Source organism: Leptospira mtsangambouensis (genome assembly GCF_004770475.1).
In the GTDB taxonomy this organism is placed as follows: Bacteria; Spirochaetota; Leptospiria; order Leptospirales; family Leptospiraceae; genus Leptospira_A; species Leptospira_A mtsangambouensis.
In genome coordinates this window covers 523015-580685 of record NZ_RQHK01000002.1, presented here as the reverse complement: position 1 = coordinate 580685, position 57671 = coordinate 523015, and the positions used below count along the sequence as shown (strand labels likewise).

The following is a 57671-nucleotide window of genomic DNA, read 5'->3' as shown; positions in this document are numbered from 1 at the left end:
AAAAACCCATTTGACTGAATCGACGATATTTGATTTCCCCGAACCATTCGGCCCGACGACAGCAGTAAAGCCGGGATCAAAAGTAATCTCCGTCTCATCTGCAAATGTTTTAAATCCAACAATACTTAGGCTCTTTAAGTGCATATATGTTTCGCCGTTCGATTCCTTAAGTTTCCCAGTTGACACCGCTTGGGAGACATAAGAAAAAACCTTAGATAGTATTATGTCCCAAATTATCGATCCGATTTCCAGTGAAATTTTTGAAAGAAAGCCGTACTTGCAAAATTATTTCAGAAACTTCTCATCCGAGAACCTATGGGAATTAGGATCGGCGAAGAAACCAGGGGAATATTATGTCTCATTAAATGGGGAACCACTCTCTTCTTCCTTCTCCCCCCTAACACAAGCCATTCGACTTTTGGATTCATATTCCTTACGGCCAACCGATATTGTGATTTTGTTTGGACTCGGAAACCCTCACCTCATCCAAAAGATCAGTGAAACATTGACCCCAGGCCAAATCCTCATTCTCATCGGAGATGATGAAACACTAATCCCTGTTATTTGGGAAAAAATTTTAATCCCTGTTTTACAAGTCCCAGGTAGGCATCTGTTTTCAGGAGAAGCTTTTTTTCCCTTGTTTTTTAACTATTTGGAGTCCCTTCCCATTGAACGAGTGAGTGGATTAAAAGTCATTCGTAACCCAACAGACACCAATAGAAACCCAGTCTTTCGTGAATTAGAAGAAAAAACCCAAACAGTGTTTTCTGCAAAGATGAGTGACCTACTCACCAAGTTCGAATTTGAAAGGTTATGGATTAAAAACTCTATTTGGAATTTGGTTCATGTAGGAAAAGAATCACCTCTTCGTCATCCTATCTCATCATTAAAGGAAAAATTCAAAGGACTTACCGCCGTACTCGTGTCAGCTGGTCCTAGTCTACGAAAAAACCTCCCTTGGTTACAATCGGTAAGAGACAAAGTTTTTGTTTTATCCTGCGATACTTCCCTAAAAGTTCTCATCAAAGCGGGGATCGAAGCAGATGGGGTTGTCACACTGGATGCACAAACCAATTCATTTTTTCATTTTATGGGAGAGTCGCTGACAAGAATCCCTCTTTTTGCGGATCTTGTCAGTTCTCCTACACTTCTCAGGGAACCTATGTTTCATTCTGTTGTACATTCTGTGACTGCCAAATACCAAGTGGATGCAGAAGGGTCACTGGTTCGGGAAGTCACTGCGGGAGGAGAGCTCGCCGAACAGGTATTCCGTGAAGTGGGTGATATCCAATCCGGGGGATCTGTGGCAACCACCGCTTTTGATATGTTGCGCTTTATGGGATTTACCTCTGTGTATTTTCTTGGCCAAGACTTGGCATACTCTGGAAGAGAAATCCATTCCACGGGAACCCATCATAATGAAAAATGGCTCACCCTACTTGGTCGAAAGAATAGTTTAGAACGAATCAATGAAGTCATCATTCGGAAAAGGGAAACTCGTTTTGTACCAAGAGCTGGGGGAAAAGGATCTGTTCTTACCGATTATGTTTTGGATTTGTACAGACACTGGTTTGTAGAGTCAGCAAGTTCAGTAAGTGAAATGCAACTTTTCAACGTAAATGAAGATGGGGCAGAAATATCCGGAATCCAGACCCTTACTCCGGAAAAAGCCAAGGAGAAATTAACTGGGACTCCAAACCATAACTACCCTTGGAGAGAACTTTCCATTTGGAAATTAGATTCTATGGAGGAAAGTGGAATCGAAAAAACATTCGCAAACCAATTCCCGTCCCCCAAGGCAAAAAAGGAAAATACAAAAAGACAAATAGAAGCTCCGTCCGTCTTACACCCCCAAGGTTCAGAAAACCTATACCGAAGGATCCAAAAAGATTTAGAATTTATGGAAGATGGTTTGAAAAAGTTTGAAGAAACAACGCCAGACCAAGCTTTCCAAGAATCAGATCTTTGGATTTGGATGCGGGAAGAGTCGTATTTGCGAAGGATGGTGCGTAAAACAGAAATCTATATTTTACGTCATAAGGATTTGGAACTCGGGCGCAAAAACCAACTCATGATCCAATCCATCAAAAAAGAAATCAGATATTTAAAACGAAGTCTTTATCCAATGATGGATTCATTTCCTGAAAAAGGATGAAAAACAGAATTGTCTTCAAACTCAGGAAAATAATCAAAAAATAATTTTTGTGAGACTACACGGTAGGCAAATGGATTTTTTTCCGCATAACCTTCTGTATACGGAAGTGCTGGCAATTGGTGGAAATTGATTCTTTCTTCAAAGTTGATAAAATCACGACGGCTCAGTTCTGGTCGTAATTCTAAAACGGTTTCTTTAAGTAAGTTCCAGTCCAATTTAAAACTCATCCTTGCCCCCCGAAATGCAGGGGACCTTTCGAGTAAATTCACCAAACGTTTCACTGGACAATCCATATGATAGTATTTGGTTACATAAACTTTGACAAACCTTGCCGCAAGGCCCATCGGTTCCCAAATGAGTTCCGATTCCCTAGTTTCCGTTTCTTCTTTTTTAATTTCACTGAGAACGATGTGTAACTCAGGAATGGATTGTCTACCTGTCATAATCAAGGAAGACTCTTCCATTCCAAACTCTCCATAATACAACCATTTGTAGAAGTCCTGGATATCTGCTTCCGGATGGTCTTCTACAAATTTAGTCAGAAGAAAAAGTTTTTCTTTATTTGTGAGGATCGATTCGCGTTCAGTTTGCATTTTGTGTTGCTCGAAGTTCTTTGCCTAACACCAAACGTTTGATGTTTTCTCTATGTGAATAGGAAATGAGGAAAAAAGTAGCAACTAACACAAAAAAGATGACTGGTTGGTATTCGGAATCCGGAATGAGTTTTGTTGTTCCAAAATACCAAATGGGCATGGATAAAGTTGCCAAGATGGACCCTAGAGAAACAAATCCAGAAATTTTATAGACAATAAAAAAGATCACAACTGCACAAACAGTGACAATCGGAACAAGGGTCATATACACCCCAAGAGCTGTGGCGACCCCTTTTCCTCCTTTGAAATGGAGAAAAGGTGTGAATGTATGACCAAGGATGGCAACGGATCCGAGAAGGATTTCAGTGGTAGTGAGTGAATAAGGAGATTCAATGTAGGATGCGGCAACGACAGGAATGGCACCTTTCAGGGCATCCAAAAAGAGGGCGATGATTCCATACTTCCAGCCAATGACTCGACCAACATTGGTCGCACCGATATTACGGCTGCCGTGTTCGCGGATGTCAATCCTCCGCACTTGTTTGGCCAGAAGAAACCCGACCGGAATGCCACCCAAAAGGTAGCTCAATAGGACTGCGGCAAGTATCATTCCTTGCTCTCCTTACCCTCGTTTCGATTCCGAAGTTCGATCTCAACAGCTAGGCCATCCAGTCCGAACTCCGCTACTATACTCTTTCGGTAAAAGCTTAGAATATTTGACGGAAAGAGTTTCGTATCGTTAACAAAGAAAAGTATTTTAAAAGGAATCTGGGAGACCTGGGTGGCGTAATACACCTTCGGAGGACGATTGGATGCCTTCTGCACCTTATTCTTGCCCCCCCACTTGCTTAACCAGTCATTTAGGGCACGGGTGGTCAGCTTTTTCTGGGACTTTTCGTAGAGAGCAATGACCGATTCCAGGAGTTTATGGGTGCGGAGTTTTTCCTTGGCGGAGAGGGAAATGAGCGGACGTTCCTTCAAAATAGAAAGTTTAGCCTCCATCCGGTCTTTGTAGTGTTTCCAAGAATTGGATTCTTTTTCTGGAACAAGATCCCATTTGTTCACAGCCACAATCATCGGTTTTCCGAGTTCTTGGATTTCACCAAAGATCTTTTTATCAAATTCACCAAGCCCCTTCATGGCATCCACAAGAAGGACCACCACATCGGCTTCTCCCAAACTATGAAGGGTGCGTTTATAAGAATAAAATTCTAAACTTTCCCCTGTTTTGGATTTTCTGCGAATCCCGGCAGTGTCGATGATTTCCAGTTTATGGTTTTGAAAATAAAACTGATCGGAAACAGAATCTCTAGTGGTTCCTGGCACATCACTTACCACTGCCCGTTTGTAACCAAGAAAGGTATTAAGGAGTGACGACTTACCCGAGTTAGGTTTTCCAATGATGGCAATTTTACAATACGGGTCTTCCGGCATTTTGATTTTGTCTGGAAGAAAAAAATTAATCTTTTGATACAGGAGATCAAAATTCCTTCTGCCCAATGCCGAAATGGGGAGAAGTTCGTTTAACCCTAGTTTGTAAAATGGTTCCAGATCATATTCGTCTTGTTCTGTATCCACTTTATTGATAAGAGTTAAAACCATCTTATCTTTTAGAATTTCGTCTTTTTTAAATAATTCGATGAGTCTGTGATCATATTTACGTAGGTCTTTATGATCGATCACATGGAGGATAAGATCCGAATTTCGCAAATGTTCAAAAGCAATCTCAATGATTTCCTTAGAGATTTCATCGATATTTTCAATGTCAAGACCGGGTGTATCGGACAATGTGAACGGAATTTTAAACTCTGATCTTTCGACAGTCTTTTGTAATACGTCCCGAGTGACACCGGCAGTATTTTCTGTAATGGCACTTTGTGCGCGGAGGATGGCGTTGAATAGTGTGGACTTACCCACATTTTGTCTACCAACAATGGTGACCACTGGAAGTCCTTTCATTTGCGTAGGTGTTCCTTCATGGCTCTTTCCATATCGATTTTGGCTTCCTTCTTTTGAATGTCGTCTCGTTTGTCGTAAAGTTTTTTTGGTTTGGCAAGAGCAATATCGATCTTCACCAAACGGTTGTTCTTAAAGAAACAACGAGTGGCTACAAGAACAAGTCCCTTCTCTTTGATGGACCTATCAATTTTTTCAATTTCTTTTGCTTTTAAGAGGAGTTTGCGAGGCCTAATTTCAGGATGGTTCGCATAACCCCCGTTTTTATAAGGTGGGATTTGAAAGTTTTCTAAAAACACTTCCCCGTTTCTCACTTTGGCAAAACAATCGGTAAGGTTTCCCTTTTTTTCTCGAAGGGATTTTACCTCAGACCCAGTGAGTACAACACCAGCCTCGAACGAATCTAATAGTTCGAAATTGAACTTTGCCTTTTTATTAATTAAAGGATCAGTTCCGCGAGGTTTGTCGTCTTTTTTGGTTTTGCCCATAGTAATTATTGCCTAAGCGAATGGTGAATTTGCACGAGTCGTGCAATTTCTGCCCCAATCAAATTCGGCATCGAATAAAAGTTGTCTGCCGTAATCTGCAGGGAGTCGTGGAACACATGTTCCGCAATGTAGCGAGACCCAAGTCCCACCCCTAAAAATACATAATTTTTCTCCTGGTTTTTCAGTACAGCTTCTTTCAACTTTCTCGTATCAAAAGACGCCAGTTCGTCTTCGATATAAGTTTTGGCCCTTTGGCCTCGGAAGTCAGAAAGGATCACAATGATCTTGGTTTGGGCATCAGGCGAAAAAAACCGCTCTGAATTGGAGAGAACTTGGTATTCAGGAATGCTGTCCCCGTGCCAATTTTTACAAAGAGCTGTGAAAACCTCTTCTTCTTTGTCCGCAGTGTAGTCTTCTTCTGCCGACTTTAAGTTAAAAATATCCACAGTGTCTTTGGAGTTTTTGATATCACAAAAAGTATGAACACTCGTTTTGATATCATGTTCGTTTAGGATATGTAAACTCACAAGAAGAGCCGAAAGCATCGCAATCGAATATTCAAAGTTAAAGATCCTGCGGCATTTGGAAACAAGGAAGGTAACTTCTACACCTTTGAGTTTTTCATCATTCTTTTCAATTGTGGTTTTATCGAAGATTTTTGTATCTCCCCTTCCACTTTTGTACGAAATGTATTTCCTTGCATCCACCCTTGAACCTTCGTTTTTGTACATCCGGTGGATGTCAATTTCTGGATCAAAGAGTTGTTCTAAATTGAGTTCGACCTCTTCGAGTTCTTTCCCAAAGACGGATTTAAATTCTTCAAGACCTACCATAATGGAATAATCCCAAAGGAGACGGCGTTTCTTTAAAAATTGTTTATAGAGTTCGTCGGTTCGGTATCCCCAAGCACCACCGCCGCCTTGAGGTTCTCCTTGGCCTTGGTTTCCTTGGGTATCTTGTCCATACCAAGCATCCGGACCTTCTTTGGTGCCGCCACCGGTTTCTGGAGTATTGATCTCAATTCCCCTTTTGGTTTCCGCTCCAGAGTTGAGTTTTTTAGCAACACCTGTTAGGGGATCTCGCTTGTGAAGTTCCGGATCCCACCAATTTTTACGATTTAGGCCTGACTCAACGGTAAACGTTTTTTTTTTCTCTTCGATTTCCTCGAAGAGTGTTGAGACAACTTCTACTCCTGAAAGAAAACCTTCGAGGAGGCGTTCGAGTTCCTTTCTTTCTTTTGGGTCAGCAATTTGGTTCGTATAATAAATTTTTCCACCACGAATGGCAATGTCTTTTACATCTGTTTGGTTGTGGCGATAGATATGGTTTTTCCATTTTAAAAGATTTGCGATCCCAAATCGGTAAGGCATTAAATTTGCCGAACCAATAGTGCGTTTTTCTGCCAATTCCTTGGCTTTGAGATGAAAACGTGCCAAGGAACGAGGAAGAACCCCTTCTGGTAGATAGAATTCTAAAATCTCTTCGAGAACCTTTACATCTTCTAGTTCAGGGAAAAGAATGGGAGTGAAGCGGTTACGAAAGGCACGAGAAATTGTTGTTACTGATTTAGAAGCACGAAATGACTTCATACCAAACACGATGGATTTTTCTGTGAGTTGGATGGGAAGGTATTCCCCGGACTCTGGTGGCAAAGTTAGGGAACGCGCATCGTCAGTTAACATATTCATCTTTTCAACGAGCTCCGCACCAGCAGATTCGAGTCCAGAGATCAGAATGATATGACCTTTTCGAATCGAGCGTGTTAGGGGACCATCCACCCAAGTGACACTTTCAATATTTCCTTCTTCGGTTGGTTTTAAGGCACCCACAACATCAGAGGTATGCATTCCCTTAGATAACATGACAGACTCAAGTTCAATTCCTGTGAGTTCTGTAAAGAGTGGTAAAAATTCTTGAGGGTCTTGGTCTTCTCTATATTCAATTAAGATGTTTTCTTTGGCTTGGATGGCAGTGAATACTTGGTCGAGAAATTGTAAGATGGGTTCCGGTGTTGGGTAAGTCGATAGAAGAGAGATGGTCTTTTTTTCGTCCCAGGTTTTGATTTCTTTGTCATTCCAAAAGATGGTAGAACTTTGTACATAACCTTTGGTGGGAACAAGTTTCACTGATCCACCAAACTCCGATTCAATGAGTTCTCTTTGTTTGGCTTTGTCTTCTTTTTTGCGGAACGGTTCTTCGAATAAATAAAGAGCTTCTCTTGCCGCTACCGTTTTGTCTTTGGCACCGAATAAAACCAAACGGTTACAATACTTTTGTAAAGTTCGTAAGTTGAAATGGTATTTTTCTAAATCACCTTTTCCAATTTCCCCTGCTTTGATCCGAGCTTCTGATTCCAAACTAATCCGAATGATTTGTTTTAAAACATCTTCCCCGAACATAGGATAGAGTTTTTTTAAGATAAAAAACATTTCATCTGGAGAATAAGGATCTACATACACCACTGCAAAGTGTTTGGTGATATCAAATGGAAGGGGTTTTCTGCCTTCAAATCCTTCACTGGGGTTTTGGGTTCCGATAAACCAGAATCCTGTTTTTCCATTCACCCTCTCCCCACTTCCTTCTAAAAGATCCAAGTAGTTGGATTCATAAACAGAAGAGAATCGTTTGATGATGTTTGGTGCACAAAGGTTCATCTCATCAGCAACAAAACTAAGTCCTTCCGACAAAGCATTGGTAAGAGGGCCGTTCGACCAAGTGAATCCTTTTCCATCCAGAAGGATACGGTAAGAACCAATTAAGTCTTCGGGAAGTGTGTCTTCATTGAAACTAAATCGAAGGGTGGGTTGTTTGCGTAGTGAGTTAATATAATAAATAAGTGCGTTTTTTCCAACACCCGCATCACCTACAAGAAGGACGGGTATCCCTTCGAGCATCGGGTATAGAATTTTTTGTAAGGTTTGTTTGACCGAGTCAGTTTCGACAAGGCTAGAAGGGAAAACGGGAAACTTCTCTGAGTGCGGGAGGACCGGCACTTTCACATCAGCGATGGTAACAAATTCCATATCCTTCAGATTTCTATCCATTTCCTAGGTGTAAACCAAATTCTATTGACCCGTACCTCCCCAAAAAACCATGATGATTTCATGGATTTCGCAAATAGAATGTATGGGATTGATTCCTCCCCCATCCGCAAGGCATTTGAGCTCGCACGGACTATCCAAAACCCGATTAATTTGAGTATCGGCCAACCACATTTCCCTTGCCCACCTAACATCATAGAGGTTTTGACAAAAGCGGCACGTGATGGAAAAACCTCTTATACCCTAACCGGTGGGATTCCCGAATTAAAATCCGCAATGGCTGAGAAATACAGAACCCAAAACAAAATTTCTTATGCCCATGAAGACAGAATCCTTGTTACCTCCGGAATCTCTTCTGCCTTATTTTTGTTATTCAATGCACTTGTGAACGAAGGTGACGAATGTTTGGTCATCTCCCCTTACTTTTTAATGTATCCGGCGATGTTAAAATTTTATGGTGGGAAAGTGGTTCCGCTAGAGGAAAGTTTTAAACCTGCGGACTTAGAATCTTTAAAATCCAGAAAATTTAAACTGATCATTTTTTCAAACCCATCGAACCCAACAGGAAAGGTTCTATCGAAAGAACAACTAAGAGCTCTTGCCAATTTAGCGGAAAGCACTGGTGCTTATCTCATTAGTGATGAAATTTATGAACTTTTTGATTATGATAAAGAGTTTCATTCGATTGGTTCTGAGTATGAAAAAACAATCACCCTCACTGGTTTCTCCAAAACATACAATATGACAGGCCTTAGGCTTGCCACCATCCTTGCAGAAGATAAAGTCATCAAAGCTCTCACCACCTTACAGCAGTATACTGTTGTTTGTGCTCCTTCCATCACCCAATGGGCTGGAATCGAAGCATTAAAAACAGATATGAGTGCTTATATCCAAGACTATCGTGAAAAACGAGATTTTGTTTATGATTCCTTAAAAGACTACTACCCAATCCAAAAATCAGGTGGGGCATTTTATTCCTTTTTCCAAGTTCCAGTCACTGATGAAGAATTCATCCAAAGGGCGGTCAAAAAAGATCTGATCCTTGTTCCTGGATTTATCTTTTGTGACCAAAAGAATTTTGTAAGGCTTTCCTTTGCAACAGAATGGGATACTTTGAAACGAGGAATGAAGGCTTTACAAGAACTTTCTAAGGAAAGTTAAAACCGTCATTCAGATTAAGGGATAAGAAATAAATTGGATTTTATGGACGAATCGATTTGGTTATCACTCTGGACCTTATCGACCTATGGAATCCTATTTTTTTTTGGCGGGGCCTTAGCTAGTTTTTATACAACCCTTGCTGAACGCATTTTACTCTATTGTTACGGCAAAAAAAGAAAGGAAGCCATTGGTTTCAACCGGTGGAAAATTATTTTCGCAAAACCAAGTCACTGTCCATATTGCGGACATTTGGTGACAAAAACAAACCTTACCCCTATTTTGGGATGGTTTTTCACAAAAGGAAAATGTAAGTCTTGCCAAATAAGTCTTCCGAAACTCTACCCACTGTCTGAATTTCTTTTTGGTCTCATTGCCCTCTTTGTCTATTTTATTTCGGAAGATATCGTTGGAACCATCCTCCTTCTATTTTTGTTTGGGCACTTACTCATCTCTATGATGACAGATGTTGCCAAATTTTCTCTGGATTACGAAAACCTTCCCTTCATCATAGGATTTGGTTTTCTTTCCAACTATTTCTTGTTTGGTGAATCCTTTCAATTAGAAACCTTATGGGTGTTTTTGGGATTTTTAGTATTTTATCTTTTGATTTATCTTCTCTTTCGTGGGGGTACTGGCCTTGGTGATGTGCTTTTTTCCCCCATTTTTGCTGCCATTGCCGGAAATCCCTTTTGGATTTTATACTTTAATTCTGCTTATTTACTGGCCGTAGGATTTAGTTTTCTTTTACGAAAAAAAGGAGATTCTTTAAAGGGAAAAAAGATTCCTATGGGTCTTTATTTTTCCCTCGGATTATTTTTAACTTATTTTGCAAAGCTACTAGTCCACTACTACAACTGGGAGGGATTTCCAATCTATGGAACCATTGAATGAATTACCACATATGAGAAAACTCTACACTCGCTCTGTTCTTTCGGAAGAAACTGCGGGTTCTGATCCCCTAAAATTATTTAGTCTTTGGTTTTCGGAAGCAAAAGAAGAAGGAGAAGCCGAACCCAATGCCATGAGTCTTGCCACGGTAGACAAAACAGGCCAACCATCGGTGCGTATTGTTTTACTCAAAGGCCTGATTCGTGACGAGTTCCAGTTTTTTACCAACTATGATTCCGATAAAGGAAGAGACATTGCAGAGAATCACCTCGTGGCTCTCAATTTCTTTTGGCCCAAACTCGAAAGACAAATCCGCATCGAAGGAAAAGCAAACCGTATTTCAAAAGAAGAATCAGAAACTTATTTTGCAGTCAGGCCCAGAGAATCGCAAATCGGAGCACACACATCAAATCAAAGTTCGGTGGTTCCATCCCGTGAATTTTTAGAAGAAAAATTTGCTAAACTTATCAAAGAATGGGATGGAAAAGAAATTCCAAAACCAGAAAACTGGGGTGGGTATTCCGTGTCCCCTAGCAAAATCGAATTTTGGCAAGGAAGGGTCGGAAGGTTACATGACAGGATTTCTTTTGAAAGATTAGAAACGGGTTGGAAACGGTCGAGACTATCTCCTTAACGTTGGTTTCAGGAATTAGGTAGATTCATTTGGTAATAAGGGAAAAGAAACTTTCCCCCAACCTAAAGCCACTAGAGAACAAACTATTTTTTTAAACCATCACCATTTACTAATTTTATAGTGATGGTCGATTCAAAGCCCTTGGATCTAATTCTTACATTAACCGTGAAGATTGAGTAAATGACCTAACTTTGTTTTTTTGGTCTGCAGGTAACGGGTGTTTTCTTCCACAGGATCAATCTCAATGGGAACTCTTTCAGTTACGTGCAAATTGTAACCTTCAAGGCCGACAATCTTACGAGGGTTATTGGTAATGAGTTTCATTTGTTTCACCCCAATGTCTCGTAAAATCTGCGCCCCAATTCCGTATTCACGTAAGTCAGGAGCAAATCCCAATTTTTCATTGGCTTCTACTGTATCAAGCCCACCTTCTTGTAAGGAATAGGCTTTGAGTTTATTGATGATTCCAATCCCACGCCCTTCTTGGCGCATATAAAGTAGAACTCCCGTTCCTTCTTTTTCAATCATTCGTAGAGCATTATGGAGTTGAGGCCCACAATCACAACGTTGTGAAGAAAAAATATCTCCCGTCAAACATTCACTATGAACACGCACGAGGACTGGTTTTTTAGGATCGATTTCCCCTTTCACCAGTGCCATATGAATTTTATCATCAATTTGGGTGGAATAAGCTTTGATTTTAAAATCACCAAACTCAGTTGGTAAACTTGCTTCCACTTCCAAATGGATTAATTTTTCTTTATGCCTTCTGTAACGAATTAAATCTTCAATTGTATAAATATTAAGGCCATGGGTTTTTGCAAATTTTTCCAAATCTGGAATTCTTGCCATCGATCCATCATCGTTCATAATCTCACAAATGACACCACTTGGGTAAAGACCAGCTAACTTTGCTAAGTCGACTGCTGCTTCCGTATGGCCTGCCCTTCGTAAAACTCCACCCGTCACCGCTTGTAAAGGAAACATATGACCAGGGCGCATCAAATCTTCCGATTTTGTTTTGGGATCCAGGAGTGCTTCCACCGTTTTGGCTCTGTCAGGTGCTGAGATACCAGTTGTCGTCCCATGTTTGGCGTCTACAGAAACAGTAAAGGCTGTTCCGTGTTTATCTCCCAAGGAAAGATCATCCACCATCTTTCCGAGACCAAGTGTTTGTAATCTTTCTCTTTCCATCGGGACACAAATGAGTCCACGACCGTGAGTTGCCATAAAGTTGATTTTGTCTTTGTCTGCAAATTGGGAAGCACAGACCAAATCTCCTTCGTTTTCTCTGTCTTCAGAGTCGACGAGAATGATCATTTTGCCTTGGCGGATTTCTTCGATTGCTTCTTCGATCGGACGTATCATGGGGAAAGGCCTCTATATACTAAAACTCTGAAAGCCGTTCCGAATTAAAGAAGATTCCCAAAGAAAGTCATTGATTTTTCCCCTTTCTTTTGTCTAAATAATCCGGATCGGAGGCCAAGTGGAACTGAAACTAAACGCAACAGGAAAGATCAAAACCATTGAAATTGCTGGAAAATTCGATATAGAATCAACAGAAGAATTTGAGTCGATCTTTGCAAAACTCATTGAACCAAACCCAAGTATTGTTTCCATCGATATGAGCCGCCTCGACTATATCGATTCCTCAGGAATTGGATCCCTGATCAAAAGTCTCAATTCACTCAAAAACAAAAAAGGTAAACTCATCCTTGTTGGAATGAAACCTATGATTATGAACGTATTTAAATTAGCAAAATTAGATATGTTTTTTGAAATTATGAACGAAATGGATTTTCGAGCCAAATACATATCCGATGACGATACCGATTCCGAAATCGACGATCTATTGAAGAGGAACTAAGCTCAGGATCTTTGTTCCAAATAGTTCTCAATGTACTTTGCCAGTACATCCACTTCGACATTCAACTTTTGGTCTTTTTTCCAAGTGTTTGCATTGGTTTTTTCCATTGTCTCGGGAATCAGAATGAGTTGGATATTTCCATCTTTTACATCAACCACAGTTAAGCTGATTCCATCCAAGGTCACAGATCCTTTTTTGACAAAATAACGTTGTAGATCTTTGGGAATCTCTACCCAAAACTCTTCCACTTCAGCTTCAATTTGTTTACGGGTGATTACCTTTGCCATTCCATCCACATGGCCTTGGACCATATGACCGCCAAACCTTTGTCCCAGAGCCATTGCTCTTTCCAAATTGACAGGCGAACCTTCCCCTAACCTAGACAAGTTGGTAAGTTCCAAGGATTTAAAAGATGCATAAAATTTGAATAAATTGCCCAAGTCGCTAAACTCAATGACCGTCATACAAGCACCATTGATGGCGATGGAATCTCCAATTTTTAAATCAGGATTTTCCCATTCGGTTTCAATTGTGAATTGAATTCCCGAATCAACTGGTTCGATTTTGATTACTTTTCCGAGGGTTTCAACAAGACCAGTAAACATAGACTAGATGCTCCTTTGTGGTTTTCTGATAAATATACGGTTTGTTCCGACTTTGTATTCAGAAATCAGCGGTTCATTGTGATAAACAAAAGGAATTCCATCAGGAATGGATTTTTTTTCGTTTCGAATCTCCAAAATCCGATCTTCCTCTGAAAGTTCATTTTGAAGGAAGTTTGGGAAAAAACTTCCGGCTTCACATAACAAAGTATTGATACCGAGTTCTCCTAGAATTTCTAAAAACTTATCACCTTCATCGTGATAAATCAAAATTCCTTCATAAGGAGAAAGGATTTTGATTTGTTCCTCCAATTCATTTGAAATAGGTTTTGAATCGTCCTCTGTAAGAATAAAAAAAATACATTTTTTGACTCCAAACTTTTCTGTCAGTTCCCTTTGTTTTGCAAAAAAAGTCTCAGAAGGCAACCTATTCTCATCCAAACAAAAGATACGAAATGGTTGGTAAACTTCTTCCTCTAGGCGATGTAACTTTTCAGAATCTTTTGTGTATGATAACAATGAAGAGACGAGCCCAGCACCTGCTTCAAAAAAAGGTTCTAATTCTGTAACCCGGATTCCTGGTTTTTGCGTAAGAACCATTTCTTCTGTAATTCGAAAATGAAGTGATGGAGAATCAACATAAACGGTTCCTGGACCCACTGCAATTGCATCCATTTTGGCACGGAAAACTTGCAAATAAAGATCCATCTCTTCCGAGCTCACACGTTCCTTTCTCTTTTCTTTCGAAGCATAATTTCCTTCGATCGAAGTGGCCGCTTTGATCCAAACCCAAGGGCGCCCTGTTTTGATTCTGTGTAAAAAACCCTGTAAAAAAGGTAGGGATACTTTTGCAAGCATGGGATCTAAAGTTACAGAAATGCCTGACTCTGCATATTTTTCCCAATCTCCAGAAGACACTAAAGGATTGGGATCCTTCCATCCGAGTTTGATTTCTTTCGGTTTTCTTTCGATCACCAAATCACGGCAAGGTGGTGTTTTTCCAAAATGGGTACAAGGTTCTAAACTAACGGAAAGGACTTGGTTTTCACTTATATTCGGATAACGAGAATATAGTTCCCGCTCCGCATGGTTACCACCAAATTTTTGAGTATGAGCACTGGCAAGAATAGCTTCTGTTTCATCCGTTAGGACGGCAGAAACTGGGGGATTGGCTCCGGTTTTTCCCATTGCCAAAAACCCAAGTAAAGAATGCAGAGAATAAGTTTCCTTTCGTTTCTCTGCATTCATAATACTATTGTTATACGAATCGTTTTTTCCTGAGTTGGTCGTAGATCTCAGAAATAGGCGCTGCAATGTAGATGGAAGAATAAGTTCCAACAATCACACCAAAAAGAAGAACAAAAGCAAAATCATACAATTCCACTGCTCCACCAACAATGATCGCCACAACAGAAATCATAGTTGTAAAGGAAGTATTGATGGTTCTACCCAAAGTTTGTGTGATCGAAACATTGATGATATTGGAAAGTGCTAAATTGTCTTTACCATGGGCATTCTCTCTAATTCGGTCAAACACCACAATTTTATCGTTAATGGAATAACCAAGGAGAGTGAGAAGTGCCGCAATGATAGGAACACTTGGTTTGATTTGTAAAAATCCAATGAGTGCCAAAGTCATGAGAATATCGTGAACAAGCGCAATGGAAGAAGCCAATGCAAACTTAAACTGAGAACGAATACTCAAATACAAAAGGATGATGGCAAGTGTTGTGAGAAGGAGTGTGATTCCCACTTCTGTCAACTCACCACCAACAACCGCACCTACTTGGTCAGCCGAAAGAACTTTTTCTTTAGGAAGTTTGTATTCGTATCTTAGAAGTTGCACAAATCGATCAATTGCAGAAGTCGAAGACTCTCGATTTGCTTCTGGAATTTCTTTGTACAAAGCTTCAATGGTAGCAAGAGATCCAAGCCCGATGTCCAATTGGTAAATATTCTTTTCTTTTTCCAAAAGAATCACAACGGCTTCAATGTTTTTGGATTGGAAATATCCATCCAGATCACTTCGAGATTTGTCAGCCGGAAGTTCCACGACAGTACGAAGTCCACCGTTAAAATCAAGTGAGTGAGCAAACCCACCATACTTACCAAAGGTGACCACAAACCCAAAAACAATCGCTAAAAACGAAAAACTAAGAGTGAAGTATTTATACTTTGTGAAATTGATATTACGCATTTGTAGTCTCCTTTTTTCCAAAGAAGAAAGGTCTTAAATTTAAATGATGAACGCCCATTCGGTTCACTGCTAACTCCATAAATAATCTGGAGAGGAAAAGAGAGGTAAATAGAGTTGTGACAATCCCCCAACAAAGAGTGATCGCAAAACCTTTGATTGGTCCGTTACCAAGTCGAATCATTAAAATCCCCGCAATCAGAGTGGTTACGTTCGCATCCATAATGGTCCAAAATGCGTTTTCAAAACCACGGGTCACAGCAATCGAAAGTGCCCTACCTTCTTCTATCTCTTCTCTGATCCTTTCATAAATGATTACGTTTGCATCCACGGCCATACCTGCCGTCAAAATGATCCCGGCAATACCAGGAAGAGTCAAAGTAAAGTCCATCAATGTAAGAAGAGCAGCTAAAATGATCAAGTTTACAAGAAGCGATAAGTCAGCGATAAAACCACCTAACCTGTAATAGAAGATCATATAAATCATTACTAGGAAAAATCCAATGGCAACAGCTTTTACACCCACTTCGATGGATTCAATTCCAAGAGTTGGTCCAATGAATCGCATCTCCAAAACGGAAAGTGGAATGGGAAGTGCTCCTTCAGAAATTACGTTCGCCAATCGAATGGCTTCTTGTTCCGAAAAACTTCCAGAAATTTCTGCCCGACCACCAGCGATTGGGTCATTGATAACTGGATTGGAGATAACTTTATCTCCCCAAACAATCGCTAGGTTACGACCACGATTTTGTGAAGTAAGATCAAAAAACTTTTCGGCTCCGTTCGGAGTGAGAGTAAAACTAACCATCCATCCATAAGAGTTTGAGTTATAAGATGGTTGGGCATTGGTCATATCATTGCCAGACAAAGCAATTTTACGTTCCAAAACCACAAAACTACGAGGTAAAAGTGCAGACTTTGCTGCATTTCCACGCGCCCACATTGCATAAACTTTAAAGTCTTTAGGGATATTGTATTTTTTTTCTAGACCTTCTAAAAACTCATCTTGGGCTTTTTTGCCCGCTTTGTTTTTTACAAGTTCTTGGAATAAGAAAATATCGGTGTTTTCTCTTTTTCCTAAATCCATCATACGACGTTCGTTGTCAGCAATTTGGCTTTTATATAGGAAAGGAGTTGGTTCTTCCAAACGATATTCTACCGTTTCGGTGTTTTGTAGAATTTCTAAAATGGCTGCTGAATTGGATACACCTGGAAGAGAAACTTCAATCGCATCTTGTTCTTTTTGGATACGAACCTGTGGCTCTGTTAGGTTTTGAGTCGTCAGACGATTGTCAATGATCATCTTCGCTTTTTCTAATTCTACAATTTTGCGCATGGGAGAAAGATCAAAACTAGATTCAATTTCGGCGAGTCTTGATTTTGCTTTTTCTTTTTCTTCTGGTTTTGTTGCTGGGTTACTGAGTGTTAGGTTCAGTTCAGTTATTTCTTTTGCGTAAAGGTCTTTGAGTTTAGAAGTATAATCATCAAAGTCACCTTTGAGGACCACTCGCATTCCACCCTGTAAATCTAGACCCAACTTAATGGATAAAGATTTACCACCACGAATTGTTTCCTCAATCCATGTAGGTTCTAGTTTGTTTTTGGATTCACTGACCAAAGACTGATTTTCTTGGGAGATTTGGTTGATCTTTGCAGAAGTAATGAATCGCCCTTTTACTATATAAAAAGGATTCTCTTTAGGAGGAAGGGTGCCTTGTGGTTCAATGGTCCAACCAGAAGTTTTGCCATAATCTTTCGCCCAACGATCAAAAAGGGCATTTACCAATTCTTTTTGATTTGCTCCAGGAAGAGAGTAAACATCTTCTCTCACAACAATCTTTAACGTACGATCGGCGAAGTTCGGATACAAAATGGTAAAGGAAACCGCCAGAATCAAAAAAGGAAGAATCAATAGTCGATACGATTGCAAGTTAGTTTGCTCCTAAAATTATTATCTTCTATAAGAACGACTGCTAGATCCCGGGCGTGCGGATCTAAGTCTATAAAACGCAAAGAGAATGATAATCCCAAGGATCATCATCGCTTTTTTATATTTAGCAAAAAAATCAGAGAAATTAAAAAGAGATTTTCCAGTTTCTTTGTTGGAAGAGAGGTTTGTTTCAACACTTCCACTTTCTGTTTTTCCCATTTTTAAATCGGAAGCAAAACCAGGAAGTCCAGTTGGTTCCACGGAAACATTTGAATCCATCCACATACCGTTACTCACCACTTCCTCTTCTTCTACCACAGCGAGTGGTTTGTCTAAGCCAGGAAGGGATTTGTCTGTTACAGGAACAGTTGTATTCGAATTAGGATTGGAAACTAAGTTTGTGTTTTGAGGAAGAGTCTCGCTGGTGAGTTGGTTTTGTTTGGATTTCTTTTTAGATTTCTTCTTTTTACCCGTAGTGGTTCCGGTTGTAGTCACAACATTTGTTTGTTTTTTGGTTGTGGTTACATTGGTTTCTTCTTTGGGTTTGGTAGTTGTCGATTTAGGTTTATCATTTACCTTATCTAAAAAATCCAAACCCTCCTGTGCGAGGAGGGAAGCCGAAAAACAAATTGATACGGTAATTAAGAAGAGTTTCTTCATCTTAGGCTTTCTTCTTCAGAATAGCGCTAGTTTCAAAAGTTACGTTTGTGTTCGCAGCAACACTGAGAACGACTGTTTCGTTATTGTCTTTGAACTCTACGATCTTTCCATGAAGGCCACTATTTGTGACTACGTTGTCCCCTTTTTGGAGGTTCGTGATCATCTCCTTTCTTTTTTTCTCTTCCTTTTTGTTTGGAAGAATCACAAGAAAGTACATAGCAACTAACATGATCGGAATGATGATGAGTGACTGGAGAGACGACTTTGCACCTTCTTCTTGGGCAAGGATGAGGATTTCTGGTGTTAAAAAGTTAAAATTGAGCATAGCTATTTATCCAATGTTTACAGGCCTTATCTTAAATTCAATGTTTCACGAACGAATCGGAGAACTTTTTTCTCTAAGATGGCCGCTTTGGCAGTTTCGTATCCTGTTCGTATATCCTTTGTGGCCCCTAGCAAAAACATAGCAACACCCGCATTGAGTGCCACCATAGAAGTGCCCCCGGTGGATTCGCTAGGATCCAGAACCGCTCGGAATAAGGACTCTGCCCCCTCTTTTGAAGAAGAGAACACTGTATTTCTGTCCAATTCCTTGGCATTTAGGCCAAGTTCTTTCGGGTCAAAGGTGAGTTCCTTGGTATCCTTTCCATCAAAATAGGCAAAATCCGTTTCTTCAAAGATGGAAAATTCATCCAGTCCATCTCGCGAATGGCAGACAATGGCCCGTTTCGAGCCAAGCCTTCCTAAAATTTCCGCCATCGGCAAACAGAGAGATTTATCGTAAACCCCGACCATTTGGTGAGACGGTGCGAAAGGATTGGAAAGAGGTCCAATCAAATTGAAAAAAGTGCGAAAGCCCAAGGCTGTACGAACAGGTCCTGCGTATTTCATGGCTGGGTGCCAAGCGGGAGCAAACAAAAATACAAATCCTGTGCGTAAGAATTCCGATTCAGAATCTGCTGTGGACTGGTCTAGTTTGTATCCGAGTCCCGATAAAATATCGGAACTTCCGGAAAGAGAAGAAACCGAACGATTCCCATGTTTGGCCACTTTGAATCCAAGGCTTGCTAGAGTGAGAGCCGAAAGAGTCGAAACATTCAAAGTTCCCTTTCCATCTCCCCCTGTCCCACAAGTATCCAAAAAATCAAAATCAAACTTCTTAGAAGGTTTGATGGCATGGTTACGCATCGCCCGAACAAATCCGTACAATTCGTCCGTTGTTTCTCCCTTCATTTTCATGGCGGTGAGAAAAGAAGCAAGAACAGGTTCTGGAACTTTTCCGTCCATGACCTCACTTAAAAAAAGTTCGGCATGGTCATCCACAAGGTGGTGTCCAGAAACAACTTGTCCGAGTATTTCTTTAACTGTTGGCGCGGTCATAAAAAATCCTTTTAAGGTTTGCGAAAGTTAACAACTGATAATTGGTCACAATATAACGAAGCCCGGAAATGACAGTGATGAATGTTGTGAATAACATTCCAAAATAAGGAACAAAAGAAGCAATGGAATCAAAGAAGTCTGTAAAACTCAAAGACTCTGTGGTTTTGGCCAAGGTATAAAACTCATTAGCATGTTGTGAGGCAACTTCAAAGGTCGAATACCCAGAAAGTTTTCCCATGGCATAAGTTTCGTTGATCATAGCCCTTCTTTTACCTGAGATGAGCATAAACACAACCAGGATCATTAAGATGGCTCCCATCTGGAAGGCAGTTTTTACTTTTCCCATCATCGTTGTGCGTAGGCTATTTCCCGAACGAACCGCAATGTAACGTAGGAAGGTGATGAGCATATCGCGCCCAATGATCAGCACCACCATCCATACCTCGATGGGTTCGTGGATGAATAAAAAAGTAACAAAACATCCAATGACTAAAAACTTATCAGCAAGTGGATCGAGAAATTTTCCAAACTCGGTTTGTTGGTTCCACTTACGTGCTAAGTATCCATCCACAAGATCAGTGAGAGAAGCAAGAGCAAAGAGGACAAAGGCAAAAATTTGGTATTCCCATTCCTTTTGGAAAAGGGAAAAGATAAAAAAAGGAAGTGCTAGAACCCGAAGTACAGTAAGCAAATTCGGAATATTGGCAATGGTTTTCCAATCTTCCACTAAACCACCCAAGTCCCCGACATATCGAGTTCATAAAAAGAGTCCACTCTTACCTGACCAAACTGACCAACCTTTAGACCTTCTTCTTCAACATAAACCACTTCATCAATTTCTGGAGCATCTTGGAAACGGCGAACAATAGCACCTTTCTCCAAAACCTCATCCACAACGGCAGGATATAATTTTCCAATTCGATTTTGGTGGATGGATTTTAAAGTCCCAAGATACGCATCCCGGACAAGATTCACACGACGAGCAATCTCTTTGTCTTTGAGTTGCCCATCCATCGTAGCACCCTTGGTTCCGTCTTGCGGGGAATAAGGAAATAAATTTACCTTTTCTGGTTTTACGTCTTCCACAAACCGAATGATTTCTTCCACATCTTCCATCGTTTCCCCAGGGAAACCCAAAATAAAGGAAGTTCGAATTTCCAAATCGGGCCTTAGGTCCCTTGCCTTTTGGAAGAGAGATTTGAAATAAGAATATTCACCAGTGCGGTTCATGGATTTTAAAACGGATTTGGAAACATGTTGCAAAGGGCTTTCCAAATACGGGGCAATTTTAGGAATTTCACCGTAAAGATCGAGTAACTTTTCTGTTTTTTTATCCGGATACAAATAGAGGAGACGAAGGAGTTCCACACCATCCACATCCGCAACAGAACGAACCAAATCCAAAAGTTTATCCGTATCCTTTCCATAAAACACAGTATCTTGGGAAACAAGACAGATCTCTTTCGATCCCGCTTTCACTGCTAATTTCGTTTGCGATAATACATCGGTAATATCTGTATCGCGATACTTTCCGCGTAAGTTAGGAATGATACAGAAGTGACAACCACGGTTGCAACCATCAGAAATTTTTACGTAGGAATACGGTTTGGAATAATTTTCGATTCCCTTGCTGGTAACTAGTCTTTCCAGGAGGTCTTCATTGAATTCAGAAAGATCTTTAAAATCTAGAGGGAAACTTTTCCTAAGGATCTCCCCTGCTTTGTCATATTTCCCAGTTCCAAAATGAAGGTCCACTTCAGGAAGGTCATCGGAAATTTCTTTTCCTGCCCGTTCTGCAAAACAACCAACAACAACTAACTTTTGTTTGTTTTTCTTTTTGATATCAATGGAATCTAAAATGGTTTGAATGGTTTCTTTGGTGGCATCTTGGATAAAAGTACAAGTATTCACCAAGTGGAAGTCACTTGCTTCGGGGCCAGCCGCAGGAAGAAGACCTTCTTTCAAAAGTGACTGGTGCATGGCCATCGAATCGACGGTATTTTTGGGACAACCGAGAGTCGTGATAAAAAACGACTTCGGTGTCTCTTCCGTTTTTTCTTTTAGCTTTGGCATTACTCGCCTAACTCTCCAATAATGGACTGAGTTGAATCATAAGGATTTGGTTTGCGAATGAAGATTTTTTTGACGAGTTTTCCAGGTTTTCCAAGGACCGAACGTTCCTTTCCGTTTTGGACCATTTCCACAGCCCCACCATCACCTACTTTGATTTCAAGGCGATCACGAGCTTCTAAGTGTTTGACTTCCCCGGCAGAAACAAGGCCTCTTTCCCCCATTTGACCATCTAACACAAATTCTACGTAACTTGGTTTAGAGAAAAATAAAGTGACTTGGATGGGAACATCTCCCACGGGAGATTTTACAGCAGCCCCTTCTCTTTCTTCTTTCAGTGTCACAAGAACTTTGGCCGATTTTTCAGTCACAGCTTGGGTCACTACACGGATATCACGACGTAGAGAAGACAATTCCTCGATGCGATAGGAAAGGATGGTTTCCTCTCCCTCTGCTGTTTGGAAAAAATATACATTTTTTTCAGGGAAAATATTAAATCCAAGGTTTGCTTTCCCATTGGAAACACCTTTGATAAACATCTTACATTGTTGGTTGTTGACGCTAAAACTTACACCACGGTCTTCTGTTAAAATAAAAGGTACACTGGCGTTCTCTGGAACACTTTGAGAAACAAAATTAATTCCAGATGGAATGTCTGAACTTGCTACAGTCTCTACTGTCGAACCAACTTCTGCTGTTTCTTCATCCATTGATCCTGAGTTGGAATCTTCAAAACTAATATAGATGATATAAGCCGAGATCACAAAAAGAAAAATGGAAACAAGGCTAATGATTTTATTTCGATCTAAGTTTAAAGGTGTAGTCGTCGGTCTTGTGAGTTCTTCCAAAGGAGCTTGTGATTCCTCAATTTGTTCCCCACGATAAAGGTTGAGTAACATCGCAGCATCTAACTTTAGATAACTTGCATAGTTTTTTAAAAAACCGAGAGCAAAGGTCTCTGCTGGAAATTGAGAATAATCTTCTGTTTCCAAAGCAATGATGTATTTGGCTGCGATATTTGTTTCTTTCGCAACATCTTTGACAGATAGTTTTTTATCTTCTCTTGCTTCTCGAATGATTTGACCGACTCGTTTAGTATTCAAAATGATATCCTCTTTAGCTTAGTTCTCGGAGACAAGTGGGTTGTTGACAATCTTCGCGTTTCCGCTCATATGAAAATTGAAAACCCCGTCTTGGATTTCTTCAGAAAAATTAATATTGGAAAATGAAATGGTGGTAACTTTCCCACGACCATCAGTGGCCACTGCTTTTTTGATTAAGTAAGATTCAGAATCTACAAAGAGTTTCATCTTTTCGAACCCACCAATCTTTTCTCTTTGGTCAAGGTCCAACACAAAGTATTTGGTAACATCACCCATCGAACGAGGTTGTTCAATGGTATCAAATTTATAATGATATTTACGAAAGAGGCGGTTGAGTCCATCAGGGCTATTGGTTGTAAAGATAGGTCCAGAGGTATTTTTACGATCGAGGGTTAAATCTTGTTTTCCAACAGCACCTAACCGCTTGATAAAGATATGAAGCGTTTTTCCATCGGACACAATTTCGTCACCTTCCGGTTCAGCGAAGTTGTATCTGATTTTTCCGGGACGTTTGTAAAAACATTTCCCACGCATCTGTTTTTCCTTTTTGTTGTCTTCTGTTTTGATGAGAAAATCAGCCGAATAGGAATTGATATCACTAAAGTTTTTCTTTATCTTTTTCACCACTTCGGAGGGTGAATGCCAATTGTGAGCCGGACTTGTTTGGGCACCAAGAGAAACACCCAAGACAAGTAACAAAGATCCGATCCATACTTTCATAGATTCCCAGTTTTTCAGACAAACTTCTCTTGTCGATGATTTACGCTGAACGCAGGATTTCCCGGGGTTTGGCCCCGACTTGAGGTGAAACATACCCCCTCATTTCCATAAGTTCCATTAGCCTGGCGGCTTTGTTGTAACCGATTCTCATCCTTCTTTGTAAGTAACTGGCGCTGGCTTTTTTTTCGGTAACCACGATATTCCAAGCCTCATCAAAAAGTTCTTCATCTTCGTCAGAGGCCATTTCGATATTCGTTTCATCGTCCCAGTTCATTTCCACATACGCTGGAGCACCCTGTTTTTTGGCCTCTTCCACGATGGACTCAATTTCTTTCTCTTCAATAAAAGGAGCTTGGATCCGAAGAAGGTCGCTGGAAGTCGGAGACCGGTATAAAAAGTCCCCTTTTCCAAGGAGAGTCTCAGCCCCACTCGTATCCAGAATGGTTCTAGAGTCCGTTTTTTGAGCTACTTGGAAGGCCACCCTTGCCGGGCAGTTTGCTTTGATGACACCGGTGATCACATCCACAGAAGGCCTTTGGGTTGCCATCACCAAATGGATTCCCACCGCTCTTGCTTTTTGAGAAATACGTTGGATCTGTTCCTCCAGATCTTTTCCGGAAACCATCATGAGGTCAGCAAGCTCATCAATAAAGATCACAATGTACGGTAGTTTTTGAAAGCCCTTGGCATGGGCATATTCATCCACCTTTTCATTGAAACTTTTGAAATCCCTACTTTTCAATTGAGAGATCATTTGGTATCGACTCTCCATTTCTTGGATGGCCCAGGATAATGCCTTCGTTGCTTTTTTAGGATCGGTGATGACTGGCATGAGTAAATGTGGAATTCCTTCATAAAGGGTCATCTCCACCATCTTTGGATCGATCATAATAAAACGAACTTCTTCTGGGGAACGAGTGCAGATCAGGCTTGTGATCATCGCATTGATACTCACCGACTTACCAGAACCAGTGGTTCCTGCCACAAGTAAGTGAGGGAGTTTGGCGATATCAATCATCACAAGTTTTCCCGAGATATCTTTTCCAATACAAATCGAAAGATCTTTGGCTTTGTGTTGGAGGATGGTATCTTTTAAAATCTCTGATAAAAATACATCTTCCCGAATTCGGTTCGGAACCTCAATTCCAATCGACGCCTTACCAGGGATAGGTGCCACAATCCGAATGTTTTTGACTTCCAAATAGGCCCTGATTTCATCCGAAAGGGAAACAATACGGTTCAGTTTGATTCCGTTCGGAATGGTGATCTCATAACGAGTGATGATCGGTCCTCTTTCTTTTGTGACAACCTTGGACTCAATCCCAAAGTGCCCCGTGGACTCTTCAATTTTACGAGAGATCAGATCAAGCTCCGAATCATTTTTCATGATATTGGCAACGGGAACTTGGTGAGATGAAAGAAGCCTTGGAGAAATATAATACTTTCCTTTTTTTAGTTTTGGTTTGGGAACCATAGAACCAAACATCAGTTCTTGTTGTTCTTCTTTCGGAGCCAGTTTTTTCTTTCCAAAATTTCCAGAACTTAGGTTAGAACGAACCAATGGAGAATTCTCTTCCACCGCCAAGGTTTCGAGAGTTTCCTCTTCATATACTTCAGTATTTTCCCCACCTTCTTCTTCAGAAGATTCATCCTCTTCCTCATCGTTTGTTTCCCAACCTGTTTCTTCCACAAGAGACAAACGAAGAGATTCCGGAATATGAATGGCCTCGGAAGCCATGTTTCCTTCTTCTTTTGGATGAACAAAAGAACTTGTTTCGGACAAATTCTCTTCCGCATCCGATTCCTCAGATGTTTCTTCTTCAAAATCATCATCTTCTTCCTCATAGGCAAAGGAAGAAAGACCAGAGGAGGCAAGAATTTGGGTATCTCTAGCAAATGAAGGTTTTATTGGGTCTAGTTTCGGAAGTTCTAAACTATCGAGTCCCAGAGCCTCATCCAGTTTTGGTTTCCACTTAGTTTCAGGAAATTGGAAAAGGATTTTAGATTCTCTATTACTTTCGATTTCTTCCAATTCTGCAATTGTTCGCCTATTATCCGTTAGCTTTAATTTAGAAATCAAAATTTCATTTTTTTCAAATTCAGCAAGTGAATCTAATTTGGATTCTTGTTTTTGGAATCGAAATACTTTTCCTGATTCATCAAAAAATCCTTCAAAATGAGAAGCGTTGCGATACCGAACGGATGGAGTTTTTTTCGAGGCAGGATTTTTATGAAGACGATCCTTTGAACCAACATTTCCGATGGGCTTTTTTTCCTCTGCCACCACATTCCAAAAATGGTGGGCCAAATCCTCTTTGGATTCTTCTTCTGTTTGGACTGCAAACCATTGTTTGTTTCGAATTTCCTCAAGGGGTGCTCTTCTTGTGGAAACCACAGATTCTAAAAACTGAGGAAGTCTTAAATGAGGAAGCTCATTTCTTCCACCTAACAATCTATAGATTCCATTGGAGTATTTGTTTAAGGCAGCAAAGGTAAAAGACCAAGCCCCATCTTCGAGCCAAATCACGGCAAAATATAAGTATAAAAAGAAAACAACAAGGATACGTCCTGTCTCCCCAAAGAGATAAGAAAAAACCCAAGAGAAAAATTGGCCCAGAATCCCACCACTATCACCCACATGTCCCAGTGGAGTTTCCAGTAAGTTCAAACTGACAGTGGTTGCCACAAGAAATAATGGGAAAAATAGTGCTTTGCCGAGTCTGTCAAAGTCAGGGTTTCGGAGAGAAAGAACACCTAACATCAAAACAAAACCTGCGAGTAAAAAAGAGGACTTTCCTAAAATGTATAATAATGTGAAGGCAATGTAATGCCCAAGCCTTCCAAACCAATTGAAAAGTGATCCGTCCTCTCCTTCCTGAAAGGAAAAGAGAGAAAGAAGTAAAAACACACCGGAAAATACTAATAGATACGGAAGGAAGTCTTTGCGTGGCAAAGTCCATCCCCATACGGATTTTTTAGGGTCCATACCGGAAATATCGGCCGGTTTTGAGACATAGGCAGAAAAAAAATGGAAGCCGGAAGGCTTTCCTTAAACCAAAATTCTAGCCCTTAAAATTGGTAAAATTGGCATCAAAGTTGAAATTGGCGTTGCGAATCGCTGCCATTACCTCTTGCAAATCGTCCTTTTTTTTGCCCACAACCCGAACCGAATCCCCTTGGATGGAAGCCTGAACTTTTAGTTTTTGGTCTTTGATGAGAGTGGTGATTTGTTTGGTCTGTTCTTTGTCCAAACCATTCTGAATCTTTACCTTTTGGCGGACCGTTTGGCCAGTGGCTGGTTCAATTTTGGAGTCAAAATCAAAGGCCTTCAAACTAATGCCCCTTTTGGCCATTTTTGTGGTCAGGACATCAATCACTTGTTTCAGTTTGATATCATTTTCAGAAGTTAAAACCAAAGTGTCTTCTGTTAATTTGATTTCGGAGTTGGACCCTTTAAAATCAAACCTGGTTTGGATTTCTGTCATGGCCTGGGCCACTGCGTTTTGTATTTCCGGTCTTTCGATTTTGGATACAATGTCAAATGATGGATCTTGTGCCATAGTTTACTCCTTACGAACTCTTATCTCTGTTATCCTAATTTCTTTTTGGAAAGTTCCAAGGCAAATTCCAAAGCTGCCCCAAGGATTTCCGGTTTTTTACCACCGCCTTGTGCCATATCGGGTCTTCCCCCACCTTTTCCATCTAACATCACCAAGGTTTCTTTTAATAAATCCCCACAGTGGATTCCTCTTTCATTCAAAACCTTGTTACACATAAAAACGAGAGTGCTGGCTTCCCCATCGCTTGTTCCAAACAAACAAAGAACTTCTGGTTCTTTGGCTTTGAGGCTATCGGCTAAATCCTTTAAAGATTTTGCATCTACTGCCTCAAATACTTCTGTCACCACTTTTCCCTTAGGAAGTGAATGTGCTTTTTTTAAGAGACCATCCACAAGTTCCGGATTCATTTGAAAACTCAATTGTTCCTTTTTCTTTTTTGCTTTGAAAAGGGCACTAGACTTTTCTTCGAGTTCCGTCTCCAAACTTTCGCGAAGTTTGCGTAAATGTTCTACGGCCGTATTCCCTTCTTTCACAAAAAGGCTTTGTAAGTCTTCGGGAGCTGGCACGGAAGTGCCAATTCCAAATTCTTTCAAATCGCCAAAGGTTTCTTTGGCCGACAAGTTATGTGTTTCAACTTTTGCTGCGAGAGTTTGGAACTGGGATAAAAAGTATTCAATGACCGAATCCCCACAAATGGCTTCTACTCTTCGGTTTCCTGCCCCAGGACTTCCTTCTTTGATGATGGCAAAGTATCCAATTTCTTTTGTATTCGTTACATGAGTTCCCCCACAGAATTCTTTGGATTTATCACCCATAGAAATCACACGAACCAAATTCCCATATTTTTCATCAAACATGGATAAGGCGCCAGACTTTTTAGCAGCATCAATATCTAAAACTTCTGTTTTGACTGAAATTTTGGCATTCACTGCCTCATTCACATCTTTTTCAATAGAGACAATTTCCTCTTCCGAAAGTGCTTTTGGATGGGAAAAATCAAATCGTAAATAATCAGAAGAAACAATGGAACCTTTTTGTGCCACATGGTTCCCGAGAATCCTGCGAAGGGCACCATTTAACAAGTGTGTGCCAGAGTGGTGGTTGGCTAAATTTTGGCGCCGACTGGTATCAATCTCTGCCTCAATGGTTTCTCCAACAGAAATTTTACCTTTGAGAATGATTCCGAGATGTAAAAAAGTTTCGTTTTCTTTTTGAGTGTCTTGGACTTGGAACTGGAATCCTTCTTTTTTGAGGTAACCCCAGTCACCTACCTGACCACCACCTTCCGCATAAAAGGGAGTTTTATCTAAAACCACAACGGCTTCCGATCCTTGGTTTGCCTCGGATACGGATTTTCCATCCACAAAAAGATATAAAACCTTTGCCTGTGTTTTAAATTCCGTATATCCTAAAAATTCCGTTTTGAGTTCTGGACTGGCACTAAGACCCGTTAGGTATTGGATTTTTTTTCCTTTCCAACTCGCACGAGATAAATCTCGATCCTTTTCAAGTTCCTCTTCAAATCCCTTGTCATCAAAACCAAAACCTCGGTCTTCCACAAGTTCCTTTGTCATTTCTCTTGGGAACCCGTAGGTAGAATACAAACGAAACCCCTCTTTTCCGGTAACAACCATTTGCTTATTCGATTTTAAGTGATTCAAAAGAGATTCCAATTCTTCTAGTCCCACTTCCAAAGTGTGAAGGAAAAGTTCTTCCTCTTTTTTTAAGATGGATTCAATGTCTTTTGCTTTGTCTTTTAGTTCTGGATACCTTACGGAATATAAATCGCGGAGTGTCCCCACTAGTTTGTATAAAAAAGGTTCGTGGATTCCTAGTTTTCTTGCAAATAACGATGCCCGACGAATGAGCCTACGAATGACATAACCACGTCCCGTACGGTCAGGAAAAATCCCATCCCCTAACGAAAAGAATACGGATCGGGAATGATCCGTGATCACTCGAAAAGATTGTTTTGTAGATTCGTCGTAAGTAATCCCTGAGAGTGTTTCAATTTTACGAATGATGGATTTTAATTCATCGGTATCATAAACGGAGTCCACTTCTTGCAGTAACATGGCCACACGTTCGAGGCCAGAACCCGTATCAATTCCTGTTTGTTTTAAAGGAAGGAGTTCTCCCGAAACAGTTTGGTTAAATTGGTTGAATACTAAATTCCAATATTCTAAATAACGATCACAATCACATCCAGGTTTGCAGTCTGGATTGTTACCACAATTCGGGCCGCCTTTTTCAGGGCCTCGGTCTAAATACAATTCCGAACAAGGACCACAAGCACCACTGTCTCCAGCAGGACCCCAAAAATTATCCTTTTTTCCAAGCCTTACAATTCGTTCTTCGGGAATCCCTGCTTCCATCCATATTTTTTTGGCTTCATCATCATCTAGGTAAATGGTGACCCAGATTTTTTCTTTGGGGATATGAAGATGGTTTAAGGAAAAATCTAACGCGTATTCGATGGCCTCTTTTTTAAAATAATCACCAAAGGAAAAATTCCCAAGCATTTCAAAGAAGGTACAATGTCTTTCGGTTTTACCTACCACTTCCAAATCGGTGGTACGAACACATTTTTGAACGGAGGCAGCTCTTGTGTAGGGTAACTCCACCGCTCCTGTAAACAAAGGTTTGAACTGAACCATTCCGGCGGTTGTGAATAAAAGTGTTGGATCCCCCTTGGGGATTAGGCTTGAGGAAGGCACAATCGTGTGGCCTTTCCCTTTGAAATAACTAGTATACAACTCTGCAATTTCGCGGACAGTTTTCGACATCATACACTTACAGCGAAATCGGGTTTGCCTCCTAGGGCAAGGAAATTAGAAGTTAACTCTGCCTTAATTCCCGGTATTGGAGAAAAGAAAACAAGGCAAAACAAAGAAACATCCCACCTAAAATCCCAAAAGTCCAATGGGAACCAATGGTATCAGCAAGCAGGGCCGATAGAAAACCGGAGACCGCAGGAGTGAACTGGAAACAAACTGTATAAAGAGAAAGGATTCTTCCCCGAAGTCCATCTTCTGCCCGTTTTTGTAAAATGGCAGGAAGGAGACTCGAAAGAACTCCCCCCGAAACTCCAAAACAAAACAAAAAAAAGGAAGTGGCTTCTGGTTTCCCAAAAGGAACAAAACCCAAAAAGAAAAAAGACGATAAGGTAAAAACTATCAATAACACAAGTCCCTTTCTTTCCAGATGGTGAAAGAGAATGGTGAGAATCCCACCGAGAAATAATCCAGGACCTAAAAAGACAAGGACCGTCCCTCGTGCGAGTTCCCCTAGACCCAGTTCATTTCTTACATATTTCGGAAGGATGACTTGGATGGGACCGAGGGCCAACATACTGAGGATCGCCATATACATCACTTGTCTAGAAACAGAATCTACTTTTAGGAAATCTAAAACAACCTTCAGATTTGCCGAAAAAGAAGGAATTTTTGCCAGTTTGAAAAGATCCGAACTAAGGTTTGGATGATGAATTTTTAATTCGTATCTTAACATGGAAAAGGCGATCATAGAAAAAAAATGAAAAGAAGCTAAAACCAAAAATAAAGACGAATAACCACCTTCTTCCCGAAACCAACCCACAGCAAGAGGACTCATCCCAAAAGCAAAAATCAAAAGTAAATTTCCCGCAATGGTATGAAAAACAAGGCGATGTGATTCCATCACTTCGCATAAAATTGCCATTCTTCCCGGAAGAACCGTTGTCATTCCAATCCCATTTACAAATGCCAATGGTAATAATAGGAAAGGATAAGTTATAAAAATTTCAGTAAATGCACCTAACAAAAATGAGGAGATCAATAGGAAAAATTGAAAACTCACAACCACCCATTTTTTAGAAAAATGATCGAGTAAGTAACCTGTGTATAAAAAGAAAATGGGAAACGGTAAAAAGAGGAAAAAGAAAACAATCCCAGAGAAACCTTTTACTGTATCTAAGGTTTGGGAAAATATAACGATCGAATATAAAAAACAACTACTGGCAAAGGTACCAATTGCAAAGGCAAAATAAAATAAGATTTGGTTCAATTGACACCTACCTAAAAAAAAAGCCTCCCGAATAGGAGGCTTTGATCGGAAAAAAGAGGATTTTCCGATTAACGTTTAGAGAACTGAGTTCCTCTACGAGCTTTGCGTAGACCGTATTTTTTACGTTCTACCATACGGCTATCTCGAGTGAGAAATCCTTCTTTTTTCAAAGTAGGTTTCAAAGACTCATTGAAAGCCACAAGAGCACGAGCAACTGCGTGACGGATGGCTCCCACTTGGCCAACCACTCCACCACCAGTTACATTGAGTGCAATATCATACTTGTCGCGAGCTTCTAAAACAAGAAGTGGCTCAAGTGCACGGCGAACTAAGTGTTCTCCGTTTTTAATGTAATCTTTTACATCTTTATGGTTTACTGTGATTTTTCCAGTTCCAGATGCGATTTTTGCACGTGCAACGGATGTTTTGCGTCGGCCTACTGCCCAAACTGCTTTTTGCGCCATATTATTTCAACTCCAGTTTTAGGGGCTTTTGAGCTCCCAAGTTGTGGTCATTACCTGCGAATACGCGGCAATTTCTCAACATTTGATCACCTAACTTCGATTTAGGTAACATTCCTTTGACTGCTTCCATGATCACTCTTTCTGGATTCTCTTGGATGAGTTTGTGGAAAGCGATAGCAGTCATACCACCTGGGTAACGTGAGTGGTGGTAGTAAATTTTTTGTTCTCTTTTGCGACCTGTTACAGCCACTTTAGAAGCATTAACGATAATGATATTATCACCACAATCCTGGTTAGGAGTGAAGGTAGATTTGTGTTTTCCGCGAAGGCGGGAAGCTACTTGACTTGCCAATCTTCCGAGAGTCTTATCAGTTGCGTCCACAACAAACCACTGTTTTTGTACGGCTTCTTTTGCAATAGAAGGGGTCTTGTGGGCTTTAGACAATAGTTCCATAAGTACGAGATTTTCCTCTTTTATGTCAGGATTTTCGGTTTTCACACCGGGTCAAACAAATTTATTGGGATTTAACTTTGAAAGAATCCGAAATTATACGAACTCTATTTGGGACAACCCCTCCCCCTGAAGACGATTGTTACTTCTTGGCCCCGAACCGTCTTGTCACCACGGACTCACTCTCCGAAGGAACACATTTCCTTCACCAGTGGTCTTCACCGCAGATTTTGGCAAAAAAACTCGTGGAAGTCAATGTTTCCGATATCATTGCTTCCGGAGGAAAACCCAACGAATGTTTTCTGAACCTAGGTCTCTCCTCAGTTTCTAGAAAAAAAGAATGGATCAAAGGTTTTTCAAAAGAATTGCGAAAATCTTTAGACCAATATGGAATGAAACTCGCGGGAGGCGACACCTTTTCCGCGCCTACCACCCAACTGGCACTGACAGTTGTCGGCACAGTGGACAAACCTTGGTTACGTTCGGGTGGGAAATTCGGAGATTACCTATATCTCACAGGAAGTCTAGGCTTAAGCCAATTGGGCTACAAAACCCTTAAAAAAAAATCAAAAGACAAAATTTATAAAGAAGCAGTGGAACGCCATCTCTCTCCTAAGTCTCGCTATGCGATCTTAAATAAACTAAAAGATTTTAAAATTCATGCATGTATGGACATTACCGATGGGCTCATCCAAGACAGCGAACGTTTGGCTCTCACCTCCAAGGGAAGGTTAAACATCCAAATCGAATCGGTTCCCCTCCACCCACTCGCCGTCCAAGAACTTGGAATTGATTTGTGTTTGGGATCTGGGGAAGAATTAGAACTTTTGTTTTTATCACCAAATATTTTGCCAACTAAACTTGCTGGTATTCCCGTGACAATGATAGGGAAATTTGAAAAAGGAAAACCGGGAGTATTATTCCAAAAAGAAGGGAAACACTACCTCCCCAAAACAAGAGGGTTCCTTCACTTTTCAGAAGAGGAATAAGGAAGGAAAATCTTAAATTCAACTTTTGTTTCTTTCACATCACTTGTATGATCAATTAAATTTAATGCAGAGATGGAACCGCCAAAACGGATGATGGTCTGCATCACAAAACTCAATCCAATTCCAAAATCCAAAGAACCATGTTTTTCATATATATTTTTGTTTAACCTAAAAAATGGTTCAAATATCAAATCCAGATACTCATTCGGAATTCCGTTTTTTGCAAACTGTTCATCTCCAAGAGAATTCACAATCGATAAATAAATTCCGTCTGAATCCAAATTCAACATGGCATAAATTTTACTAGAGCTTTGCGAAAAACGCATCGCATTTAACAAAAGTTCGTGTATCACTTTGCGAAAAAAAACTTTGTTCAGTAATATTTTTTGCGATCCAAGTTCCTTGAATTTATATTCTGGAACTAATAATGTTTGGTCTCTTAATTCTAAAATCGATTTCAACTCATCTTTCAAACTTAACATTTCATTAAAAATTACGAAAGGAGAAACAAGTTGTAAATCAATTCGATCAAAAATGATATCTTCTATCTCCATAAATCGATCTAATACTTTTTTTGAATACGCTGCATTTTCCTCCAAAATACTGAGGATATCAGCATCTAAAATGATTCCTCCTCCTTCTGCTTTTGGCATTGATTTGATCAGGTCTATCATTTGAGTTAAAACTCCAAATCCAGCACCTTGTGCTAAACTTGTACGCAGTCCGTAAAACAAGTTTTTGTGCAATTCATGCGAATTTAAATCACCCTTTTTGATCCTGCTATTTTTGTATGCATACCAATCCAAAAGTTTCTCAAGAGAGATAATCTTTTCGCGTTCATATTCAGAATATTCGTAATCTTTTTCTTTGTTTGAAAGTTGGTATTTGATTCGAGATATAAGTTCATTCGGAACCATCGGTTTAATAATGTAATCCTGAACATGTTCCTTCATCACTTCGATAATGAGTTTAGGATCCTCCGTTGATGTAATTACAACGATTGGTATGTGGTTATTAATTTTTCGTATTTCCTTAACAAATTCTAATCCATTTCCGTCTGGCAATTGGAGATCCGTTAAAACAATATTTTCAGTATGAAGATGGTTTTCTGCTAAATACTCTAAGGCTGATTTGATTTTCGCAAAACTGGTAACTTCCATTCCATGTTTTTGCAGTAATCCACTGTAAAGAAGTGAGATGGTGGGATCGTCTTCCAGTAGTAAAACCTTCGTAATCGCTTTTGGCTTTTCCATCACACCATTCGACGAAAAATATGATAACTAGATCAAGGAAAACCAGGAGTTTTATTTCAAAAAAGAGGACACACTTCCTCCCCAAACAAGAAGGTTCCTTCACTTTTCCGAGGAGGAATACGGAAGGGTCACTTTAAATTCCACCTTGGGCAAAACAACATCGCCTAAATGGTCATTAATATTTTTCACAACAACTGTTCCCCCAAACTTTTGAATGGTTTCTCTTACCAAAGAAAGACCAATCCCAAAATCCAAAGATTCGTGTTTTTCATATAAATTCTTGGTGAGTCGAAAAAAAGGCTCAAAAACCAAATCTAAATATTCATTAGGGATACCAACTCCCATCTTCAAATCCCCTGCCACGGAATTTACAATAGAAACAGATAAAGACTCCTGATCTGACTGAAACAAAATAAATATTGCGGAAGATTCAGGAGAAAACTTCATCGCGTTTACCAATAATTCTGAAAAAACTTTGCGAAATAATTCTCGGTTCCAACTGAGTTTAGTTTTCTCGGAAAACCTTTCTTCCAAACTTCCTAGCTGAATTCTTTGGTTTTTAATTTTTAATAGGTGATTCAAACTATTAACAATAGATTGAAATTCCCCTAAAAAACTTTTAGTTCCTACTACTTCTGATGCAACTCTGTCAAAATAATGTTCTCGATTTCTGAAAAAGTATTCAAAACTTTCTTCGCATAACTTGCGTTTTCTTCCAAGATCAAAAGGACTTCTTTTTGGAGAACATAATCTCCAGATTCAGTTTTCGCCATCCCTTTGATGATATCTATGATTTGAACAAGAATTCCAAAACCAGCACCTTACGACAAACTGGCCCTTAGAATATGAAAGAGGTTTTTATGTAATTCTTGAGTATCAAATTCCCCCATCGCCATAGATCGATTTTTAAAACTATACCAATCCAATAGTTTCTCTAATGAGATAATTTTTTCTTTTTCAAAAATTGTTTTTTGATAATCCATTTCCTGTTTGGAAAGATGGTATTCAATTTTTTTTGCTAACTCTTTAGGCGCAATTGGTTTGAAACAATAATCTTGCACATTTTCTTTCATCACATCAATGATCGATTTGCTATCTTCTTCAGAAGACACAACGATGACGGGAATGTTTGAACTTGATTTACGAACTTCTTGTATTATTTCTTTCCCAGTCCCATCAGGCAAAACAAGATCTGTGACAATCAAATCAATGGATTTAAAACCTTCTTCCTTATAGGTTTTCATAGCTGGCCTAACACCCGAAAAAACAACAATTTCGTAACCGAATGGTCGTAAGGATCCTGTATAAAGGAGAGCTGTTGTTGGATCATCTTCGATGATCCAAATTTTTGGTTGGTGTTTCATTCCCACTACCCTCGTCTATTTTGACGAGGGCTATGGAATGAATCTAACGAAAAGCAAGAAAGATAAGGTTGTTATACTTCCCTTTCTTCGTTTTCTACTGAGGATTCGCGAACTTTTCTTGGTTCTTGTGACTCTTTTGGCTCAGAAGCATTATGCTGCTGGGATTCCGTTTGGTCCTGGTTTTGGTTCTGAGAACCACCACCCCTTCTGTCCCGGTGTTTCTTTCTTGGCGGTCTTTTTTTGTTTGGTTCTTTTTTGCGGTTTTGTTGTCCGAACTGATGGCTATCAGGTTTCGGTCTTTGTCGCAATGAAATTTCCCAAAAGAATGCCGTTTGTACTGCTGATTCGTTTCCTTCCGAAATGGCTACGATTTTATAAACCATAAACGCATCGTAGAAGTAGTCCTTCTTTTTAAAGAAAGAGTTTTGTCTTTCTTTTTCATCGTCAGTGACTTGGAAACGAGGTTGGCTGATAAAAATCTTTACCAAATTATCTTGTTCCCGTTTAGGAATTCCCATCCGCTCAAAAACTGACTGAAGACTTTCTTTGATGTTATGCGCTAAATGGCCTCGATCATTTTCATAAAGGTCTTTGATGAGATCATAGAAAATTAACGAGTAAAAGATAGCTGGTGTCATCTCTTCTCTTGCGGAGAGGAGTTTGTCAGTGACTGCCAGTCGTTTCCCAAGTGGTGTTTCCATAAAATGTTCACGCCACTCTGGATCGGTTTTCTTTAGCTTATCAGCTGGTTCCTTAAAAAGTACATCGAGCAAATGATTCTCAGCAAGGCCTTCGAAGATAATCGAAGTTTTCCAAGTTCGAAACATTTTGTTGTATTCTTCTAAAAGTCTTGCTGTGGAAGATTTTTCGAGTTCCAAACGGTTCTTTTTAATGGCCAGTTTGGTTTTTTTCTCGATGTCGAGTCCCAGTAAAACAGAAAACTTAACCGCTCGTAACATACGAACTGGATCTTCTTTGAAGGAAATATCTGGATCACCAATGACCCTAACGATTTTCTTTTGAATGTCTTCGAATCCACCAACGTAATCCAAGATGGAATCGTTTTTAGGATCGTAAAACAAGGAGTTAATGGTAAAGTCGCGTCTAGCCGCGTCTTCCTTTGCTGTACCGAAGGAATTGTCCCGTTTGATGAGATAATCGTTTTCTGCTTTGTGTTTTTCCAAACGATGTTCCGGTAGTGATCGGAACGTCGATACTTCAATAATTTTACCTTTAAAAATGATATGTACAATTTTAAATCGTTTTCCGATGATTCGGCAGTTATTGAAGATCCTTTTGATTTGGTTTGGAGTCGCACTTGTGACTATGTCAAAATCTTTTGGGCGTTTGCCCATAAGCAGATCTCTGACCCCTCCACCGACTAAATAGGCCTTGTAACGAAACTTGTTCAATCGATTGATGATTTTGATGGCATCTTCATCGATATTGGCCCTGCGTATGGAGTGAGTTTCTCGATAGTATCTCTTTCCCTCGGGGTACATCAAAAAGGAATCGACAGAGTCGGCTTTCTTTCTGAAAAGAGAAGTGAGAAATTTAAACATATTGGATTCATCCACTTTCCCCTGAAAAATGGCTTGGGCAAGGAAAAAATTGGCTGAATAACGAACATTGGCAGAAACTTACGTCACAACCGCCTACGAAAGGCTCCAAATTGCACACTTACGCTGGAAAAAGCGCAGAGAGAAGTGGATTTCCCGTAGCCGGGAAAAGGTGAGCTTTGTCCTCATTCCCAATGACGAAAAACCTCTGGCACAAATTGAAATTTCAGTTGGAATGCTCGGTTTTTTATCGGGGCTCGCCCTATCTCTGGTTCTCCTTTCCTTTGGACTTCTGGTCTACTTTTCATTTTTCTTTGATCGCAATTTTTCTTTGGAGAAAAAAACGGAGACCCAACTGGTTTCCTTTCTCTTTTACGACCTACTTTCCCAAGATTTAAAGGATTCTGTGGAAGAACTTGAGTCGACAACGGAATCACTCAACCTACTGGCCTGGGAGGAAATCCCAGAAAAGGAAATGATCACCCAAGATTATCTTCTCAAAGAAGAGTATCGTAAAGATGCAAGCGAACTAGATTCGAATCTTTTGTTGTTCCAACAAGTGGTTACCACCTACACTCAGTTTGGTGTAAGACTAGGAAATCTTGTCCCTAACTTCCAAAATGCCATTGATTATCTTTCGATGAGGGAAAGTATATTTTACTCCATGCCAAGGGGAAGACCTTTAAAACCAGGAGTGGGCGTTGTGACTTCTACTTTTGGATATCGTAGTGATCCCTTTGGAATTTTACCTGTGGGAGAATACCACTCGGGGATTGACTTTGCCGCAGGAGAAGGAACACCTATCTATGCCACAGGTCCCGGAATCATTGCGGTAGATACGGCTGTGGGTGGGCTTGGAAAATCTGTTCGTATCAACCATGAAAATGGATTTTTCACATTGTATGGGCACTGTTCTCTCATTTTAGTGAACCCAGGGGACCGGGTCAAACGAGGGGATAAGATTGCCCTTGTGGGCCAAACGGGAAAAGCAACGGGAGCTCACGTCCACTATGAAGTGCGAATTGGATTGGATGCTCCTCTTGATCCAGAGGAATACATTAACTTAGATTAAAGTTTGGTTCGAACCTTTGTGTGATTGCAAAAGAGACAAAGGCCGAACCAGTTCGAATGTAAATTCTTTTGTTTAGAATTTTCCGATTAAGTTAAAATCAACGGAATACACACCAGCACCACCAATTACGAGGGCGATGAGAAGTCCTGATGCGAGAATATGAAACTCGTATCCTTCGCCTTTTTGGTTTCCATTCCAATTGATAAAAAATCCATTTTGTCTATGTGCAAGTACTGCTGCACCAATCATGATGATGGTTATGGATGCTGCTGCAAATTTGGTTAGAAAACCTACGAGTAACAATACTGGTCCAAAGGATTCACCAAGAATGATGAGAACTGCCAAAATTCCAGGGAACTTCAACTGCCCTGTAAAAAATCCGTAAGTTCCTTTGAATCCGTAACCACCAAACCAACCGAGTAGTTTTTGAGCACCGTGTGGGAAAATCACAAGAAAGGCTGTGATGCGTAAGATCAGAGGGACGATGTCCCCGGATGTAGAAAAAAGTGTATCGAACATTTGGTTCTCCTTAAGTCAATACCAGATAGTTTAATATTAAACTATCTAGAGTCAAGCTAATTTTTTATTAATTTTCCGAGATTCGGAAGTTTTAAATTCTCCTTTCCCCTTTAAGCCTAAATTTTACCCTTTCCCCTATGTTAGATCGAATTCCGATTCCGAATCCCTTTGGTTGGGAGGGTTTGTCCACTTTCAGCCTTCTTATGATGTTAGCCTTTCTTGTTGGTTCTTACCTTCTCCCGAAGGAACTCGAACGCAAAAAATTAGATCCGAGCCATTCGGATTGGTTGATTTTTCTTGGGATTTTGGGCACTTTAGTCGGTGCCAAAATATTCTTTATCTTCGAAATTTGGGACCAAGTGTTCATTGACGTTCCCGGTTATGACGGAAAGTATTCGTATCCTCTAACCCATTGGAATGGATTCCCGGGACACCCAGGTCTTTGGTCCTCTCTATTTAGTGGTGGTGGCCTCGTATTCTTTGGGGGTCTTCTATTTGGATGGCTATTTATCACTCTTTACTTTCGCCATCACAAACTAGACATCGGTGCTTATTATGATGCGGTCATTCCTGCGATTAGCATGGGTTATGCGATAGGAAGACTTGGATGTTTTGTGAGTGGGGATGGATGTTATGGTTTTGCCACAGATGTAAGAATTCCCTTTTTTGTTTTTGATTTCCACGGAGCCCATCCTTCCGGCGTCCCAGTTTGGAACACTCCTGTGATGGAGTCCATTATGGCATTTGGATACTTTGCCTACTTCCAATTCTTTGCCAGATACCAAAACTTCCGTAAATGGAGTATTGGTGCGCAGTTTCTCATCATCCACGGATTTGCAAGACTCATCATCGAGTTTTTACGTGTGAACAAAGCGGTGATCCCTTTTATTGATCCACCAACTCTTGTGAACATTCCTGATGCCAATGGAAATCCAAGTTTTCTAACCGGTTACTATTGGCATGGATTTTCACAATCCCAATATATCTCCATCGCACTTATCCTCTTTGGTGTGTATTTGATGGTTTCCAAAAAACTCTGGTTAAAGGAAGAAACAAAAGTATGAACCCTTCTCCATTTTTCGAAATTGAAAAAAGAAAAAACGTAGCCATTCTTTGGTTGAATCGTCCTGAAAAAAGAAATGCTATGAACTGGCCTTTCTGGCGTGACCTTCCAGATATGGTGGACCAAATCAATGCAGACCCGCAAATTCACTGTTTTGTGATTGCAGCCAAAGGAAAATCTTTCTCCACCGGTCTTGATTTAGAAGAATTTTTCCAAGAGTTCAAACCTGTGGTACAGGGAGAACTTGCGGATGGACGGGAAAAACTTTACCAACTCATTCTTACGATGCAAAAAGGAATCAATGCAGTTTACAATTCCAAAAAACCATCAATTGCCCTTGTCCAAAAACATTGTATTGGTGGAGGACTTGATTTAGTTTCTGCATGTGACATTCGTTATGCATCTGAAGATGCGATATTTTCCTTACGAGAATCCAAAGTAGCCATTGTGGCAGATATGGGATCTTTACAAAGACTTCCACATTTGATTGGAAATGCACATACAAGAGAACTTGCCCTAACTGGAAAAGATATCAGTGCAGAAGAAGCTTTTCAAATGGGACTTGTGACAAAGGTCACAAAAGACTTTGATTCTTTAATGCAAGTTGGACTCAAAACAGCAGAAGAAATTGCAGAAAACCCAACCATCGTGATCCGTGGGGTCAAACAAGTGTTAAACCACGGAATTGGAAAGACCATCGAAGAAGGACTAGACTATGTAGCCGTTTGGAATGCAAGTATGCTAGACTCCAAAGACTTCCGTTCGGCAATTGGTGGGTTTATGGAAAGAAAACGACCGGTTTACAATCCAGAAACCCGGGTAGACTAATTACCAATTAACAGTAGATGTCGAGTAACCTTTCGCTTTTTGCCGCAGGGCCTACTTTTTCCTCGACGGCCAACTTCATGAGTTTTTCGTTTAGTTGGTTTTGTGCCTGGAAAATTTCCTTCGGCAAATTGACGACAGGGTTTATAGGTATAGATGGAACCATAAAGGACCTCCTTTTACAATCTTTACTCCCTATTCTACCCATCGACCAATCAGATATTTCCTGAAGTAAAAAACACCGTATGAGTTCTTTTTTTTCACTGATCCGCGAAGCCAAACTTTTGGAAGAAGAAAAGGAATTCACTCGGGCATTCAACGTGTATGCGGAAAGTGAATCGCATACTACCGACGAATCCACTCTCATCAAAATCAAAGCGAAAAAAGCCTGGTGTTTGTATGCAGTGGGAAATCCAAGAGAAACCGAATCCCTTTTTCAGGATATCATTCAAAACTATCCCTCTCATCCCTTAAGTATCACCGTTTACTCGCGTTATCTGATCAAATTAAAAAAATTCAAATCGGCAAAGGTTTTACTCCAAAAAAGTGTCCTACAGTTTCCATCCTATTTGGAAAACTACCTACTCCTTGCTTCCCTCTTAAAAGATATGGAACGTTCCGAAGAAGCAATTGAGGTTTTAAAAAAGGCTCTTTCTCAAGAACATTTAAGTAACGGCCGTGGGATCGATCGAAAAGACATTTGGGCGGAACTTGGATCTTTGTATTTTTCTCGTGGCGATTTTAATTCGGCACTTGTTTCCTTAAAAAAATCATTGAAAATGGTGGAACCAGAAGAGTTCCTTCATTACGATTTGCTGGCTCTTTGTTATTTGGAAGCAGAAGATCCAGAAAATGCACTAACATCAATTAGGACCCATATCCAATACTGTAAAGAGATTGACCCAGAGACACTTATCATTTTAGCAAGGGCTCATTGCCGAGTGGGAAAATTGGAAGAAGCTGCCAACAATTTAATCCAAGCTTATTCGATCGAAGATTCTTTATATTTAAAGGCTGCTGACTTTATTGATTTTGCACCGCTACTGAGAAATGGATTTTTTACAACCTTGGAGAATATTGAATGGGAAGAACCATGAAACAAGAGTTTGGTTCACTAGAAGAAGAAATTCTATATGTAAAATCAATCCTAACCAAAGAACGTGAGTATGAACGTTCTTTATTTTTAGAAAAAGGTGAAGATACCAAAGCGATCAAATCTGCAGAATTGGAAGATCTTCATTTTGTTGTCGGAAATACATGGAGGGCAGAATTCCAAATTTCGCCTTCTTTAAAAGCCAAAGAATGGTTAAAACAAGGGATTCCTGTTCTTCTAAAAGGAAATTCCGAATCCATTTTTGGAAATATTTACAAGGCAAACGATACAAAACTGACCGTTCAAATCCGTGGAGACTATGAATGGGAAGATAATGAATTTCAAATTTCAAAGTGGTTCCAAGAATCCACCTATGATTTGTATAACGAAATCATTTCCAAAGTAATCGAAGATAAAGAAAGTTTTTCGCATAAAAAACTCAACTGGATTTTAGGATTTGGACTCGGCGACAAACCCAATCCTCCCAAATCGGGACAAACGACAACCCCACTCGAGCGAATTTTTCAAATTGCAGATTACGGGATGATATTCGGTCCACCAGGAACAGGAAAGACCACCTTACTCATGCAAGCTGTAGAAAGAATCAAAGAAAAAAAACAATCCGTTTTAACACTTTGTCCCACAAACTTTGCTTGCGATTACATTGTGGAACTTGCTTTAAAAAAAGGAATTCGTGTTATCCGATTGGGTAACTCTACGAAAATCAAAGAAGAAATCCTACCCTACCATATAGACAATCTCATCCAAGAACATCCAGACCAAAAACAAATCCACAACTGGCAAACAGAACTAAAGGCCATCCAGAAAAAAGCTAATTCCTGGAAACGAAATTTTGGAAAAGAAGAAAGGGAAGAAAGAAAGGCACAAAGAAAAGAAGCAAAGTTTTTACTTTCCACAATCAGGGAAGCAGAATCAAACATTAGAATGAAGTTACTCGACAACGCAGAACTCATTGTATCTACATTTTCTGGATTTGGAAATGAATTCAAAAAAGGGAGAGAGTTTGATTATGTGTTTGTGGATGAAGCCACTCAAAGTTTAGATCCTGGATGTTACCTTGGTTTGTATGCAGGTAAAAAAACTTTTTTCTTTGGTGATCCAAAACAACTTGGAGCCAGTTTCTCTCACCCAGACCATGATGCCTTACATAGTTTTTTAGAAAAGGCAATCGCCTTTGACTCTGGGGATCGGGTGATCTTTTTAGAAAAACAATTCCGAATGAAACCGGAAATTCTCGGTTTTCCCAATGGGACCTATTATGAAAGTAAAATTTTGACTCATCCCGATGCAAAGTGGAATCACAATATAGACATCTCCCCTATATTAGGAAATAATCCGCCGATCTTATGGATTGATACTGCAGGCAGTGACTCCGAAGAAGAAACAGAAGGGGAAGAGCCAAGTTTTTTTAACCAAACAGAAATCCAACTGGTAGAGACCTTGTTTCGTTTGGGGATACCAAAAGATCAATCAACTGTCATCTCACCTTACAGAGGACAGGTGGAAAAACTCGTCAAATTGTCTTCGGGACGTTGGTTTACCCAAACCATCGACTCTTTCCAAGGAAGAGAGTCGGAAATTGTGATCCTAAGTTTAGTTAGATCCAATCGAGATGGCGATGTTGGTTTTTTACTAAACCCCAAACGTTTGAATGTGGCCTTAACTCGTGCAAAATCGCATCTGATCTTAATTGGAGATTCTGGAACCCTTTGCCAAACGAAAGAATTCCAAGACCTATATTCTTATATCGAATCCGTGGGTGAAATCCGTTCGATTTATGAATTTATGGAATAAAGGCTAAAAAATAGATTCCTTGGGTTCCAAATGATTTCATTTCAATTGTCTACGTTTGATTTTTTTTAGTTTATAATACAATCCACTTGGGTTCTTCTAAAGTATAAACCAAACGAAAGGCTCCATCAGAACCAGGTGGAATATCTGTGATGGATTCAAAATCGAAGTCAGTGGTTTCGTCAGCATTTTCTTTGACAGCACTGGTGACTAAAATCTCCCAAGCTTTGGCAGTATCTTCACCTAACTTGGATGCTGCGTTCACTTCTGCACCAAAAACATCGGTATCTCCAATCTTTAGGATTTTGCCATACCCAAGTCCGACACAAAGTAAAATTTGTTCTTCAGCAGTTCGACCTTCATTATAACGTTTGCAGGCTTTCTGCATTTGAATGGCACACTGAATGGCTTTGTTGGTATTGCGAAAAAGAACCATCAGGCTATCCCCTTCGTCTTTCATCAGAATTCCATCAAATTCATCAAGAACAGGAATGAGGATCCTTTGTGATTCATAGATGGTTTGTAAAAAATGAATGATTCCAAATTTGGCAACCCCACGAGAAAAACCAGATAAATCTGTAAACATCACACACCAGGTTTCTCCGAATAAATCCCAAATTCGTTTGTCGATGATTTCTTGGTTAGAACCAGGGTTCAAACGTTCTTCTAAAAGTTTTTCTAATCGTTCTTCTGATGCAGAGGTGGCAATGGTGCGTTTTTGACCCATGGATGCGAGTATAACACTTTCGTTATGAATGTCAATGGCAATGGCTTAGTAAATGATCTCGAAAGGAAAGATACAAAGAATCATAAACCTTTCTATCATTCATTACTTTTCCCATAGCAAAGGTTGCTTCTTGGAAAGTGACGATAAACTCTGCAAGTTTCATTGTGTCAGTTTTTGCTTTTAAAATCTTTTTCTTTTTGGCAATGTCCAAGTAAGTTTTTGTATTTTGGATCCAGTGGGACAAAAGGTCCTTTGCTTTCTTTTGGAATTCAGGATCAATAGAGGACATTTCTTGGCCCAAGTTGTTCAAGGGGCAACCTCTCGAAACAAACTCATCTGGCCATTCCTCAAATGTTTTTTTAAATGTAAGAATGATTCCTTCCACAGGATCATCATAGTTTTGCAAAGGCAAAATCCACCGATCCAAAATCCCTTTGGATAGAAACTCATCGATGATGGCATAACCCACATGGTTTTTCGTTTGGAAGTGGTAAAAGAACGCACCAATGGTTAAGTTAGCTTTTTGTGCAATTTCACGAACCCCCACACCCTGAAATCCATTTTGGTAAATCAGAACAAATGCAGATTCAATGATCAGTTTACGAGTTTCCTCTTGTTTTCCCATTCCTCACTCGTTCCTTGTATTCTCATCAAACGGAATCACCGTCCCAAGAGAAGACCAAATTTGTCCGGTAGTCCTTACCGTTTTCCGTGGATTCACATTCTATTTATATTGATTATAAATTCTATTGACAACATATCACTTGATATGTTTTTCTGGCGAGACCGATTTTTTAGCAGGTGATTTTATGAACGAAATAAACCAATCCCCAACCTACCTCTGGGTGGGACGGATTCTCAGTGGTCTTGTGATTGCTTTTCTTCTCTTTGATGCGGGCGGAAAATTAGCAAAAATTGATCCAGTCCTAAAAAGTATGGAGGAACTTGGTCTTCCCATATCGAGCGCTGCGACCATAGGAATCCTTCTTCTTGTGATCACAGTGATGTATGCCATTCCGCAAACAGCTGCACTGGGAGCACTTCTACTCACTGGATATTTAGGCGGTGCTGTTGCCATCCACCTGCGTGTGGGAAATCCCCTTTTTAGCCATACTCTTTTTCCAGTGTATATAGGAATTCTTCTTTGGGTAGGACTAAGCTTACGAAATCCAAAAGTAAAAGAACTCTTTTGGTTTTGATCTATGCATAAAAAAAGACCCTTGGTTTCCCTTGGGTCTTTTTATAAAAAAGATAGTTTAGCGGATTCTTTCCGCCAAACCAATCTTAGCAAAACTCTTAGTTTTGTTTTAACATGTTTTTGTTTGTGTAAGGAACTTCTTCCAAACCTTTTGTAAGGTCAGAAAGTGGGATCTTATCTTTCGGAAGATCTTTTAAGCTACCATACTCATACCCACGTGGATAATGTTCTTTGTCTGTTGGGCTGTAAAATGGGTTGTACTCTTTTACTAGGCCTTTGGAATATCTCCAAACACTAACTTCTGGATCTTGGCTTACAACAAAACAACGAGGACTCATATAACCTTCGTTTTTTGCTGTTTGCACTTTAATAAAATACTTTGGTGCCCAAACGTTGTGGTTACGAGCATCAAATATTTTTACTACTGTTCCTGCAGGAACAAATTCCACCACTTTCGAGTTAGAATCAGCTTCCGAGTATAAAGGAACTGTAAAATCCAAACTTGCTTTGTTTGTTTTTGCATCACAATTTTTATGCCAAGTGACTTCCGCATTTTTGGAACAAGCTGTGAAACTTGCTCCCGCAATCATGAGTAATACAATTTTGTTTTTCAATTCCATTCTCCTATTGGTGGTGGTGGAGGCACTCATCCAAACGAGGGTCTCCAACCGGAACTAAGCTGTGTTTTTCCAACTTTTTGAAGATAAAGAATCCAAAGATTCCTACCACACCCACTGTTCCGCCGAACGCTAAAACAAAGTGAAGGATAGAAAACTTTTCGAAGTTTGCAGGGAAAACCAACCAGAATAGTTCAAAGAACTGAGTGACTAGAATCCAAGCTGCCAATTTCCAAAGGAAATCAATGTCTCTTTTGTTGGGACGATTGAGAAGAAGAAGGAATGGAATCACGAACTTCACAAAAGGAAGTGCGAGAGTTGTATATCCCCATCCGCCAGTCATACGCATTTCGTAGAAGAAAGTTTCTTCTGGGATGTTTGCATACCAAATGAGCATAAATTGTGAGAATCCCACATAAGCCCAAAATGTTGTCATACCCAAAAGGAATTTTGCAATGTCATGATAATGGTTTTCGTTGACTGCTTCGCCAAGGTATCCGTTTTTCTTCAAAATTGCGATTACAATTAAGTAAGAAGCAAGGGAAGTTTGGAAAGCACCTGCAAATGCATACACACCAAACATAGTAGAAAACCAGTGCGGAGTGAGTGACATGAGAAGGTCAAATGCCATAAAACACCAAGAAAGTGCAAAGAAGAGAATAAATCCCCCAGAGATCTTTGCCAAAGTTTTGGTTGTATCCACAACCTTATCTTTGTCCTGACCGACTGATTTTCCATGAAAGATGTAAGCAAATACAGACCAAATACCAATGAAAGCAACACATCGAATTATGAAAGCTGTTGGGTTTAGGTAACCTGATTTGTGGTGGATGAGGTGGTCGTTTTCACGAACTGTCGCATCCGCCCATTCATAAAGGTCATGCATTCCAAAAATCACACCCACAAGTAAAAGACCTGCGATTGGTGTGAAAAGTCCGTAAGTTTCAAAAAGTCGTCTAACAGTGACAGACCAATGAGAACCAGTTAGGTGTTGGATTGCTGTAAAAAAGATTCCTGTGATGGCAAGACCCACAACAAAGTAAGTTCCAATCAGTAAAATATGGTAACCTAAATTTGTATGATGGAAATGACCAGCTTCGTCCATGTGACGAGATGTTTCATGACCAAATCCGAGGAAAGCGATGAGAAAACTCACCACTCCCACTCCGATCATAGCAATGAGGGCATTACGAAGAGTAACTGGCAGTTGGAACTGCAGTAATTTTTCGTCTAGTTTCGCTGCTTTTGTAGAGCTCATAATTTCCCCTAGTTCGCCTTTTTATTTTGAACTTCATGTTCTTGAAGTTTGCGGATGTAAGCAATGAGCTTCCATCTGTCTTCTGGTTCGATTTGGTAAGCATAACTTCCCATGAGACCACGACCCATCGTGATGATATGATAGATTTGTCCATCAGACCAACCTTTGATTTTATCAGACACAACAGAAGGAGGTGATTGTTGGAACCTTGGAGCAGGTCCAACAACCGTTCCATTCCCAAGACCCCTTACCCCGTGGCAAGGTGTGCAGTAGGTTTGGTAACGTTTTTCACCAATCATTAAATCACCTAAGTTTGCTTTGGCGATTGGATTTTTTAATCCTTTGTCTGCCCCTGGAAGTGTGTCAGGAGTTGCTTCTGCTGCATAAGGGTATGGAAAATATCCTATTGGAATCGCACCTTTGGGTGGAATCCGAGAAGCAGATCCATTGGTTGCAAAAGAATCTGCTTCTTGTGACTCACGCGCAGGAGAATCATACATACTAGGAAAGTATTCATAAACGGGAGTTTTGTAATCACAATTCACGAGAACAAGGAGTCCCGCTAGCGCTAAAACTCTAAAGATGTTTTGTTTCATTTTTGGTTCTCCGGTTTTACCACGGTTACTTCCGATCCACCAAGGCCTTTTACGAAAGAAACAACTTCTGATTCGTTATAACCTTTAGCAGATTTTGGAATCCAAAGTCCGAATCTGTGAGATGTCAAATCCGGGTGAAGGATTCGTCGGGTTGCTTTGGGAATACCGCTTAAAAAACATAAGGCAGCTACAGTGTAAATCCCTGCAGAAAATACTGTTAATTCAAAGATGATTGGCACATAAGCAAACCATGCATTGAGAGATTTTCCAGAGATATTGAGAGGCCAGTCATAGGCATGAGTGAGATACTGGAAGAGAATCCCGATCGTGCATCCAAAGATACCAGCAAAGAAAGTGATCCAAGGGAGTCCTGATCTTGGAGTTCCCATCGCTTCATCGATCCCGTGAACAGGATAAGGAAGGATACAATCAAATCCTTTGTAGTCTTTTTCTTTGGCTTTTTCAGCCGCATGCATGATTGCTTCGGGAGTCTCGAAAATTCCGAGAACTCCTTCATCCATTTCTTTGTATTTGTGAAACTGTTCTAATTTTGGAAGATACATACTAGTGGTGTGCTCCTTCTTTCTGTGGCATCACTGTTTTTACTTCTGCAATCGCAATCACTGGCATAATTCGGCACCAGAGAAGGAAGAGAGTAAAGAAGATACCGAAAGTTCCGATTAACATTGCGTAGTCGAAAAGTGTCGGTGTATACATTGCCCAGCTGGATGGTAAAAAGTCTCGGTTCAGAGTCATCATGATCACAAATCGTTCGAACCACATACCTACGTTTACCACAAGGGAGGCAACAAACATCACAGGGATATTGTAACGGAGTTTGCGGAACCAGAACACTTGAGGTGACAATACGTTACAAGAGATCATGATAAAGTATGCCCAACCGTATGGACCGAAGGCTCTGTTCCAGAATGCGAACACTTCGTATTCATTTCCAGAATACCAAGCGATAAAGAATTCTGTTCCGTAAGCAAGACCTACGATAAGACCTGTTACCATCATGATTTTATTCATGTTGTCCAAGTGTTTCATCGTAATGTAGTTTTTTAGATTGAATACTTCACGAGCAATGACCATCAGTGTTACCACCATCGCAAATCCGGAGAAAATCGCACCGGCAACAAAGTATGGAGGGAAGATGGTCGTGTGCCAACCTGGAAGAATGGAAACAGCGAAGTCGAAGGATACAATGGTGTGAACCGAAAGAACGAGTGGAGTAGAAAGAGCTGCCAAAATCATGGAAACGATTTCCAGATGAGACCAAGATCTAGCCGATCCAACCCAACCGAAAGCAAGAACGTTATATAAGTTCTTTCTCCAAGTTTCTGTCGCACGGTCACGAAGTGTTGCAAGGTCAGGAATGAGTCCTAAATACCAGAACACCATGGAGATGGAAAGGTAAGTTGATACCGCAAACGTATCCCAAATCAGTGGGGAACGGAAGTTCACCCAAAGTGGACCTCTTTCGTTTGGATAAGGAAACAACCAAAATCCGAGCCAAGGACGACCTACGTGAAGGATGAGGTTCGATGCCGCAACAAGTACGGCAAAGATGGTCATCGCTTCTGCAGCTCGGTTAATCCCTGTTCTCCAACCTTGACGGAAGAGAAATAGAACCGCAGAAATCAAAGTTCCTGCGTGACCGATACCGATCCAAAATACGAAGTTGACTACGAAAAATCCCCAACCTACCGGGTTATTGATCCCGAGTAGGTAAAGACCTTCATAAAACAAATAACCGATGATGGCTACGTCGATCAGGGTGATCGTAAGTACCAAAAGAAAGGTATTCCACCAAAGTTTGGTAGGGAAATCTTCGTTTGGTTTTGCGATATCAACGGTTACATCTTTAAGCGACTTCCCGCCTGTTACCAGGTCGGGGATATCTAATTTATCTCGAACTGCTTGTGCTAATGACATTCCCTTTGTGTTCTCCCCTGTTAAACGTCGTTTCGAACGCGAGTCATATAGGTGACAGCAGGTCCGATGTTTAGGTATTCCAGAAGTTTGTAAGACCTAGGGTCTTTCAAGAGCTTCGCTACTTTTGATTCAGGATCATTTACGTTACCGAACACAATGGAATTAGAAGAACATGTTTGTTCACATGCCGCTTTTACTTCTCCATCTCGTAATGTTCTTCCTTCGTTTTTCGCTGCGATTTTTTTCTCAGCAACTCGGGAAGCACAGAAGTTACATTTTTCCATAACCCCACGAGAACGAACGGTAACATCTGGGTTCAGACCAAGGTTTCTTGGAGGGCGAGCCTTAAATGTAGGTGTTGCTTCCCCGAGAAGGTTGTGTTCATTCCAATGTTCTAACCAGTTAAAACGACGCACTTTGTAAGGGCAGTTGTTTGAGCAGTAACGAGTTCCCACACAACGGTTGTAAACCATATCGTTGGTTCCTTCCGAACTGTGAACAGTCGCAGCTACTGGACAAACTGTCTCACAAGGAGCATTGTCACAATGTTGGCACATCAGTGGTTGGTGCGCAATTTCGAGTGATTCTGGTTTTTCAGGATCACCGATGTAGTAACGGTCAATACGAAGCCAATGCATCTCACGACCCATTCTCACTTCGTCACGTCCTACCATTGGCACGTTGTTTTCAATATTACATGCAACGACACATGCACCACAACCGGAACAAGAAGTAAGATCCACTGCCATTCCCCATTTGTATCCTGGGTATGCAAATTGGCTTCCTGGTTGGTCAGAAGGAGCGTTCGCTCCTTGTGCTCTTTGTAATTTTCCATCGATTAGGATTTTTGGAATCTCTGGTTCAGGAATTCCTGCTCCAGGATTTTTTGCATAATCTTGGAGTTTTGCAGAAATGATAAGAGGTCTTTCTTTCCACTCAACACCCATCATCACACCAGGACTCATCATATGGTGATCTTGTGTGGTAGCGAGTTTGTATTTTTTTCCTGTTGGAGAAAGAGTGATGGAAAGTCCAGAATAAACAAGTGATCCGTTTACTTCTGTTGCAAGAAGGTTTGCGTTTTTCCCTACTCCGTTACCAATCTCACCCACGTTTGTTCTTCCGTAACCAAGAGCAATTCCCACTGCTTCTGGATGGAGGCCTGGTTGGACGAGAGCTGGAAGTTCAAATGATTTACCGCCAACAGTGACTGTGACAACATCATTTAACTTAATTCCCGACGAACGAGAGTATTGTGGGCTAATCGCAACATAATTGTCCCAAGTCACTTTAGATACTGGATCTGGAAGTTCTTGGAGTTGCGAGTTGTTTGCTCTTTCGCCAGAGCCGAGAGCGGTGCTTTCGTAAAGAGAAACTGTTAAACCTGACTTGGAAGGTGCGAGAGGAGCAATGGTTCCGCGGAACGAACGTCCAGACTTGTCAGCTTTTGGATTTCCAGAAACTAACACACCTTTTCTGAGTAAGTCTTCCCAGTTTGTTTTTTTAGAGTATTTTGATTTGAGGTAGTCGTATAACGAACTTGCACCAAGAAGCGATCCACCAGCCCAAGTGATGAGCATGTCTTCAAACGCTTTGGATTGGAAGATCGGTCGGATGGTTGGTTGTTGGATCGCAACAATTCCCGCTACCGATTCATTATCACCCCAAGACTCAAGGAAGTGAGACACTGGAGCAAGCCAGTTGGAAGCAAGTGCTGTTTCATCCGCTCGGTCAGAAACTTGTACTACTTGTGCTGCTTCATGAAGGAGTTTTTTCCACTCATCTCCGTTTGGCGCTTGGTAGACAGGGTTCACACCGAAAAGAATCACCACACCGGCCTTTCTTTCTTTTAAGTCTTTTGCTAGAGTTTTTAAGTTTTCTGAATAGTTAGTTCGTCCTTCTTTCAAAGGATTTCCTGCATCGATGGTTTTTCCATCGTTACCGAGCATGCTGTTTAACATGTTTACTGCGATTTGTAAATCAACAGCGTCTTCAGTAAGAGCATTCGAACCACCAGCAACAACAAGGGATTCACCCTTTGCAGATGCAAGGGCCTTTGCTGTGCGTAAAACCACTTCTTTGGAAATTCCAAGTTCCGCTGCAGAAGATTCTACATTGATTCCGGAAACTCCTGTGGCTCCACCCACTCCCAAATCAGAAAGAGCTTTTGCAATCACAAGAGCAAACTTTCTTTGGTCACCTGGTTTTAGTGGCACTCTTTGGTCAGCGTTGGAACCCGTCATAGACGGATGTGTTTCTGCCGCAATGAAAGCATTAAAGGATTTTACACCTTTATCTTGTAAGTCCCTTCTTTTAGAGAAGTCATTGTGGTAGTTTGTGTGATTTAAAAAATCACTGTCGATGGAAAGGATCACTTTTGCTTTGTCGAAATGGTAGTTTGGAAGAACTGCCTTTCCGTAAGATTTTTCTTGAGCAAGGGTAATCGCATCATCAGAAGAAGCAAATGCTACTTCGATGTGTTTTCCACCACCCACTGATTTTAAGAATTCAGAAATGAATTCAGAAGTAGCAGGAGAAGAAAGAGGTTTTGTGACAACAATGGTTTTTCCTTTGTTGGCGTTTAGTTTCTCTTTTACATCTTTGTCCAAAACAAACCAGTCGCTAGACTTCGCAGTTCCATTCACCACTTGTTGTGGTTCTTTGGCACGGTCTGCATCATAAAGATCAAAAATGGAAGCTTGTCCAGAAGCGCAAAGAGCACCTTCCGAAATCGGATGGCTTGGATTTCCTTCGAGTTTCAAAGGTCGTCCGTCTTTTGCTCTCACAACAATACCACAACCTACAGAACATCCACCGCATACGGAAGCGTAGTGGTAAGAGTGTCCATGTTTTACGAAGTCATATTGTTCTACTTCGTTGTTGTCTGGGTTCTTGATGGTGAGGTTCACATAAGGAACAATTTTTTCAGCAGGTTTTTGGATACAACCAACAGTTGTCATCACAACCGAGGCACCCATAAACTTTAAAAAAGTTTTTCTATCAAAATCACCCTTTTTGATTTTTGCAATCAGGGGATCTGGAGATTTATAGAACTCTTGCTTTTGCAATTCACGTTCGCGAGAAGTTCCGCGAAGTTCATAAGATTGCCAAAGCGATTTTTTTTCTTTTTGGAAACTATCGTCTTTCATCATAAATTATTACTTGTCTCCCGATTATCTGTGGCACGTAGAACAATCGTTAGGAGCATTGTTCTCTCTATGGCAATCGACACAAAATCCCATGTTGAGGGACTTGGACTGTCTAACCTTTACCATCTCTGCCATGTTACCGTGGCATGTGGAACAATCAACACCGCGTTGTACGTGTCGTGAATGGTTAAAGTATACGAAGTCTGGTTGGTCATGAACCTTTACCCAGGATACCGGAGTATTGCTATCGTATTGTTCTTTAAGCCATTTAACATGTTCTTGGTTGCCCGCTACGTTACCTGCTCCATGGCAGTTCATACAAGTGGAACTTGGGGGAACTGTGGCATGGGCCGAATTTTCAACACCAGTATGGCAATACTTACAGTCGATTTTGTTATCGCCGGCATGTATCTTATGGTTGAAGGGGATGGGCTGGTCGGGTGAATAGCCCACATAACGGCTAGGTGAAAAAATCAAATATGCTAGTGCTGCAATTGCAACGATAGGCACAGAGATCTTGAGTATTTTTATATTCATTCGCAGATTTCCTGAATCCGTTTACACTGTCTTCTGACAAGGAAAGGTAAAATCAGAAAAAAAGCAAGTATGTAAGGGTTTTGGATGCGAAAAAACATGAAAAGAGACATAATGGGAAATTTTTCACGAACTTTCTTTATTGAAACCGAGTCTCAATTAATTAGCAAAATACCAGCAAACATTTGTTATCTTTTAAAGAAAAAAACCAATCCCTTGGGGATCGGCCTTAGACTGGGGAAAGGCGGTTCTTGTAGAAGTCCTTTAGTTTTTTGCGATGGTAAACCGTTTTGTAACGGCTCGAAGGGTATCTGCCGCATGGGAGAGTTTTTGTGAGGAAGATGCCACTTGGTCCGATCCTGTTGCGATGTGCATGGTTTCATTATTGATCCCAATCACAGACTGAGAGATTTGTTCGATGGCTCGTTTCTGTTCTTCTATGGCCCCGCGAATGGCTTCGGACTCCCTTCCCACTTCGCTAGACCTTGCATCCACTTCCTGGTTATAGTTCAATTGGGATTTGGTGGCTTCTGATAGCCGTTTCATCACACTTTCCACTTCGGCAATGTCTCTGATGATGAGGTTGAGTAGATCCACCGAAGAACGAATCCCTTTGGCTCCCTCTTCCAATTCTTTGCTATTTTTTCCAATCATGTCCTCGATGGCCTGGATGGAATGAGCCGTTTTGTCGGAAAGTTTGGAAATCTCCTCGGCCACAATGGCAAAGCCACGGCCCGCCTCTCCGGCTCTTGCCGCTTCAATCGCAGCATTCAGTGCGAGTAAACTTGTCTGGTCCGAAATTTCATCAATGATTCCAATCACTTCTTTCATTTCAGAGGAAGATTCCAAAATGACATTAATCACTTCCTTCATCTGGTTGAGTGATTCCCCACCTAGTTTGGCTTGTTTGGTTATGTTTTCAGTATTGGCTAGGGCTGCTTTGGTATCCTTTTCAATTTGGATGGCACCTTGGGATAATTCTAAAATCTTTTCATTGAATTCGATGATATTGTTATGTTGTTTGGCCGTGGAGGATGCGGTTGTTTCCATACTGGCCGCGACTTCTTCTGTGGTGGCTGAAATTTCTTCAGCAGATGCTGCTGTCCCTTGGGCCATATCTGAAAAACTAGAAGAGGAATCACGTAAACCTTCAGCAGAAGAAGCAATCTCTTCTGCAACTGTTTGGATTTCTCCTAGAGAATTTCGAATGCTTTTGACAAAACCATCTAAAGCTAAATTCATTCTGCCAATCTCATCGTGGTTGGTGAGAGTAAATGACTCGGTTAAATCTCCCTTTGCCATTTGGTCCAAAATGACAACAGAGTTTTCCAAAGGCAAAAGACGTTTTTTGAGAAACCGAAACACTCCCAAAACCACAAGAGCTGTAATCAATACCACAACGACTACGGCAAAAATGGCCACTTGGATGAATCCTGAATTCATATCGGATTTGGGAAGAACCACTCCGATGATGGTATTCCATTCCTCTAATCGTTTGATGAGAAAGGCATAGTCCTTTCCATTTTCCGTATACTCGAAATATGCTCCGTCTTTGGCTTCTAAAATGGGGCGACCTTCTGGAATTTTACTTAGGTCTAGTTTTAGAATTTTAGATTTATCAGGACCAGCAAACACAACCCCTTTGGTGGTGATGGCAGTGATATATCCGTTAGCACCGACATGGATCCCCTCACCCATTCGTTTCGAAACGAGTTCTAAGTTTAATGCGATCCAAAGAATGCCTATCAGTTTTCCATTGTCTTCGATGGGAAAAGAAACAAGACTTACCGGCAAACCAGTGATAGGTGATTCTTGGACAGAACCAATCAAATATTGTTTTTTGAGAGCCACAACAACGTGGTCCCCGGTTTTGGATTCTTCCAATTGGTATCCAATGGACCGAGGAATCCCCGCTGCAAAGATTTTAGCGTTCTGGATGGGCTCCGATAAAAAGATATTTTCGTATTCTCCATTTGCCTCTTGCATAAAGCCAACAAGAAGGTCTGTTGCAAATTTTGATTTTCCCGATTGGAAGGATTCTTTGATTTCTCTTTGTTTGGATAGAAGGCCAGCAATGCGAAGTTGCGATTTATAATAATTGGAAAGTTCAGCCCCAGCACTTTTGCCAGCGTTTTCCATTTCTCCTCGGTAAACTTTCAGAAGAAGTCCCCAATTCAAATACAAAATGAGAGCCGATACAACAGTGGATAAAACTAAAATGGAAAGAAATGTATAGAGACCAAGAATGTATTTTAAACTCTTCATATACCCTGTATGTGACGTGTTTTGGTGAAATTTTTAAGAGGGAAACGAAGGATTTATTGAAATTAATTTCCAAACTGACAAGCTTCTTTTTTGTTTCGCTTGAAAACAATGTTCAGTTAGGATGAGTCCGCAACGGATGTTTTGGTGGCACAAAAGGGCAAAAAAAAAAAGGCCCTGATTCTGACATCGAAGGGCCCTAAAAACCAGACTTACACAATTTAGCCTAGTTATACTTTCGAATTTTTAGAAGATTTCCCCTGAATTTTTTTTAGCCAAACCAAAGAAATTTTCTTTGTGACAAGGCCCCTTGTCTCTTTTTTCAAAAAAGCGACCGTGGGAGTGGCCACTTTGAAGGATTCCCGTTCCAGAACCGGCTCGATCCGATATTCTTTTCCGGCAAATTCTTCTAATTGGCTTAGTTTTTCCGAAGGCAGGATGAGAAGCCTTTCTGGTTTTTCCGACCAAAGTCGGTCCAATTTGTCTTTATCATAGACATTGCGGAAGTTTCTCTCTGCATAAAACCCGTAAGACCTTTTGGAATTGGACAACCAAAATGTATACACAACCGGTTCGTTTGGTTCCAGTTCTTTGATTTTGGCACCAAACTCTTTTGCTGGTTGGTAACTTGTGAGAAGAGGATAGAATTGCAAACTAATGGAGCTAAAAAACAAAGTGGCACCAACGAGTGTGACAAGCACTTCCAAAGGAATGAGTTGGGCGAGTAACAAAATCAGTAAAATTCCAATGGCACCGAATACATAGTACACAATGCCTACATCTGCCACAAAAACCGGAATGAGAAAATACCCCACGAGATAAACAAGACCTGCAATGAGAAAAGATGGACGAAGTCTTTCTACACTCGAACGGAATAAACTTTCTTCGGCTATCTTTCCAAAATAAAGAGCAGCCCCTGGAAGCACCCAATACGTGTATTGAGGGAGCGGAAACCTAGAAAAAGAAATCAAAAATAAAAAGAGGAATACCCAAAACGGAATCACAAAGTCGATGTCTTTGTATTCATTCGAACGGATTTTCCGAAGGATTTCTTTCCATCCAAGGGATTTGATATAATTGTAAGTGCGAAATGCGATATAGATGATCATAGGCACCACTCCACTAAAGAAGGCCCATGAAAAAGATTTATAAAAGTAAAATGGATCGAACTTCACATCATACATTTCTTTGTAGAAACGACCAAAGGATTGGATCCACAAAAAGAAAGATGGTCCATAGGAATTAAAACTTTTGTATAATAGAACACACCAAAAAGCAGGGAGAGATGCAAGAACGAGAATTCCCGTTGGCACTCGCATCGAAAGAAGTAACTTCCAATCTCTTCGGAATAAAATATCCCCACCAATAGACAAAGCAGGAATGACCACAGAAATGGGACCTTTGGTGATAAATCCCATAGACATCATGAGATACATTAAGTAAAAATAGTTTGGATTCTTTTTTCTTCCTAAATAATAAAAATGATATGTAAACACCAAGTAGGCGGTGAGATACACATCAATTTTTGGATCCACAACCATCGCATAAAATCCTGGTGCCAAAAGATAAGCGAAAGAAGCCAAGTAACCTTGTCTTTCTTTTCCACCGGTTAAAATAGTGATGCGATAAATGGAATAAACAGAAAGTAAACTGAGTAAAATAGCTGGAATTCGGAAGGCAATATTACTGATTCCGAAAAGAGAAAAAGAGCTAGCAATCGTCCAAAAGGTTAAGATCGGTTTATCTAAGTATCTTCTACCATTGTCAAATAAAGTAAAAAAATCTCCAGATAACACGAGTTCACGACTAATACTTGCATACTGCGAACTATCAATGTCAATCACATCCAAAGGCAGAGTGAACAAAACAGGAAGGGCTGCCA

The 57671-nt window shown here is 40.4% G+C and carries 51 protein-coding genes and 2 pseudogenes (2 of these 53 only partly in view); 12 read left to right on the top strand and 41 right to left on the bottom strand.

What is annotated here, in order from left to right:
• On the bottom strand, positions 1-144 hold the 5' end (the start) of the coding sequence (locus EHR01_RS02545) for a chromosome segregation SMC family protein (RefSeq protein WP_135693037.1). Its footprint begins 2640 nt before the window's first position; the window shows 144 of its 2784 coding nt (coding positions 1-144); its start codon is at positions 142-144; its stop codon lies beyond the left edge, outside the window.
• 79 nt (positions 145-223) lie between these two features.
• Between EHR01_RS02545 and EHR01_RS02540 the strand changes: the two genes are divergently transcribed.
• A complete protein-coding gene (locus EHR01_RS02540; RefSeq protein ID WP_135693036.1) occupies positions 224-2155 on the top strand; it encodes a motility associated factor glycosyltransferase family protein in 1932 nt (643 codons plus the stop codon).
• Here EHR01_RS02540 and EHR01_RS02535 read toward each other — a convergent pair.
• From EHR01_RS02535 to EHR01_RS02515, 5 genes are read right to left on the bottom strand one after another with little or no spacing between them, the layout of a single operon-like run.
• On the bottom strand, positions 2119-2748 hold the full coding sequence (locus EHR01_RS02535) for a hypothetical protein (protein ID WP_135693035.1): 630 nt from the start codon (positions 2746-2748) through the stop codon (positions 2119-2121). The two genes, EHR01_RS02540 and EHR01_RS02535, sit on opposite strands and share 37 nt — an antisense overlap.
• Entirely contained in the window at positions 2738-3358 is a 621-nt protein-coding gene (gene plsY / locus EHR01_RS02530; RefSeq protein ID WP_135693034.1) for a glycerol-3-phosphate 1-O-acyltransferase PlsY, read from the bottom strand. The genes EHR01_RS02535 and plsY overlap by 11 nt, the downstream gene beginning before the upstream one ends.
• The gene (der, locus tag EHR01_RS02525) at positions 3355-4707 is read right to left on the bottom strand and encodes a ribosome biogenesis GTPase Der (RefSeq protein ID WP_135693033.1); all 1353 of its coding nucleotides are present in this window, start codon (positions 4705-4707) and stop codon (positions 3355-3357) included. Before der ends, plsY begins: the two co-directional genes overlap by 4 nt.
• Complete coding sequence (gene smpB / locus EHR01_RS02520) at positions 4704-5192, bottom strand: SsrA-binding protein SmpB (protein WP_004788614.1); 489 nt, start codon at positions 5190-5192, stop codon at positions 4704-4706. Before smpB ends, der begins: the two co-directional genes overlap by 4 nt.
• Before the next feature lie 5 nt (positions 5193-5197).
• Entirely contained in the window at positions 5198-8215 is a 3018-nt protein-coding gene (locus EHR01_RS02515) for an AAA family ATPase (protein WP_135693032.1), read from the bottom strand.
• An 81-nt stretch (positions 8216-8296) separates the two neighbouring features.
• On the opposite strand from EHR01_RS02515, the gene EHR01_RS02510 reads away from it, so the two are divergent.
• Genes EHR01_RS02510 through pdxH form a run of 3 tightly spaced genes read left to right on the top strand, consistent with a single transcriptional unit; the run spans position 8297 to position 10916 of the window.
• Complete coding sequence (locus tag EHR01_RS02510) at positions 8297-9394, top strand: pyridoxal phosphate-dependent aminotransferase (protein ID WP_208721725.1); 1098 nt, start codon at positions 8297-8299, stop codon at positions 9392-9394.
• Between the two features lie 42 nt (positions 9395-9436).
• Positions 9437-10285 carry a prepilin peptidase gene (locus EHR01_RS02505; protein ID WP_135693031.1) on the top strand — a complete coding sequence of 283 codons (849 nt, stop codon included), beginning with the start codon at positions 9437-9439 and terminating at the stop codon, positions 10283-10285.
• On the top strand, positions 10278-10916 hold the full coding sequence (gene pdxH, locus EHR01_RS02500; protein ID WP_208721738.1) for a pyridoxamine 5'-phosphate oxidase: 639 nt from the start codon (positions 10278-10280) through the stop codon (positions 10914-10916). The genes EHR01_RS02505 and pdxH overlap by 8 nt, the downstream gene beginning before the upstream one ends.
• A gap of 159 nt (positions 10917-11075) precedes the next feature.
• Here pdxH and EHR01_RS02495 read toward each other — a convergent pair whose 3' ends face one another.
• Entirely contained in the window at positions 11076-12284 is a 1209-nt protein-coding gene (locus tag EHR01_RS02495) for a bifunctional 3,4-dihydroxy-2-butanone-4-phosphate synthase/GTP cyclohydrolase II (protein ID WP_135693030.1), read from the bottom strand.
• Positions 12285-12402: 118 nt separating this feature from the next.
• Here EHR01_RS02495 and EHR01_RS02490 point away from each other — a divergent pair, with 118 nt between their 5' ends.
• Positions 12403-12783 carry an STAS domain-containing protein gene (locus tag EHR01_RS02490; RefSeq protein ID WP_135693029.1) on the top strand — a complete coding sequence of 127 codons (381 nt, stop codon included), beginning with the start codon at positions 12403-12405 and terminating at the stop codon, positions 12781-12783.
• A 2-nt stretch (positions 12784-12785) separates the two neighbouring features.
• Here EHR01_RS02490 and EHR01_RS02485 read toward each other — a convergent pair whose 3' ends face one another.
• From EHR01_RS02485 to rplM, 18 genes and pseudogenes are all read right to left on the bottom strand, one after another.
• Complete coding sequence (locus EHR01_RS02485; protein WP_135693028.1) at positions 12786-13388, bottom strand: riboflavin synthase; 603 nt, start codon at positions 13386-13388, stop codon at positions 12786-12788.
• Positions 13389-13391: 3 nt separating this feature from the next.
• Complete coding sequence (locus EHR01_RS02480) at positions 13392-14633, bottom strand: dihydrofolate reductase family protein (RefSeq protein WP_135693027.1); 1242 nt, start codon at positions 14631-14633, stop codon at positions 13392-13394.
• A 10-nt stretch (positions 14634-14643) separates the two neighbouring features.
• On the bottom strand, positions 14644-15582 hold the full coding sequence (secF, locus tag EHR01_RS02475) for a protein translocase subunit SecF (RefSeq protein WP_135693026.1): 939 nt from the start codon (positions 15580-15582) through the stop codon (positions 14644-14646).
• Positions 15575-17509 carry a protein translocase subunit SecD gene (gene secD / locus EHR01_RS02470; RefSeq protein ID WP_135693025.1) on the bottom strand — a complete coding sequence of 645 codons (1935 nt, stop codon included), beginning with the start codon at positions 17507-17509 and terminating at the stop codon, positions 15575-15577. Before secD ends, secF begins: the two co-directional genes overlap by 8 nt.
• A gap of 21 nt (positions 17510-17530) precedes the next feature.
• On the bottom strand, positions 17531-18169 hold the full coding sequence (locus tag EHR01_RS02465) for an SRP-less Sec system protein (RefSeq protein WP_135693024.1): 639 nt from the start codon (positions 18167-18169) through the stop codon (positions 17531-17533).
• Position 18170: 1 nt separating this feature from the next.
• Positions 18171-18494: a preprotein translocase subunit YajC gene (yajC, locus tag EHR01_RS02460; protein ID WP_004789187.1), complete on the bottom strand. Its 324-nt coding sequence runs from the start codon at positions 18492-18494 to the stop codon at positions 18171-18173.
• A gap of 26 nt (positions 18495-18520) precedes the next feature.
• Complete coding sequence (trpD, locus tag EHR01_RS02455; RefSeq protein WP_135693023.1) at positions 18521-19549, bottom strand: anthranilate phosphoribosyltransferase; 1029 nt, start codon at positions 19547-19549, stop codon at positions 18521-18523.
• The gene (gene pgsA / locus EHR01_RS02450; protein WP_135693022.1) at positions 19530-20276 is read right to left on the bottom strand and encodes a CDP-diacylglycerol--glycerol-3-phosphate 3-phosphatidyltransferase; all 747 of its coding nucleotides are present in this window, start codon (positions 20274-20276) and stop codon (positions 19530-19532) included. Before pgsA ends, trpD begins: the two co-directional genes overlap by 20 nt.
• The gene (locus EHR01_RS02445; RefSeq protein ID WP_135693021.1) at positions 20276-21622 is read right to left on the bottom strand and encodes a MiaB/RimO family radical SAM methylthiotransferase; all 1347 of its coding nucleotides are present in this window, start codon (positions 21620-21622) and stop codon (positions 20276-20278) included. Before EHR01_RS02445 ends, pgsA begins: the two co-directional genes overlap by 1 nt.
• On the bottom strand, positions 21622-22722 hold the full coding sequence (locus tag EHR01_RS02440; RefSeq protein ID WP_135693020.1) for a helix-turn-helix domain-containing protein: 1101 nt from the start codon (positions 22720-22722) through the stop codon (positions 21622-21624). The genes EHR01_RS02445 and EHR01_RS02440 overlap by 1 nt, the downstream gene beginning before the upstream one ends.
• An 18-nt stretch (positions 22723-22740) precedes the next feature.
• Positions 22741-23442 (bottom strand): LolA family protein, encoded by a 702-nt coding sequence (locus EHR01_RS02435; protein ID WP_135693019.1) that lies wholly within the window; start codon positions 23440-23442, stop codon positions 22741-22743.
• Between the two features lie 40 nt (positions 23443-23482).
• Positions 23483-25285, bottom strand: a pseudogene (locus EHR01_RS19435) (DNA translocase FtsK); the annotation flags it as partial.
• A 747-nt stretch (positions 25286-26032) separates the two neighbouring features.
• Positions 26033-26428, bottom strand: a pseudogene (locus EHR01_RS19430) (DNA translocase FtsK 4TM domain-containing protein); the annotation flags it as partial.
• A 76-nt stretch (positions 26429-26504) separates the two neighbouring features.
• On the bottom strand, positions 26505-27002 hold the full coding sequence (locus EHR01_RS02425; RefSeq protein ID WP_135693017.1) for a YajQ family cyclic di-GMP-binding protein: 498 nt from the start codon (positions 27000-27002) through the stop codon (positions 26505-26507).
• Between the two features lie 29 nt (positions 27003-27031).
• Complete coding sequence (gene alaS / locus EHR01_RS02420; RefSeq protein WP_167482917.1) at positions 27032-29791, bottom strand: alanine--tRNA ligase; 2760 nt, start codon at positions 29789-29791, stop codon at positions 27032-27034.
• 49 nt (positions 29792-29840) lie between these two features.
• On the bottom strand, positions 29841-31046 hold the full coding sequence (locus tag EHR01_RS02415) for an MFS transporter (protein WP_135693016.1): 1206 nt from the start codon (positions 31044-31046) through the stop codon (positions 29841-29843).
• A 68-nt stretch (positions 31047-31114) separates the two neighbouring features.
• Complete coding sequence (gene rpsI / locus EHR01_RS02410) at positions 31115-31510, bottom strand: 30S ribosomal protein S9 (protein WP_004789169.1); 396 nt, start codon at positions 31508-31510, stop codon at positions 31115-31117.
• Position 31511: 1 nt separating this feature from the next.
• Positions 31512-31964, bottom strand: a complete 453-nt coding sequence (rplM, locus tag EHR01_RS02405) for a 50S ribosomal protein L13 (protein ID WP_002973943.1) — start codon at positions 31962-31964, stop codon at positions 31512-31514.
• 77 nt (positions 31965-32041) lie between these two features.
• Here rplM and thiL point away from each other — a divergent pair, with 77 nt between their 5' ends.
• Complete coding sequence (gene thiL / locus EHR01_RS02400) at positions 32042-32950, top strand: thiamine-phosphate kinase (RefSeq protein WP_135693015.1); 909 nt, start codon at positions 32042-32044, stop codon at positions 32948-32950.
• Here the strand turns inward: thiL and EHR01_RS02395 are convergent.
• The 4 genes from EHR01_RS02395 to pcnB form a co-directional block, all read right to left on the bottom strand.
• Positions 32929-34203 (bottom strand): hybrid sensor histidine kinase/response regulator, encoded by a 1275-nt coding sequence (locus tag EHR01_RS02395; protein ID WP_135693014.1) that lies wholly within the window; start codon positions 34201-34203, stop codon positions 32929-32931. The genes thiL and EHR01_RS02395 overlap by 22 nt on opposite strands.
• A 99-nt stretch (positions 34204-34302) precedes the next feature.
• Positions 34303-34785 carry a sensor histidine kinase gene (locus EHR01_RS19290; RefSeq protein ID WP_244309953.1) on the bottom strand — a complete coding sequence of 161 codons (483 nt, stop codon included), beginning with the start codon at positions 34783-34785 and terminating at the stop codon, positions 34303-34305.
• Positions 34786-35024: 239 nt separating this feature from the next.
• On the bottom strand, positions 35025-35567 hold the full coding sequence (locus EHR01_RS19285; RefSeq protein WP_244309952.1) for a response regulator: 543 nt from the start codon (positions 35565-35567) through the stop codon (positions 35025-35027).
• A gap of 71 nt (positions 35568-35638) precedes the next feature.
• Positions 35639-37129 carry a polynucleotide adenylyltransferase PcnB gene (gene pcnB, locus EHR01_RS02385; protein ID WP_135693013.1) on the bottom strand — a complete coding sequence of 497 codons (1491 nt, stop codon included), beginning with the start codon at positions 37127-37129 and terminating at the stop codon, positions 35639-35641.
• 67 nt (positions 37130-37196) lie between these two features.
• Between pcnB and EHR01_RS02380 the strand changes: the two genes are divergently transcribed.
• On the top strand, positions 37197-38198 hold the full coding sequence (locus EHR01_RS02380) for a M23 family metallopeptidase (RefSeq protein ID WP_135693012.1): 1002 nt from the start codon (positions 37197-37199) through the stop codon (positions 38196-38198).
• 72 nt (positions 38199-38270) lie between these two features.
• Here EHR01_RS02380 and EHR01_RS02375 read toward each other — a convergent pair whose 3' ends face one another.
• A complete protein-coding gene (locus EHR01_RS02375; RefSeq protein ID WP_135693011.1) occupies positions 38271-38717 on the bottom strand; it encodes a DoxX family protein in 447 nt (148 codons plus the stop codon).
• Between the two features lie 137 nt (positions 38718-38854).
• Here EHR01_RS02375 and EHR01_RS02370 point away from each other — a divergent pair, with 137 nt between their 5' ends.
• From EHR01_RS02370 to EHR01_RS02355, 4 genes are all read left to right on the top strand, one after another.
• The gene (locus EHR01_RS02370; RefSeq protein ID WP_135693010.1) at positions 38855-39781 is read left to right on the top strand and encodes a prolipoprotein diacylglyceryl transferase; all 927 of its coding nucleotides are present in this window, start codon (positions 38855-38857) and stop codon (positions 39779-39781) included.
• A complete protein-coding gene (locus EHR01_RS02365) occupies positions 39778-40608 on the top strand; it encodes a crotonase/enoyl-CoA hydratase family protein (protein WP_135693009.1) in 831 nt (276 codons plus the stop codon). The genes EHR01_RS02370 and EHR01_RS02365 overlap by 4 nt, the downstream gene beginning before the upstream one ends.
• Before the next feature lie 242 nt (positions 40609-40850).
• Positions 40851-41702, top strand: a complete 852-nt coding sequence (locus EHR01_RS02360) for a tetratricopeptide repeat protein (protein WP_135693008.1) — start codon at positions 40851-40853, stop codon at positions 41700-41702.
• The gene (locus EHR01_RS02355; RefSeq protein WP_135693007.1) at positions 41687-43513 is read left to right on the top strand and encodes an AAA domain-containing protein; all 1827 of its coding nucleotides are present in this window, start codon (positions 41687-41689) and stop codon (positions 43511-43513) included. Before EHR01_RS02360 ends, EHR01_RS02355 begins: the two co-directional genes overlap by 16 nt.
• Positions 43514-43583: 70 nt before the next feature.
• On the opposite strand, the gene EHR01_RS02350 is transcribed toward EHR01_RS02355, so the two are convergent.
• On the bottom strand, positions 43584-44237 hold the full coding sequence (locus EHR01_RS02350; protein ID WP_135693006.1) for an adenylate/guanylate cyclase domain-containing protein: 654 nt from the start codon (positions 44235-44237) through the stop codon (positions 43584-43586).
• A 31-nt stretch (positions 44238-44268) separates the two neighbouring features.
• Entirely contained in the window at positions 44269-44862 is a 594-nt protein-coding gene (locus EHR01_RS02345; RefSeq protein ID WP_135693005.1) for a TetR/AcrR family transcriptional regulator, read from the bottom strand.
• Between the two features lie 184 nt (positions 44863-45046).
• Here EHR01_RS02345 and EHR01_RS02340 point away from each other — a divergent pair, with 184 nt between their 5' ends.
• Complete coding sequence (locus EHR01_RS02340) at positions 45047-45436, top strand: DoxX family protein (protein ID WP_135693004.1); 390 nt, start codon at positions 45047-45049, stop codon at positions 45434-45436.
• 97 nt (positions 45437-45533) lie between these two features.
• On the opposite strand, the gene EHR01_RS02335 is transcribed toward EHR01_RS02340, so the two are convergent.
• The 9 genes from EHR01_RS02335 to EHR01_RS02295 all read right to left on the bottom strand — a co-directional run.
• Positions 45534-46049, bottom strand: a complete 516-nt coding sequence (locus tag EHR01_RS02335; protein WP_135693876.1) for an Lsa16 family lipoprotein adhesin — start codon at positions 46047-46049, stop codon at positions 45534-45536.
• 10 nt (positions 46050-46059) lie between these two features.
• Positions 46060-47310 carry a hypothetical protein gene (locus EHR01_RS02330; protein ID WP_135693003.1) on the bottom strand — a complete coding sequence of 417 codons (1251 nt, stop codon included), beginning with the start codon at positions 47308-47310 and terminating at the stop codon, positions 46060-46062.
• 8 nt (positions 47311-47318) lie between these two features.
• Positions 47319-47906, bottom strand: coding sequence for a c-type cytochrome (locus tag EHR01_RS02325; RefSeq protein ID WP_135693002.1), 588 nt, complete (start codon positions 47904-47906; stop codon positions 47319-47321).
• Positions 47903-48469, bottom strand: coding sequence for a DUF3341 domain-containing protein (locus EHR01_RS02320; protein WP_135693001.1), 567 nt, complete (start codon positions 48467-48469; stop codon positions 47903-47905). The genes EHR01_RS02325 and EHR01_RS02320 overlap by 4 nt, the downstream gene beginning before the upstream one ends.
• A 1-nt stretch (position 48470) precedes the next feature.
• Entirely contained in the window at positions 48471-49844 is a 1374-nt protein-coding gene (gene nrfD / locus EHR01_RS02315) for an NrfD/PsrC family molybdoenzyme membrane anchor subunit (RefSeq protein ID WP_002974485.1), read from the bottom strand.
• Between the two features lie 20 nt (positions 49845-49864).
• A complete protein-coding gene (locus EHR01_RS02310; RefSeq protein WP_208721736.1) occupies positions 49865-52993 on the bottom strand; it encodes a TAT-variant-translocated molybdopterin oxidoreductase in 3129 nt (1042 codons plus the stop codon).
• Between the two features lie 24 nt (positions 52994-53017).
• The gene (locus EHR01_RS02305; RefSeq protein ID WP_081581578.1) at positions 53018-53530 is read right to left on the bottom strand and encodes a cytochrome c3 family protein; all 513 of its coding nucleotides are present in this window, start codon (positions 53528-53530) and stop codon (positions 53018-53020) included.
• 261 nt (positions 53531-53791) lie between these two features.
• Positions 53792-55792 carry a methyl-accepting chemotaxis protein gene (locus EHR01_RS02300; protein WP_135692999.1) on the bottom strand — a complete coding sequence of 667 codons (2001 nt, stop codon included), beginning with the start codon at positions 55790-55792 and terminating at the stop codon, positions 53792-53794.
• A gap of 227 nt (positions 55793-56019) precedes the next feature.
• Positions 56020-57671 carry the 3' portion of an ArnT family glycosyltransferase gene (locus EHR01_RS02295; protein WP_135692998.1) on the bottom strand. It continues 55 nt past the right edge of the window, so 1652 of the gene's 1707 nt are visible here — the last part of the coding sequence; its start codon lies beyond the right edge, outside the window; its stop codon occupies positions 56020-56022.

Bases quoted from the DNA above. Each gene is read 5' to 3' on its own strand.
- secF (WP_135693026.1), bottom strand. From the start codon at position 15,582: ATGCGTAATATCAATTTCACAAAGTATAAATACTTCACTCTTAGTTTT.
- der (WP_135693033.1), bottom strand. From the start codon at position 4,707: ATGAAAGGACTTCCAGTGGTCACCATTGTTGGTAGACAAAATGTGGGT.
- EHR01_RS02510 (WP_208721725.1), top strand. From the start codon at position 8,297: ATGGATTTCGCAAATAGAATGTATGGGATTGATTCCTCCCCCATCCGC.
- EHR01_RS02505 (WP_135693031.1), top strand. From the start codon at position 9,437: ATGGACGAATCGATTTGGTTATCACTCTGGACCTTATCGACCTATGGA.
- EHR01_RS02325 (WP_135693002.1), bottom strand. From the start codon at position 47,906: ATGAAACAAAACATCTTTAGAGTTTTAGCGCTAGCGGGACTCCTTGTT.
- EHR01_RS02395 (WP_135693014.1), bottom strand. From the start codon at position 34,203: ATGGAAAAGCCAAAAGCGATTACGAAGGTTTTACTACTGGAAGACGAT.
- EHR01_RS02515 (WP_135693032.1), bottom strand. From the start codon at position 8,215: ATGGAATTTGTTACCATCGCTGATGTGAAAGTGCCGGTCCTCCCGCAC.
- EHR01_RS02305 (WP_081581578.1), bottom strand. From the start codon at position 53,530: ATGAATATAAAAATACTCAAGATCTCTGTGCCTATCGTTGCAATTGCA.
- EHR01_RS02300 (WP_135692999.1), bottom strand. From the start codon at position 55,792: ATGAAGAGTTTAAAATACATTCTTGGTCTCTATACATTTCTTTCCATT.
- EHR01_RS02495 (WP_135693030.1), bottom strand. From the start codon at position 12,284: ATGATACGTCCGATCGAAGAAGCAATCGAAGAAATCCGCCAAGGCAAA.
- EHR01_RS02485 (WP_135693028.1), bottom strand. From the start codon at position 13,388: ATGTTTACTGGTCTTGTTGAAACCCTCGGAAAAGTAATCAAAATCGAA.
- EHR01_RS02320 (WP_135693001.1), bottom strand. From the start codon at position 48,469: ATGTATCTTCCAAAATTAGAACAGTTTCACAAATACAAAGAAATGGAT.
- EHR01_RS02465 (WP_135693024.1), bottom strand. From the start codon at position 18,169: ATGAAGAAACTCTTCTTAATTACCGTATCAATTTGTTTTTCGGCTTCC.
- EHR01_RS02310 (WP_208721736.1), bottom strand. From the start codon at position 52,993: ATGAAAGACGATAGTTTCCAAAAAGAAAAAAAATCGCTTTGGCAATCT.
- EHR01_RS02365 (WP_135693009.1), top strand. From the start codon at position 39,778: ATGAACCCTTCTCCATTTTTCGAAATTGAAAAAAGAAAAAACGTAGCC.
- EHR01_RS02445 (WP_135693021.1), bottom strand. From the start codon at position 21,622: ATGCCAAAGCTAAAAGAAAAAACGGAAGAGACACCGAAGTCGTTTTTT.
- plsY (WP_135693034.1), bottom strand. From the start codon at position 3,358: ATGATACTTGCCGCAGTCCTATTGAGCTACCTTTTGGGTGGCATTCCG.
- rplM (WP_002973943.1), bottom strand. From the start codon at position 31,964: ATGGAACTATTGTCTAAAGCCCACAAGACCCCTTCTATTGCAAAAGAA.
- yajC (WP_004789187.1), bottom strand. From the start codon at position 18,494: ATGCTCAATTTTAACTTTTTAACACCAGAAATCCTCATCCTTGCCCAA.
- EHR01_RS02370 (WP_135693010.1), top strand. From the start codon at position 38,855: ATGTTAGATCGAATTCCGATTCCGAATCCCTTTGGTTGGGAGGGTTTG.
- EHR01_RS02435 (WP_135693019.1), bottom strand. From the start codon at position 23,442: ATGAAAGTATGGATCGGATCTTTGTTACTTGTCTTGGGTGTTTCTCTT.
- EHR01_RS02345 (WP_135693005.1), bottom strand. From the start codon at position 44,862: ATGGGAAAACAAGAGGAAACTCGTAAACTGATCATTGAATCTGCATTT.
- smpB (WP_004788614.1), bottom strand. From the start codon at position 5,192: ATGGGCAAAACCAAAAAAGACGACAAACCTCGCGGAACTGATCCTTTA.
- alaS (WP_167482917.1), bottom strand. From the start codon at position 29,791: ATGATGTCGAAAACTGTCCGCGAAATTGCAGAGTTGTATACTAGTTAT.
- EHR01_RS02540 (WP_135693036.1), top strand. From the start codon at position 224: ATGTCCCAAATTATCGATCCGATTTCCAGTGAAATTTTTGAAAGAAAG.
- EHR01_RS02480 (WP_135693027.1), bottom strand. From the start codon at position 14,633: ATGAATGCAGAGAAACGAAAGGAAACTTATTCTCTGCATTCTTTACTT.
- trpD (WP_135693023.1), bottom strand. From the start codon at position 19,549: ATGACCGCGCCAACAGTTAAAGAAATACTCGGACAAGTTGTTTCTGGA.
- EHR01_RS02330 (WP_135693003.1), bottom strand. From the start codon at position 47,310: ATGAGCTCTACAAAAGCAGCGAAACTAGACGAAAAATTACTGCAGTTC.
- rpsI (WP_004789169.1), bottom strand. From the start codon at position 31,510: ATGGCGCAAAAAGCAGTTTGGGCAGTAGGCCGACGCAAAACATCCGTT.
- EHR01_RS02375 (WP_135693011.1), bottom strand. From the start codon at position 38,717: ATGTTCGATACACTTTTTTCTACATCCGGGGACATCGTCCCTCTGATC.
- EHR01_RS02350 (WP_135693006.1), bottom strand. From the start codon at position 44,237: ATGGGTCAAAAACGCACCATTGCCACCTCTGCATCAGAAGAACGATTA.
- EHR01_RS02425 (WP_135693017.1), bottom strand. From the start codon at position 27,002: ATGGCACAAGATCCATCATTTGACATTGTATCCAAAATCGAAAGACCG.
- EHR01_RS02360 (WP_135693008.1), top strand. From the start codon at position 40,851: ATGAGTTCTTTTTTTTCACTGATCCGCGAAGCCAAACTTTTGGAAGAA.
- EHR01_RS02535 (WP_135693035.1), bottom strand. From the start codon at position 2,748: ATGCAAACTGAACGCGAATCGATCCTCACAAATAAAGAAAAACTTTTT.
- EHR01_RS02355 (WP_135693007.1), top strand. From the start codon at position 41,687: ATGGGAAGAACCATGAAACAAGAGTTTGGTTCACTAGAAGAAGAAATT.
- EHR01_RS02340 (WP_135693004.1), top strand. From the start codon at position 45,047: ATGAACGAAATAAACCAATCCCCAACCTACCTCTGGGTGGGACGGATT.
- pcnB (WP_135693013.1), bottom strand. From the start codon at position 37,129: ATGTTTAAATTTCTCACTTCTCTTTTCAGAAAGAAAGCCGACTCTGTC.
- EHR01_RS19285 (WP_244309952.1), bottom strand. From the start codon at position 35,567: ATGAAACACCAACCAAAAATTTGGATCATCGAAGATGATCCAACAACA.
- nrfD (WP_002974485.1), bottom strand. From the start codon at position 49,844: ATGTCATTAGCACAAGCAGTTCGAGATAAATTAGATATCCCCGACCTG.